This window comes from Alistipes sp. AF48-12 (genome assembly GCF_003477565.1).
Lineage (GTDB): Bacteria > Bacteroidota > Bacteroidia > Bacteroidales > Rikenellaceae > Alistipes_A > Alistipes_A hominis.
Genome location: NZ_QUDJ01000021.1, coordinates 1 through 45,652, shown reverse-complemented (window position 1 = coordinate 45,652; position 45,652 = coordinate 1). Strand labels below are relative to the sequence as shown.

At 49.4% G+C, this 45,652-nt stretch carries 39 protein-coding genes and 2 pseudogenes; 8 read left to right on the top strand and 33 right to left on the bottom strand.

Annotated elements, in window-relative coordinates; genetic code table 11:
- The 19 genes from DW082_RS12130 to DW082_RS12040 form a co-directional block, all read right to left on the bottom strand.
- Positions 1 to 1,316: ATP-dependent endonuclease (locus tag DW082_RS12130; RefSeq protein ID WP_118458832.1), on the bottom strand; the 1,316-nt coding region annotated here is incomplete at its 3' end.
- Positions 1,317 to 1,477: 161 nt separating this feature from the next.
- Positions 1,478 to 2,005: a glycoside hydrolase family protein gene (locus DW082_RS12125; RefSeq protein ID WP_002560969.1), complete on the bottom strand. Its 528-nt coding sequence runs from the start codon at positions 2,003 to 2,005 to the stop codon at positions 1,478 to 1,480.
- On the bottom strand, positions 2,002 to 2,505 hold the full coding sequence (locus DW082_RS12120) for a DUF3872 domain-containing protein (protein ID WP_002560970.1): 504 nt from the start codon (positions 2,503 to 2,505) through the stop codon (positions 2,002 to 2,004). Before DW082_RS12120 ends, DW082_RS12125 begins: the two co-directional genes overlap by 4 nt.
- A complete protein-coding gene (locus tag DW082_RS12115; RefSeq protein WP_002560971.1) occupies positions 2,502 to 3,404 on the bottom strand; it encodes a toprim domain-containing protein in 903 nt (300 codons plus the stop codon). The genes DW082_RS12120 and DW082_RS12115 overlap by 4 nt, the downstream gene beginning before the upstream one ends.
- A 7-nt stretch (positions 3,405 to 3,411) precedes the next feature.
- Positions 3,412 to 3,987 (bottom strand): conjugal transfer protein TraO, encoded by a 576-nt coding sequence (locus DW082_RS12110; RefSeq protein ID WP_008764729.1) that lies wholly within the window; start codon positions 3,985 to 3,987, stop codon positions 3,412 to 3,414.
- Positions 3,988 to 3,989: 2 nt separating this feature from the next.
- Positions 3,990 to 4,976 (bottom strand): conjugative transposon protein TraN, encoded by a 987-nt coding sequence (gene traN, locus DW082_RS12105; RefSeq protein WP_002560973.1) that lies wholly within the window; start codon positions 4,974 to 4,976, stop codon positions 3,990 to 3,992.
- A gap of 47 nt (positions 4,977 to 5,023) precedes the next feature.
- On the bottom strand, positions 5,024 to 6,370 hold the full coding sequence (traM, locus tag DW082_RS12100) for a conjugative transposon protein TraM (RefSeq protein ID WP_002560974.1): 1,347 nt from the start codon (positions 6,368 to 6,370) through the stop codon (positions 5,024 to 5,026).
- The gene (locus DW082_RS12095; RefSeq protein ID WP_002560975.1) at positions 6,351 to 6,638 is read right to left on the bottom strand and encodes a TraL conjugative transposon family protein; all 288 of its coding nucleotides are present in this window, start codon (positions 6,636 to 6,638) and stop codon (positions 6,351 to 6,353) included. The genes traM and DW082_RS12095 overlap by 20 nt, the downstream gene beginning before the upstream one ends.
- Positions 6,639 to 6,677: 39 nt before the next feature.
- Positions 6,678 to 7,301 (bottom strand): conjugative transposon protein TraK, encoded by a 624-nt coding sequence (gene traK, locus DW082_RS12090; protein WP_002560976.1) that lies wholly within the window; start codon positions 7,299 to 7,301, stop codon positions 6,678 to 6,680.
- Between the two features lie 31 nt (positions 7,302 to 7,332).
- A complete protein-coding gene (traJ, locus tag DW082_RS12085; RefSeq protein WP_002560977.1) occupies positions 7,333 to 8,337 on the bottom strand; it encodes a conjugative transposon protein TraJ in 1,005 nt (334 codons plus the stop codon).
- A 4-nt stretch (positions 8,338 to 8,341) separates the two neighbouring features.
- Complete coding sequence (locus tag DW082_RS12080; RefSeq protein WP_002560978.1) at positions 8,342 to 8,971, bottom strand: DUF4141 domain-containing protein; 630 nt, start codon at positions 8,969 to 8,971, stop codon at positions 8,342 to 8,344.
- 23 nt (positions 8,972 to 8,994) lie between these two features.
- A complete protein-coding gene (locus DW082_RS12075) occupies positions 8,995 to 9,375 on the bottom strand; it encodes a DUF3876 domain-containing protein (protein ID WP_002560979.1) in 381 nt (126 codons plus the stop codon).
- 34 nt (positions 9,376 to 9,409) lie between these two features.
- A complete protein-coding gene (locus tag DW082_RS12070; RefSeq protein WP_004356142.1) occupies positions 9,410 to 11,914 on the bottom strand; it encodes a TraG family conjugative transposon ATPase in 2,505 nt (834 codons plus the stop codon).
- Positions 11,911 to 12,243, bottom strand: a complete 333-nt coding sequence (locus DW082_RS12065; protein WP_008764731.1) for a DUF4133 domain-containing protein — start codon at positions 12,241 to 12,243, stop codon at positions 11,911 to 11,913. Before DW082_RS12065 ends, DW082_RS12070 begins: the two co-directional genes overlap by 4 nt.
- 10 nt (positions 12,244 to 12,253) lie before the next feature.
- Positions 12,254 to 12,571, bottom strand: a complete 318-nt coding sequence (locus DW082_RS12060; RefSeq protein ID WP_002560983.1) for a DUF4134 domain-containing protein — start codon at positions 12,569 to 12,571, stop codon at positions 12,254 to 12,256.
- A 201-nt stretch (positions 12,572 to 12,772) separates the two neighbouring features.
- The gene (locus DW082_RS12055) at positions 12,773 to 13,501 is read right to left on the bottom strand and encodes a hypothetical protein (RefSeq protein WP_008764732.1); all 729 of its coding nucleotides are present in this window, start codon (positions 13,499 to 13,501) and stop codon (positions 12,773 to 12,775) included.
- A gap of 16 nt (positions 13,502 to 13,517) precedes the next feature.
- Positions 13,518 to 13,871 carry a DUF3408 domain-containing protein gene (locus tag DW082_RS12050; protein ID WP_025880727.1) on the bottom strand — a complete coding sequence of 118 codons (354 nt, stop codon included), beginning with the start codon at positions 13,869 to 13,871 and terminating at the stop codon, positions 13,518 to 13,520.
- Between the two features lie 2 nt (positions 13,872 to 13,873).
- Positions 13,874 to 14,314: a DUF3408 domain-containing protein gene (locus DW082_RS12045; protein ID WP_002560986.1), complete on the bottom strand. Its 441-nt coding sequence runs from the start codon at positions 14,312 to 14,314 to the stop codon at positions 13,874 to 13,876.
- A 2-nt stretch (positions 14,315 to 14,316) separates the two neighbouring features.
- A complete protein-coding gene (locus tag DW082_RS12040) occupies positions 14,317 to 15,078 on the bottom strand; it encodes a ParA family protein (protein ID WP_002560987.1) in 762 nt (253 codons plus the stop codon).
- Between the two features lie 709 nt (positions 15,079 to 15,787).
- Here DW082_RS12040 and mobA point away from each other — a divergent pair.
- From mobA to mobC, 3 genes are read left to right on the top strand one after another with little or no spacing between them, the layout of a single operon-like run.
- Positions 15,788 to 16,216, top strand: a complete 429-nt coding sequence (mobA, locus tag DW082_RS12025) for a conjugal transfer protein MobA (protein ID WP_002560988.1) — start codon at positions 15,788 to 15,790, stop codon at positions 16,214 to 16,216.
- Positions 16,195 to 17,442 carry a conjugal transfer protein MobB gene (mobB, locus tag DW082_RS12020; protein WP_002560989.1) on the top strand — a complete coding sequence of 416 codons (1,248 nt, stop codon included), beginning with the start codon at positions 16,195 to 16,197 and terminating at the stop codon, positions 17,440 to 17,442. The genes mobA and mobB overlap by 22 nt, the downstream gene beginning before the upstream one ends.
- Before the next feature lie 30 nt (positions 17,443 to 17,472).
- On the top strand, positions 17,473 to 19,482 hold the full coding sequence (mobC, locus tag DW082_RS12015) for a conjugal transfer protein MobC (RefSeq protein WP_002560990.1): 2,010 nt from the start codon (positions 17,473 to 17,475) through the stop codon (positions 19,480 to 19,482).
- A gap of 41 nt (positions 19,483 to 19,523) precedes the next feature.
- Here mobC and DW082_RS12010 read toward each other — a convergent pair whose 3' ends face one another.
- The 14 genes and pseudogenes from DW082_RS12010 to DW082_RS11945 form a co-directional block, all read right to left on the bottom strand.
- Positions 19,524 to 20,090 (bottom strand): hypothetical protein, encoded by a 567-nt coding sequence (locus tag DW082_RS12010; RefSeq protein WP_002560991.1) that lies wholly within the window; start codon positions 20,088 to 20,090, stop codon positions 19,524 to 19,526.
- Positions 20,091 to 20,106: 16 nt separating this feature from the next.
- Positions 20,107 to 21,270 carry a GNAT family N-acetyltransferase gene (locus tag DW082_RS12005; RefSeq protein ID WP_002560992.1) on the bottom strand — a complete coding sequence of 388 codons (1,164 nt, stop codon included), beginning with the start codon at positions 21,268 to 21,270 and terminating at the stop codon, positions 20,107 to 20,109.
- 9 nt (positions 21,271 to 21,279) lie between these two features.
- On the bottom strand, positions 21,280 to 22,731 hold the full coding sequence (locus DW082_RS12000; protein WP_002560993.1) for an ATP-binding protein: 1,452 nt from the start codon (positions 22,729 to 22,731) through the stop codon (positions 21,280 to 21,282).
- Between the two features lie 140 nt (positions 22,732 to 22,871).
- Positions 22,872 to 23,473: pseudogene (locus DW082_RS11995) on the bottom strand (RteC domain-containing protein).
- A gap of 237 nt (positions 23,474 to 23,710) precedes the next feature.
- A pseudogene (locus tag DW082_RS11990) lies at positions 23,711 to 24,134 on the bottom strand (dihydrofolate reductase family protein).
- Between the two features lie 279 nt (positions 24,135 to 24,413).
- Positions 24,414 to 25,736, bottom strand: coding sequence for a sigma-54 dependent transcriptional regulator (locus tag DW082_RS11985; RefSeq protein ID WP_002560996.1), 1,323 nt, complete (start codon positions 25,734 to 25,736; stop codon positions 24,414 to 24,416).
- Positions 25,729 to 28,047, bottom strand: a complete 2,319-nt coding sequence (locus tag DW082_RS11980; protein ID WP_002560997.1) for an ATP-binding protein — start codon at positions 28,045 to 28,047, stop codon at positions 25,729 to 25,731. Before DW082_RS11980 ends, DW082_RS11985 begins: the two co-directional genes overlap by 8 nt.
- Positions 28,047 to 29,972 carry a tetracycline resistance ribosomal protection protein Tet(Q) gene (tet(Q), locus tag DW082_RS11975; protein WP_002560998.1) on the bottom strand — a complete coding sequence of 642 codons (1,926 nt, stop codon included), beginning with the start codon at positions 29,970 to 29,972 and terminating at the stop codon, positions 28,047 to 28,049. Before tet(Q) ends, DW082_RS11980 begins: the two co-directional genes overlap by 1 nt.
- Positions 29,973 to 30,631: 659 nt before the next feature.
- The gene (locus tag DW082_RS11970; RefSeq protein WP_002560999.1) at positions 30,632 to 36,472 is read right to left on the bottom strand and encodes an N-6 DNA methylase; all 5,841 of its coding nucleotides are present in this window, start codon (positions 36,470 to 36,472) and stop codon (positions 30,632 to 30,634) included.
- The gene (locus DW082_RS11965) at positions 36,462 to 36,914 is read right to left on the bottom strand and encodes a DUF1896 domain-containing protein (RefSeq protein ID WP_002561000.1); all 453 of its coding nucleotides are present in this window, start codon (positions 36,912 to 36,914) and stop codon (positions 36,462 to 36,464) included. The genes DW082_RS11970 and DW082_RS11965 overlap by 11 nt, the downstream gene beginning before the upstream one ends.
- Positions 36,915 to 37,154: 240 nt before the next feature.
- Positions 37,155 to 39,242: a type IA DNA topoisomerase gene (topB, locus tag DW082_RS11960; protein WP_002561001.1), complete on the bottom strand. Its 2,088-nt coding sequence runs from the start codon at positions 39,240 to 39,242 to the stop codon at positions 37,155 to 37,157.
- 61 nt (positions 39,243 to 39,303) lie between these two features.
- Positions 39,304 to 40,872 (bottom strand): DUF3945 domain-containing protein, encoded by a 1,569-nt coding sequence (locus tag DW082_RS11955; RefSeq protein ID WP_002561002.1) that lies wholly within the window; start codon positions 40,870 to 40,872, stop codon positions 39,304 to 39,306.
- A gap of 20 nt (positions 40,873 to 40,892) precedes the next feature.
- Positions 40,893 to 41,243: a helix-turn-helix domain-containing protein gene (locus DW082_RS11950; RefSeq protein WP_004291454.1), complete on the bottom strand. Its 351-nt coding sequence runs from the start codon at positions 41,241 to 41,243 to the stop codon at positions 40,893 to 40,895.
- 3 nt (positions 41,244 to 41,246) lie between these two features.
- Positions 41,247 to 41,603, bottom strand: a complete 357-nt coding sequence (locus DW082_RS11945) for a helix-turn-helix domain-containing protein (RefSeq protein WP_002561004.1) — start codon at positions 41,601 to 41,603, stop codon at positions 41,247 to 41,249.
- Between the two features lie 280 nt (positions 41,604 to 41,883).
- Between DW082_RS11945 and DW082_RS11935 the strand changes: the two genes are divergently transcribed.
- From DW082_RS11935 to DW082_RS11915, 5 genes are all read left to right on the top strand, one after another.
- Entirely contained in the window at positions 41,884 to 42,183 is a 300-nt protein-coding gene (locus tag DW082_RS11935; protein ID WP_019131010.1) for a helix-turn-helix domain-containing protein, read from the top strand.
- A 31-nt stretch (positions 42,184 to 42,214) separates the two neighbouring features.
- Entirely contained in the window at positions 42,215 to 42,520 is a 306-nt protein-coding gene (locus tag DW082_RS11930; RefSeq protein ID WP_002561005.1) for a helix-turn-helix domain-containing protein, read from the top strand.
- Between the two features lie 190 nt (positions 42,521 to 42,710).
- The gene (locus DW082_RS11925; protein ID WP_002561006.1) at positions 42,711 to 42,914 is read left to right on the top strand and encodes a helix-turn-helix transcriptional regulator; all 204 of its coding nucleotides are present in this window, start codon (positions 42,711 to 42,713) and stop codon (positions 42,912 to 42,914) included.
- A 52-nt stretch (positions 42,915 to 42,966) separates the two neighbouring features.
- Entirely contained in the window at positions 42,967 to 43,908 is a 942-nt protein-coding gene (locus DW082_RS11920) for a DUF1837 domain-containing protein (RefSeq protein ID WP_002561007.1), read from the top strand.
- Positions 43,892 to 45,652, top strand: a 1,761-nt coding sequence (locus tag DW082_RS11915; RefSeq protein ID WP_118458830.1) for a DEAD/DEAH box helicase, incomplete at its 3' end; no start/stop codon positions are given. The genes DW082_RS11920 and DW082_RS11915, both read left to right, overlap by 17 nt.

The following is a 45,652-nucleotide window of genomic DNA, read 5'->3' as shown; positions in this document are numbered from 1 at the left end:
GCCTTGTCGTCATTCTTTTTGATTAAACTATCCACCACTTCTTTTAGTGATTTAACTTTGAAAAAACGGTCACCTATTTCCTTGAAAAAATCAGCATCTTTATTTACAATAATTTTTTCATGTAGGTATTTTTCCAAACTATGTATTGGCAGAAAATTTATTGTTAAATTAGTATATAATCCCTTTTGCTTATATAGTTGTTCAAAATCCGGTTTTACATCACCATCAAGAACACTTAATACTTTTGTTCCAACCCCTGCTAAATTTGACTTACAAATATCATCTTGCATTTTTAACACATTCTCCCAACCACCACTTGGTAGAATATTAATCAATTTACTTTTATACAAGGCATTTTCATCAATTATATTCTCCAATATATATTTAGCCAACACATCCTCTACTAAAATAAGAAAATCGTATCCCGAATGTTGATAAATATCTCGTGTTGCATATGATGGATAACATGGATTTACAATAGCGATATTATCCAACTCCTTTTGTAAATGAAAAATATTTGAAGGCTTTATTTTCCTAAGTAATTCTATTGAATGACTTGAAAAATATATAGCAAGATTATACTCTGTAGCCAATTTTTGCAAAAAATCAACTAACCTCATGATTGCAGATGGATGCAATGCTAATTCAATTTCATCTATCAATATAAGCCGTACATCTTCAGACTTTGCAGGGCGAACAATGACAACATTCAACATATGCAATAAGCTAATCAACATATTTTCTCCTGCACTCATACAAAACTGATTAACTATTCCATTAGTTCCTTCAATGAAATATGGAATTCCTTTGAACGCTTTAAGTTGTGCTAATGTTCTATTTTTAATGCGTTTAAGATTTGTATAGAAATCATAATTTCCATGCAAAATATAACTTAAATTGCGCGAAACAAACGAATCTGCATCAGTTAAAATTGTATTATTAACTCTTTCAGCTTTTAGTAATGTATCATAATTTGCATCTATAAAACGCATTCCATGTATTATGCTACCTTCATAAAAACCTTTTAGAGATATTATATCAGTTGAACTACAACTCCATCCTCTACTGGCTTTTGTCCAAGAATTTTCTTTTCCATCATAGGATATTGTGATTTTACTATTAGATGAATAATCATGAGGTTGAAAAACATTGAATGCAGAGTTACGTACAACCTTAGAAATGACTGTCATGATAGTACTTTTGCCTGTTCCATTAGCTCCAGTTATAGCATAAAGTCCTGTTTCTATTGGTAGATTTAACTCAATATTATTGATGTTCTTTAATTGTTCTATTTTTATATTTAATTTATTATTCATAATTGTTCTGTCTTTGGACGCAAAATTAGGCATTTTATACTGAATGACAAAATGTTATCATAAAATAATACAACTAAAGTAATATTGAGGTGATACATAATTACCCCTGCTCTTGAATTATAAAACAGAGGTAATTATTTTTTTTACGAATTTTGCATCAATCACGGGATATACAGCAGCGCAAACTCCACCTTTCTCCGTGTGAGCAGCATGGCATGGCGTTTTCCCTTGTAACTGCAAAAAGCAATATATTCATGGTAGATGTTCCTGTCGCCAGCCTCCAACTTCTTTATCAAGGTGCTTTTGGGGATTGTCTTGCTACCCAAAAGCCGGTATGGACCCACGTTGTAGGCAAGCGTGGCGAGTAAAAGGCTGTCTTTCCCGAACTGCCGGAACATCGCGCAGAACTTCCGCAAGTCTTTCCGCAGAAGCACGTCCGCCTGCCGCTTCGTCATGGTTCGTGCCGAATATCTTTCGTCCGGCAGAATTTTGTGACCCCAACCCACGTATGGGTGGTGTTTTTCCGAGTGCCAGCCCTCAAAATATTTCGTGCAGCACACCGCCCTCTCGAAAAGTGGCAAACGGTAGATTGCCGCCTGCCCGTCCATTCCCTCTCGGCGGCTGATCCGTGCGGACACGGAACAGACCGCCATAAGCGAACAGAGCATTACCATGAATACACGCATCATTTCAGCAAGGGGCTGAAGTTGCCGATGGGAACGATGGTCAAACCGTCATCCTTTACATTCCGGTTGTTGAAGTCAAATTCCAGCTCGAAGGAGTTGCCGAAGTTGTCCTCCACCACCACAATAAAGTTGTGCGCCTCTTCGCCCTCCGCCGTGTAGTACAGGCGGAACTTTTCGTTCTCCAGCAGGTAGCGGTCGTTGGGCAGGAAGGTGATGCCGTTATCCATTTTCAACTTTCCTTCTCCCTCAAACTGAAAATAGCGGATGGTATAAAGCGTGTTAGCGAAGTCGCCCTCCTTTTTCAGTTCACAGCGGATTTCCACCGTCTGCCCCTTTGTCACCTTGTTCGGCACGGGCATGACCTCCACCGTGAAGGGATAGGACTGTTGGATGTCCATGTCGTCATCGCACGACACGAGGGTGAATGACACAGCGGCTATCAGGCATAACGCCACCACCTTAAAGATGTTTGTACTCTTGTTTCTGTTGTTCAGTATGTTCATTGTTCTTCGATTTTTAGATGATTGTTTTTCTGTTTTTTCGTTGTCCGTTGCAGGTACTCATTCAAGTCCTTGCAACCGTCATAGAGGGAGGAACGGTCGGCGACACGCGCCCCATACCGTTTGGCAAGAGCGTCAAGCGTCCGCCGTCCGGCTTCGTCACGGTCAAGGAAGCATCCGATGCGCCCGTAGCCGTCCAGCAATTCCGCCGCCTTCTCCACGTTGGCGACAGAGTTCAGAACAAGGCAGTCAGCGTTACCGGTTACGCCAAGCGTCACAGCGGAGAGAAAGTCCATGAAGCCCTCAAACACGAGGCACTCGTCAGCCGGGATTTCCTTCGTCCTTGCCAAAGACACATCTTTTGGCGGGATGCACCCCTTGAAAAATCGGCTTCGGACTTCATATCCACCTGCCATATTCAGGAAACCGACAGCAAAATACCGTTTTCCACGCACACTGTAGTTCAGACGGCAACAGTGACGGGATGTGATGGCGATGGGTATGCCACGTTCCGCCAGATAGTCCGTCAACGGTGAGCGAAGTAACGGAGCGACCTCCACATCCTCAAAGACGGGTTCGGTCGGCTTCGGGAGATAGGCGGGCTTTTCCCATCCGGCAACCGTCATATTGGCGGCTTCCGCTATGAACTTCGCTTGCTTCATGAAGTCATCGCTTTGCAGAAACTCCCCGGCAAGCGTGAAGATGTCGCCGCCCTTGCCCAAACCGAAGTCGTACCAGAGCTGTTTCGCCACGTTCACACGGAAAGAGGGTGTGCGCTCGCCCCTGTACGGGGCAAGATACCACAGCTCGTTACTGCTCCTTCTAACAGGCTCATGCCCCAGCCGTGCGAGAAAATCCGTAAGCGGCATCCTTCTGACAGCATCTATTTCCGTCCTTTCCATGCCCGTGTCAGTTGATGATGAACTTGATACCGACCCCGAACTGCGTGTGAAACTTCCGCGTGTCGCCACCCCAAAGGCAACGCTCCCGCAGATTGGCAAGCAGGGCTATACGGTCTGCCACGTAGCATTCCACATCGAGCGTCAGCGCGCCGCCGTAGATGAAGGCGTCCCGGTCGTGCAGCGTAGAACCGTCATGCAGCACCTTCGTTCCCCAGTTCACCGACTCATATCCGGCAAGAGCCGAAGCCCCGGCATAGACGAACACGATTTTTCGAGCGTCCGACAGTATCTTGAAGTAATAGCCGCCCTCCGCCGTGAACTGCGCCACGGGTATCTTGGTGTTCTTGTAAGGATTGTTTTTCAGGAGGTATTCGCCACCGAACACCCACTTGTTTCCCCTCTTCGTGTAGGTGGAAAGAGACGCCCCGAAACTGTAGCCGCCGTCCTTGCCACCGGGATTGAAACCGTCCGCCATGTCCGCCCTTACCTCGATGCCATGCATCTTCGGCAGACACCGCTGGGCGTGCGCCTGCCCCGTGAAAAGGGCAAGCGACGCGATGATTATTGCGATGTATTTTCTCATGGTCAGCGCACTTGAAGTTCGTTAATGGTGCTGGCTCGTACCAAATCCTCGTTCTCAATCACGAAGGACTGGTGACGGCCGCCGTTCTTCTCGTTCAGCTCCACCACGAGGCACTTGTCGTCGGGGATGGTGAACTTCGCCATCGTGAAGACCGTGCGCTCACTTTTTTTGCCCGGCACGAGAGTGGCGTAGTTCTGCGCACGGAGCGGCAGAATGATCTGCTCCTGCACGGCGGTACGTTTCGCCACCTTCTTGTCCACGATTTTCCAAGTGATGTAGTCCACATCGAAAGGCACGTTGCTCTGGTTCTTTATCTCCGTGTGGAAGTAGAGTAAGCCGTTGTGCGTGTAGATGCCTTTCAACAGGTATTGGATGCCGAAACGCTTGCAGCCGATATGCTTCACCTCGCGCTTGTTCTGTTTGTGGATGGACTTCATGATAAGGCGCACCAGCATCGGGCTTTCGCTGCCCAGCTCTTTCAGATAGATTTCCTGCGCATTGTTCGGGCGGTTCACCGTACTGCCGTCATGGATGAAATCGCACATCTCCACGTTGAGTAACAGCGGTTCGGCGGCGTACTTCACGTTGAAGGTGTAGAAACTGCCGTCCTCCGTGATGACGGACATATTCGTTTCGTTGGGAAAATTTCTCACGGTAGCCTTCACGCGGATGACGTTCTCCGCTCCGTCGGCTTTCCCGGCAATCAGGTCGGGCGAGCCTAAATCGACATAGCGCACCTCCGCCGGAAAAATGACGTGGACGGTCTTGTCATAGGTCACTTCCAGTCCGTGCGGCGGTATCATGCGGTCGAAGGTCAGCTTGCGCGACAGACCGTGATACAGGTCGCCGTCCGCCTCCTTCTGCGGATAGACCTCCTTCGTCAAGGTCGGCTGTTCACTTCCTTTGGTCGTTTCAACGGTTACATTCTCCTGCGCGTTGGCAGTTGCGATGCCCATAGCGAGGGCAAACATGATGATTACTTTTCTCATTACTTTTGGATTTTAGTGGTAAATGTTTTTTTGATTGATTGTTGTTTTCAGTCCTTTTCCTGATAGAGCATGACCCTGTACCCGGCTTTCAGATGCACCTTTACGGTTCGCATCTTCTTGGCGATGTACTGGCTCGTGCCTTGTATCAGCCCCTTGCCCAAATCGGAGGCGAGCTGCGCCCCGGCATTGGTGGAGATGTTGATGCTGCTCCCTAACGAGCCGCCCATGTTGGCGGCGACCTCCCTGACGGCGTTCATCTCCATCGAGTTCGGGATGAAGATACCGGGCTGTCCGTCCGTGTCATAGACCGCAAGCTCCACCGGGATAATCGTGCCATCGTATTCCAGCGAGGTGACCTCGATGTCGAGCCGCTCACCCTGTATCTTGCCCGTGCCGACCACCACTGCATTGCGTGGGATTGTTCTGCCCGCCACCGCCATAGGCTCCAGCAGGCGCAACCTTACCGTCTGTCCGTCCGTCACGCTCTGCGCACCATGCACACATGCCGGGATGGTATTCCGGTCCGATACCTCTGTAGTGCCGACAGCCGTGTTGAACCCCCGGTTGCGCTCCTGCGAGAAGGTGGCGACAAACTCCGCGTTGCTCATGGGCTGTGCAAGGGAGGAAACGACTTGGCGGGTCACTTGCCTTACGGGTGTCGCCGTGTTCTTCTTTCCCTTCTGCACGGTGGAAGGCTCTGCCGCCTGTTCCGGCTTTCCTCCGTTCTGACCGCCCATGTACTTTGCCGCCAGCTCATAGGACTTCTCCATAAGTGCCACCTGTTCGTCCATAGATGAAGTCCTGCCCTTCTCGCTTTCCAGTTCCGACTCCAGCGAGGCGATGCGCTCCAACAGCTCATCCATCTCGGCATTGTCGTTCTTCGGCTGTTCGTAGAAGTTGCCGAGGGTGGCGTTCAGGTCACGGTAGGCGGCTGCGGAGGATTGGATGGTCTGCGGCGTGGCGGGCTGTGCCTTTTCCTCTTTGCCGCCCGGATTGGCGAGGTCGAAGTCCGTCCCGTCCTCCGTTCCAGCTATCTCGCGGTCGAACATGTCGCCCAGCTGCCCGATGGCACGGTTGCGGCTCTCCAGACGCTCTTCCATCTCCCCATGCTCGTAGGCTTTCAACTTGTCGCCGATAATCTGCCGGTTCGCCTTGTCCGCGTCGGGCATCTCGGTGTTGTATCCGTCTGTTCCCGGCTGTTGCTCCTTGCCGGAGGACGGGGCGAATATCAGCCACATCGCCCCGATGAACACCAGCACCATAGCGGGCAGGACTATCATCTTCTGCCGTTTCAGCCGCTGCGCCTCGGTCAGCGGTTCGCGCCCCTTTTTCGGCTTTCCCGTGTCGGGAGCGGCTTTGTTCTCTTTCGTCGGTTCATTCTTCGTCTGTTCCATATAAATAAGGTGTTAAGTGATTGTCAGTTTCCACCGGGGTCGGCAGTTCCACCCGTCCGGCGTGTCCCGTTTCCATGCGTAAGCCGTCGTTCCTGCCGATGTCATAGACGGCTCTGCCGAAGGTGTAGAGGGCAAGCACCGCGAAGGCGGCGAGCATCCCCAGTACGATGCGGCGGCGTGTTTCCGGCGGCAAACCGTCCAGATACCCTTTGAGCCTTGCCACCAGCCGTTTCCGTTTGTCGTGGAGCTTCCAGTACACGCCCCACATTGTTTTTCTGATACTTTTTACTTTCCGTTTCATAATCCGTTACCGTTTGATAGTCTGTAAATCCTTATTCTCGATGATGGTGAAACCCTCGATGGTGAAGCCGTTGGGATTGTCGTCCGACCGTGATGCGTTCAGCAGGCGGCAGGTGGTCACGAGGCTGCGCTCGGTGACGTTGCTTTGCCGGATGATTTTCTGCGTGGCGTAGGTCACGGCTCGGTAGGGATAGGCGTTGAAGTCACACACCACGCTGTCCACCTTCAACACTTGGTTGATGTTTCCGGCGATGATGCGGTTGTAGTACCCCTTCTCGGCGAAGTCCGAATAATAGTGGTACACGCTCTTGTCTGCCAGCAGCAAGGCACGTTTTACGTTGTGTTCAATCGCGCTTTTTTCAGGTGACAGCGTGAAGAAAAGCTCGTGGAAGCGGCGCACATGCTCCCGTGCCTCCGCTGGACGGTTCTGCGACAGATCCTGCGACAGCGCAAGCATCAGCGACTTGCCGTTGTCCAACACATAGATTTTCTCCCGTTGCTTCTCCGCGAAACGGTAGGAGTTCCACACGCTCCACACCGTCACCACGGTGCACAGCGAGAGGAAGACGATACCGAACAGGCGTATCTGCCTGAACGATGATTCGATGTTTTTAAGTGACTTAAATTCCATTGTTGTTTATTCGTTTTTAATTGTCAGTTGATTATTTCAGCAGTTTCCCGGCACGTCCGACCACGTTTCCTGCGGCTGCACCCGCCACGCTGCCCGCCATGCTTCCGGCTCGTCCCGCCATCTGGTTCACGTTGCGACCGTAACCGCCCATGCCTCCGGCTTGGATAATCCAGCCGGCAACGGTGGGAATGGTGAAGTATCCGATGATGCCGATGCAGAGGAACACGATATACACCCCGTCGCTCGAATCCAGCGAGAAGTTCGGGTCTGCCTGCATCCGCTCGATGTCGCTTTGCAGCATCAGCACCTGTATCTTCGCCAGTATGGTGCTGAACATGTCCGACACCGGAAGCCACAGATAGACCTGTATGTAGCGGCATATCCACTGCGTGAGCGTGCTTTGGAAACCGTCCCATACCGACAGGGCGAAGGCTATCGGACCGAGTATCGCCAGCACCACGAGAAAGAAGGTGCGGACGGTGTCTATCACGAGGGCGGCGGCTTGGAACAGCAGTTCCAGTATCTCGCGGAAGAAGTCGCGGATACTCTTCTTCATGTTGTACATTCCCCGGTCGATATACATTCCCGCCATCGTCACCATGTCGGAGGGCGACCAGCCGAGTTCCTCCAGTTGCTTGTCAAATTCCTCGTTGGACACGAGGTAGGCGGTTTCGGGGTTGCGTACCATCGCCTCGTATTCCAGCTTGTCCTTCTGCTCCCGGTATCGGTTCATGTCCAGCGTTTCCGCCTCCAGCATCTTTGCCGTGCCCTGTACGACGGGTGAGAGGATGCTGTTTATCGTGCCCAGCACCACAGTCGGGAAGAACATGATGCACAGACCGATGGCAAAAGGACGGAGCATCGGGAATACGTCTATCGGTTCGGCTCTCGCCAGCGACTGCCATACCCGGTAGGCGACGTAGAACAGCGCACCCAGCCCGGCGATGCCTTTCGCCACACCCGCCATGTCCCCACATAGCGGCATCATCTGCTCATAAAGTGAGCGTAAAATCTGATGAAGGTTATCGAACTCCATAGGCTTACCAGTATCTTTCGTTCATGTTCCCGTACAGCCCCATGATGCGGTCGAGGTCGTTCTTTTTCTTCGCACGCAGATAACTCACGGAGATGTTCTTGTTGGTGTAATAGCTCACAAGGTTGCGGTAACGCTTCATTTTGGAGTAGCAGCGTTCCACCACGTCCATGCGCTCCTTGTCGGTCATGGAGAGCGTGGTGATGTTCACCACATTCTTCAGTTCCGTCAATACTTCGTTGCTCTCTTCCAGCAGTTTCGTGTAACCGAAAGCGATTGCCGACAGCTCTTCTGGTCTGAAATTTCCATCACGGAGCATCCTTTGGAAACTGTTTACATAAATGTCGGTGATGTCGCCTACCATCAGGATGGTCTGCTGCACCTTGCGGGCGTCCTTGACGAGATTGTTCACCGATTTGAGGGCATCGTAATACTTTTTGCCCTGCTGATAGATTTTCACCGTTTCCTGAAAGTTGCTCACCATGTTCGTGGCAGTCTTGGAGGTATGGATGATGTTTTTGGAGGCATTGATGATACCCTGCGCCAGATTGCCCGGATCGCTTACGACCCACTGTGCGCTTGCCCTGCCTGCGAAAAGCAGGCACAGGCAGATAATCATTGTTATTCTTGTTCTCATGTTACTTTGGATTTTAGTGGTTGTTATTCTTCTGTCGGGTGTCCCGGCTGCGGTTTCACCCGCACATAGTCGCCGCCCGGCGAGAAGGTCAGCACGTCCGTTGCCTCGTTGTAGGACACGTCGATGCGGAAGCCGGTGTTCATGAACAGGTTGTCGTTTTCCTCCTGCAAGAGATAGGTTTCCGGTTTCAGCTTGCGGCGCAGACCGCTCCGGCGGAACACCGTCACCTTGTAGGCTTCGCCCTCCTTGTAGATAAGCACATCGGGCTTCCCCTCCACGCTCTCCCAGTTCCCGCACAGCATATCACGGCGGTTATCGACCACATCGCAGGATTGCAGCATCATGACCGCCAATCCGATCAGGCACTTGCTGACTTGCAGCATTTTAACTTTTGATAAATTCATACGCATTTCTTGTTTTTAGCTGATGATTAAATGATTAACTTTTGGTTCTCCGCTTCTCGGCAAGTTGCCGGATGGCGGCTTCGATGTCGCCGCCCAACTTCTCCGCCAGACGGTAAACCTCCACTTTCTCCGTTTCCTCGGTGGTGTACGCCAGATATTCTTCTGCACTGACCTCGGTGGCATAGACCGCCGATTGTGTGCCACCCAAGCCTATCCACACCTCCTTGTAGAGCCGTGAAGGGTTGTTCGCCATGTTGATGGAGAGTATCTGCCCTTTCTCCTTTTCCGTCAGTCCGAGCAACGCCTGTATCTGGTCGAACTTGTTCATGTACTTGCGCTGGTCGAGAAGTATCTTGCAGTCGGAGTTGTTGATGATGCTCTCCTTGACCACGGGAGAGGAAATGATGTCGTCCACCTCCTGCGTCACCACGATTGCCTCGCCGTAATATTTTCTGACCGTCTTGTACATATAGCGCAGATATTCAGCCATGTTCGCTGAAGAGAGAGCCTTCCAAGCCTCTTCCACAATAAGCTGTTTCCGTACCCCTTTTAGTCGCCGCATCTTGTTGATGAAGGCTTCCATGATGATGATGGTCACGACGGGGAACAGTTCGCGGTTTTCCTTAATCGAATCTATCTCGAAGACAATGAACCGCTTGCCGAGCAGGTCGATGTTCTCCGTGGAGTTGAGCAGGAAGTCGTAGCGTCCGCCCCGGTAATACTGCCGCATGGTGGTGAGCATGTTGTCGATGTTGAAGTCGGACTTCTCCACCTTGATGTCACGCTGTGCCAGTTCCTTGCGGTAGTCGTCACGCATATACTCGTAGAAGGTGTTGAACGACGGCACGATGCTACGGTCGGATTGGATGCGCTCAATATAGGCACTCACGGCACTGCCCAGCTCGCCGCTCTCCGTCTTTGTCACCTTGTCGTCCTCCGACTTCCAGAGCGTCAGCAGCAGGGTCTTGATGCTGTCCTTCTTCTCCACGTCGAAGATGTAATCGTCGGTGTAGAACGGGTTGAACGATATGGGCTTCTCTTCCGTGTAGGTGAAATACACGCCGTCCGCTCCGCCTGTCTTGCGTCGGATCATGCCGCACAAGCCCTGATAGGAGTTTCCCGTGTCCACCAATACCACATGTGCGCCTTGCTCATAATATTGGCGCACGAGGTGGTTCATGAAGAAAGACTTGCCGCTGCCCGAAGGACCCAGCACGAACTTGTTGCGGTTGGTCGTGATACCCCGCTTCATGGGCAGGTCGGAGATGTCAAGGTGCAGCGGTTTTCCCGTGAGCCTGTCCACCATCTTGATGCCGAAGGGCGAGAGCGAGTTGCGGTAGTTGGTTTCCTCTGTGAACAGGCACACCGCCTGTTCGATGAAGGTGTGGAAACTCTCTTCCGCCGGGAAGTCCGCCGCATTGCCGGGTATCGCCGCCCAGTAGAGTGTCGGGCAGTCGATGGTGTTGTGGCGCGGCACGCATTCCATGCTTGCCAACTGGCTGCCCACGTCGTTCTTGATATGCTTCAGTTCCTCCGCATCGTCGCTCCACGCCATGACGTTGAAGTGTGCCCGTACCGAGGTCAGTCCGTAGGAATGGGCTTCGTTCAGGTATTGGTCTATCCACTCGCGGTTGATGCTGTTGCTCCTTGAATAGCGAGATAGCGACTGCATGTTACGGGCGGACTTCTCGAACTTATGCAAGGTTTCCTCACTGTTGTCTATCAGCACATACTGGTTGTAGATATGGTTGCAGGAGAGCAGAAGCCCCACCGGGGAGGCGAATGACAGTCGGCAGTCACTCCGGTCGGTGGAGAGCTTCTCGTAACGGGTGTCGGTAGCCACCTTGCCCGGCAGGTCTTCCGCGTCGGAGAGGGTGTGCAGACACAGGCGGTTGTCGCCGATGCGCATCTCCCTTGCCGAAAGCTCGATGTCCTGCAAGGTGGTGTCACCTTCCGACATGAGCGAGAAGTAGCGTTCAATAAGTCCCGTATTTCCCTCAGTACCCACAATCTCATCGGTGGAGAGGCGGCGCAGCCTGACAAGCCCGCTGTCGTTCATGATGCGCTCGAACTGTTCGCAGGCTTCCAAGAACTTGGTCGTGGTTTCCCTGTCCAGCTCCTTCGGGATGATATGTCCCCGGCACAGCGTGCTGAAATTGCTCTGCATCCGGTTACGCTCCTTTGTTGTCTTGGTCAGGTAGAGGTAGCAGGTGTGTTTCAGGTACGGACGCTCGTTGAAGTGACGCTCGAAAGAGCGGCTTAAAAAGCTCATGTCGTCCTTCTGAAGCTCCGGTTTGTAGCGTTCCTTGATGAACCAGTCCTGTTTGTGGACGACGGAGTAGTCCGGCAGCACCTTGATAGCCTTGCACCAGCAACTGTGTATCGCCTCGTACTCCGCACCCGTCACGGTGTAAAGTTCCGGCAGTTCCACCTCGAAAGCCACCGTGATGTCGGCGTCCTTTGAGATGATGCAGCCATGCTCCACCGCTAAAAGTGGGAACCTGTTTTCCAGTGTTGTCATTTTCGATGTATTCCTCATTGTCTTTCTTCCTTTCGTTGTCGTTTGAACAGACGGGGTATCCGCCGCCGGTTGATAAGGTATCGGGGATGGCTCCGTGCCGCTCCTAATTTCATCAGCCCGTGTTCGCCGTACCGGGCGTTCAGCGCGAAGGTCTGCCATACAAGGAGGGAGGACGATGCCGCGCCGAAGCCGATACATATCCACTGGTCGATACCGACCATGTAGAGGATGACGAACAGGACGAAGAGAGCCAGCAGACCTCCGCAGAAGATGAAGAGGTACTGTGCCTTCAAGCCCTTGAACTCTACCGGACGGCCGATACCCTTGTTGATTGGGTATTCAGCCATACATTATTTATTAAAGGAAGAATGAGCGCAGGATGGTGGCGGCAACAATCAGGAAGATGCACGCGCCGAACCACGAGGCGGCTGTCTTGCTGGTGTCGGGGTCGCCCGATGAAAACTTGCCGTACACTTTTACGCCCCCGATAAGCCCGACGACTGCACCGATGGCGTATATCAGTTTAGTTCCGGGGTCGAAATAAGAACTCACCATAGAGGTGGCTTCGTTGATGCCCGCGATGCCGTTTCCCTGCGCGAAAGCGGAGGCGGTTGCGGCGATGACAAGTGCCGCGGAGAGGATTGCTTTTCTGTTTTTCAAGATGTTCTTGTTCATAAACTGTTCTTGTTTTTTGCCGTCAAAAGGGTGGATGGTCCTTTGTCGGGCGGTTGATACTTTGTTTCTTTACTTTGGTTTTAGTGGATGCCCGTTTGTTTCCACGGACGTGGGCGTGTCCGTTGCGGATAGGGATGCGCCTTGCGTTTCCTCGCCGCGTGGGTTGATGTCATTCTTTCATGTTCATTTCTTTTATTGTTGTCATACATAGTTGCGAATGTCGAACTCCTCGATGTTGTCCGGCACGACGAACTCCTTTTCAGGTTTCTTCAGCCGAATCTCGATAAGCCCCTTGATGCGGATGCCTATCTCCGAAGAGCCTTCCATCATTTTCTCGTACAACTCCGTGCCCTCCATGTCGGTGAACACCTTCGCCGCCTTTTCACGTTCCGCCTGTGTCGCGTCCGGGTTCTTGGCGGTCTTGCAGGCGTCGTCAATCTCGTCAAAGCTGCTGCCCGAAGCCCGTGGCGTGTCCGAGGCGTCCTCTTCCGGTTCGTCGTCCCCGTATCCCAGTTCCTCCGGCGGTATGCTCGTGAAGGTCTCATCGAGTTTTTCCTCCGGAACTTGTGCCGGGCGGGATGCGTTTCCCGTTTTTCCGTCGTCAAAAGTAGCCTCTTCCTCCGACAGCTCAATGCCTTTTTCCATAGTGGCGGCTTCTTGCGTCGGTATGGCAGCGGTTGTCCGGGTGGATGCCATCCTGAAACGGCTCTTGCCGATGATGTCCGCCTTTTCCGCAGGGACTTCCTCGTGTGCCGCTATGCGTTTAGCCTCATTCCCGTCCAGTGACCGCCATAATCCGACAATGCCCTTGAAGAAGCGGACAATCCGCGTGTCCATGATGCGCTCGTAAAGGAGCAGGAACAGGAACCAGAGGTTGCAGCCGACCGATACCGCCAGCAGAATGTCTGTCATGCTGATTGTGTAATTCATATCCTTCCGTTTTTGGTTAGAATACTGAATTATAATTTCGGGCATAAAGGCTCTTTATCGCATCCTCGCACTGGTTGAAGTGATGCGTCAGCACATGGTCGATGTAAGCGGACAGCATAAGCCGGTCATGCCCGATTACACGGGTGATACACATGATACGCTCGTGGTACTCCGGGCGCACATACGCCATCTTCCCCTCACGTGCCTTTACTTCCGAGTCACGGATGAACAGACGTTCATAGTCCTTCTCGCAGCATTTGCCGCTTACCGGGACAGGCGACAGGATTTCCACACTCGCCTGCACTTGGGCAAACATACCTCCGCAGTCTTGCTGTGGTCTTTTTTCATTCGGTGTCATTTCTTTTTCCATTTTCAAATCAGATCTTCACGTTGTTTCTTGTACAGTTCGTTGATTCTCTCCTTGTGCTGTTCCAGATGTTGGCGCAGCACGGTATCCACATAGCCGCCCACCGAGATTTCACCTCCGGCGATGTCGTTCACGATTCTGAGGATTTTGCCGTGGACATCGCGGCTGATATAGACACACTGGCGGGTCTTTATCTCGTTGCGGCGCAGGAACAGCTCGTTATAGTCCTCATCCTGCCTTTTCCGGCGGCCACTTTCCCTCTGCGCTTTTTCCCGTGTTACTGGTTGCACAGGAGGTGGTTCCGGTGCGGCGGTGTCCTCTTCGGTCGGTGCAGCTGCGGGTACTTCCTGTGCGGGGCGCAGTGTCCCGTCCTGTGTGCGCCGCCCGATGGAAGCTAACAGCAGTTCCTCGTCGATGCCTTCCGTGTTCACTTTCCTGCTGCCCATGCTCACTGCGGTCTGATGATGTCGCTTATCTCTTCGGAAAACTCCCGGATGCCACTCCCTTTCAGCAGTGCCGTGTCCATCGGGAAGATGGTGGAGCGGAAAACGCTCTTGCGCTCTTCCGAAAGGTCACGGCGGAACTTCTTGCTGTCGGGCAAGCGGGTGGAAAGTACCGGAAAGCCCATTTCGGCTATCACTTCCTCGTAGATGCCGTACAGGTCGTTCCTCTCCCTGCCGTCCACCATCGTCCAAAACAGATAAAGCCCCTTTGTTTTCGCCTGTCCGGTAGTCATCAGCCTGTCGCGGAACATTGTGACGAATTTCAGGGTACTCTCCACAACAAAGCGGTCGGCACTCAGCGGAGTGAAGATGTAGTCCATCTGCGAGAGCGTCTTTATCACGCCGTTACTACGGAGTGTGCCGGGCATGTCGAAGAACACCACGTCGGGTTTCACGTCCTCAGTGGCAATCATCCTCTCGGCATCGTCGAGGGCGTTCACCGCATTGCTCTTGACGATGGTGTAGGCGTTCTTTTTCATCCGGCGGAAATGGTCGCAAGCGAGAGCCTTGAAGTAGGTGCTGCTGTCGATAAGCCCCATTTCGTGTTCGCGCAGCCCGTGGATGCTGTGCTGCGGGTCGTCGCAGTCCACGACGGCGACATTGTAGCCTTTCACGTTGTGCAGGTAGCTGGCGGCAAGTGCCGTGACAGTGGATTTGCCGATGCCACCTTTCTGTGTTGCGAATGCAACGAAGATTTCCTTACTCATAGTTCCATTTATTTTAATTGTTGAAGATTTCTTTTTCTATTTATATGCGGATTTGGTTGCTACATTATCCGCTTCAGTGAACAGACACATGGGCGGGTCATCGCGTATCCGGTTCTGTGGTGAAGCGGTGCGGCGAACAAGTGATGAATGACGACACTGCGTCATGAAGTCATTGAATCTGTACTTCACCAGATTGTCGGATAACCGGGGTTCCGACGGTTCGGGTATCCGCTTCGGCAAGTATCCGCCGAAGCGATTGTCCGGGTATTTGAATGTTCCTTTTCTCATATTTTCAAATCGTTCGTTTCTTGAATCATGCTGCAAATAAACAAGTATATTTTGGAACCTGTATCACTTCTCCGGCAAGTGGCAGCACGTTGCGCCGGTTGGCAGTCATTGACCGGGTCAAGCATCTGTCCAATACAGCTTTAAGGGCGTAACTTTGCCCCCCGGACAGCAGGGTTCGCCGATGGTGCGCGGCCCGGAGTCCTGAAAGGTATCTTCCCATCCGTCCCCTGACGGATTTTTATGTTCACCTGAACATAGCAAGGTATGTTTTCAGCCGCTCAAAATATTTTGAGCATCCCGGAAAACGCCTTGCCCTTGCAGGGGGCGGGCTTTCCCTCCGAAGTCGGAAAGCCTTTCAGAACTGCGGTGCTGTGATCCGAAGCGGCGGCTTATGCCGTCAATCCGCTAAATCCAAAGTAATATGAAAGAGAAAAGGAAAAGCAAAGCAGGGAGAAATCCCAAACTTGATCCGGCGGTGTACCGTTACACCGTCCGTTTCAACGAGGAGGAACACAATCGTTTCCTCGCCATGTTCGGAAAATCGGGTGTCTATGCACGGTCGGTTTTCCTCAAAGCGCACTTCTTCGGACAGCCGTTCAAGGTGCTGAAGGTGGACAAGACGCTGGTGGACTATTACACCAAGCTATCGGATTTTCATGCGCAGTTCCGCGCCGTGGGTACGAATTACAACCAAGTCGTGAAGGAACTGAGGCTGCATTTTTCAGAGAAAAAGGCGATGGCGTTGCTCTACAAATTAGAGCAACACACCGTCGAACTCGTGAAACTGAGCCGCCGGATTGTGGAACTTTCAAGGGAAATGGAGGCGAAATGGTCGCAAAAATCAGTGTAGGAAACTCGTTGTACGGCGCGATTGCCTATAACGGGGAGAAGATTAACGAGGCGCAGGGGCGGTTGCTTACGACCAACCGCATCTACAATGACGGTTCGGGAAAGGTGGACATCAACAAGGCGATGGAGGGTTTTCTCACCTTCATGCCGCCACAGATGAAGGTGGAGAAGCCGGTGGTGCATATTTCGCTCAACCCACATCCGGAGGATGTGTTGACCGATGCGGAATTGCAGGATATAGCCCGCGAGTATCTGGAAAAACTCGGTTTCGGCAACCAGCCTTATCTTGTTTTCAAGCACGAGGACATCGACCGCCACCACCTGCACATCGTGACGGTGCGGGTGGACGATAACGGGAAATGTATCAGCGACAAGAACAACTACTATCGTAGCAAACAAATCACCCGTGAGCTGGAGAAGAAATACGGGCTGCACGGCGCGGAGCGCAGGAACCGCCGGCTTGACACGCCGCTAAGCAAGGTGGACGCATCGGCAGGTGATGTGAAGAAGCAGGTGGCTGGCACTGTGAAGGCTCTGAACGGGCAGTACCGTTTTCAGACGATGGGCGAATACCGTGCGCTCCTTTCCTTATATAATATGACGGTGGAGGAAGCGAGAGGCAACGTGCGCGGACGGGAGTATCACGGGCTGGTTTATTCCGTCACGGACGACAAGGGTAACAAGGTGGGCAACCCGTTCAAGTCCTCGCTTTTCGGGAAGTCCGCAGGTTATGAAGCCGTACAGAGAAAATTTATCCGTTCCAAATCAGAGATTAAGGACAGGAAGCTCGCCGACATGACGAAACGCACCGTTCTTTCCGTGCTGCAAGGCACTTATGACAAGGACAAATTTGTATCCCAACTCAAAGAGAAGGGCATCGACACCGTACTGCGCTACACGGATGAAGGGCGTATCTATGGAGCGACGTTTATCGACCACCGCACAGGATGTGTACTGAACGGCTCTCGCATGGGCAAGGAGCTTTCGGCGAATGCCTTGCAGGAACACTTCACCCTGCCATACGCCGGACAACCGCCGATACCGTTATCCATCCCTATGGATGCTGCGGACAAGGCATACGGACAGACCGCATACGACCGTGAAGACGTATCGGGCGGAATGGGCTTGCTCACTCCCGAAGGTCCGGCGGTAGATGCTGAGGAAAAGGCTTTCATCCGGGCGATGAAGCGCAAAAAGAAGAAAAAGCGCAAGGGCTTGGGTTTGTAATCGGAGTATCAACAATTAAAAAATCAATGTATGTCACAACAAGAAGACGATTTGAGGGCATTGGCGAAAATCATGGATTTTCTGCGTGCCGTGAGTATTATTTTAGTGGTTATGAACGTGTACTGGTTCTGTTACGAAGTCATCCGGCTGTGGGGCGTGAACATCGGTGTGGTGGACAGAATCCTTCTGAACTTCGACCGCACGGCGGGGCTGTTCCATTCCATACTGTACACAAAGCTGTTTGCCGTCCTGCTGCTTGCCCTGTCCTGTCTGGGTACAAAGGGGGTCAAGGGAGAGAAAATCACTTGGGGAAGAATATGGACGGCACTCGCCGCCGGGTCCGTGCTGTTTTTCCTAAACTGGTGGATACTGGCTCTGCCGCTTCCGATTGAGGCGGTGATGGGGCTGTATGTCCTTACCATCGGTACGGGCTATGTCTGCCTGTTGATGGGAGGTCTGTGGATGAGCCGTCTGTTGAAACACAATTTGATGGAGGATGTTTTCAACAACGAGAACGAGAGTTTCATGCAGGAAACAAGACTCATCGAAAGCGAGTATTCGGTCAATTTGCCGACACGCTTCTATTACAAAAAGCGTTGGAACAACGGTTGGATCAATGTGGTGAATCCCTTCCGTGCGTCCATCGTGTTGGGTACGCCGGGCAGCGGCAAGTCATACGCCGTGGTAAACAATTTTATCAAGCAACAGATTGAAAAGGGCTTCTTGATGTACGTGTATGACTTCAAATTCAGCGACTTGTCCACCATTGCCTACAATCATCTGCTGAACCACCCTGACGGCTACAAGGTGAAGCCGAAGTTCTATGTGATCAACTTCGACGACCCGCGACGCTCTCATCGGTGCAATCCCATTCACCCGGATTTTATGGAAGATATTACGGACGCCTACGAGAGTGCCTATACAATAATGCTCAACCTCAATAAAACGTGGGTGCAAAAGCAGGGTGACTTCTTTGTGGAATCACCTATCATTTTGTTCGCCAGTATTATATGGTATCTTAAAATCTATCAGAACGGGAAATATTGCACGTTTCCCCATGCCATCGAATTTTTGAACCGCCGCTACGAGGATATTTTTCCGATACTGACTTCCTATCCCGAACTGGAGAACTACCTTTCCCCGTTCATGGATGCGTGGCTCGGAGGGGCTGCGGAGCAGCTCATGGGGCAGATAGCGTCGGCAAAAATTCCGCTTTCGAGGATGATTTCACCGCAGCTCTATTGGGTGATGTCGGACAGCGAGTTTACGCTGGACATCAACAATCCCGAAGAGCCGAAAATCCTATGCGTGGGCAACAATCCCGACCGTCAGAATATCTACGGGGCGGCTCTCGGATTGTATAACTCCCGCATCGTGAAGCTCATCAATAAGAAGGGGATGCTGAAGTCGTCGGTCATCATAGACGAGCTGCCGACGATATATTTCAAAGGGTTGGACAATCTTATAGCTACCGCCCGAAGCAACAAGGTTGCCGTGTGTCTGGGATTTCAGGATTTCAGCCAGCTGGTGCGCGACTACGGTGATAAGGAGGCGAAAGTGGTGATGAATACGGTCGGTAACATTTTCTCCGGGCAGGTGGTAGGTGAAACGGCAAAGACACTATCGGAACGATTCGGTAAGGTGTTGCAGAAACGGCAGTCTATCTCCATCAACCGGCAGGATGTTTCCACCTCCATTAACACGCAGATGGACGCGCTTATCCCGCCCAGCAAGATTTCCGGTTTGACGCAGGGAATGTTTGTCGGTTCGGTGTCCGACAACTTCAACGAGCGTATCGAACAGAAGATTTTCCACTGCGAGATTGTGGTGGATGCCGATAAGGTAAAACGGGAGGAAAGTGCCTACAAGAAAATCCCCGTTATTACCGATTTCACTGACGCAGACGGCAACGACCGCATGAAGGAAACGGTGCAGGCAAATTACCGGCGCATCAAGGAGGAGGTGAAGCAGATTGTTCAGGAGGAATTGGAGCGCATCGCGGGCGATGACAACCTGAAGCATCTGTTGCAGCAGAAGTAACCTATTAAAATAAGGGAGGATAGCTAAAATCCTCCCTTATTTTAATATTCCTCCAAAAGTTTATTTTGACGTAAATCTTCAATGTAACATGCTAAGTTACTTGAAACTTTATTAAATACTTTATCAAGATATGGGATGATATTTTCCAAATTCAATTCCAACTCTAACGGGAAACTATGATATTGATGTAAAAACCTTGTGATGTCATTTCTTTCTGAAACAGATAAAAGCAAAAATGGATTACTGTTTTTATAATATACCATTGCTGAAAGATGAATAAAAGCGCATCCTAATTTATAAACAAAAAAAGGCCAGCCATAAAATTTATCAGCTAAATCCACCATTTGTTTATCGGTCACGACTTTCTTTGTATTGGGATAAGACCATTTTATTCCCTCCAAAGTTTGGTTTATAAAATGCTCTCTAAGGTTTAAGTCGCTAATTGACAACAAAAACATAACTCTTACCATAGAATCTAATTCTTGACGCAGAATAGATATTACCTGCCCATATAATTGTTGTTGCAACAAAATATTTATAGCGCAAGAATGTTCTCCTGACCTTTGAGTAACTATATCGCAAAATAAATTAATATTATTTGTTTTCATTGTTGAGTGATTTCGCTTATAAGATATAGGATTTACTATTGGTTGCCACATATATCTGATGCGGCATTTCTTTTTCGTTGTATATTATTGTATGGTTGTCGCACAAGGTCATTCCCAGCCTTTCAACCACACGGATGGATGCCACGTTTTCCGGTCGGATACTGCAACAGACAGTTTTCAGTTCCAGCTCTCCAAAGGCGTATTCCAAACACGCGCGGGCGGCTTCCGTACCGTAACCGTTATGCCAGTATGTGTTATCGAGTATATAGCCAAGCTCGACAGTCTCGTTCCCGTTTAGGGTACTATTCATCAGACCGGCTTGTCCTATCAATGCGCCGCTTTCTTTCAGTATGACGGCAAAATATCCGAACCCGTCCTTGCGGTATCGGATGAGTTGCCTGTTTATCCATTTGCGCACGTCCTTTTTGGTAAAGCCGTGTTCCCAAGCGTACATGACTTCCGGCTTTCCCATTATGGCAAGGAGTGCGTCCATATCCTTACGGGTTATCCTGCGGATAAGCAGCCGTTCCGTTTCCATGACGACCAGCGATGCGGAATAGGTCTTTATCTCAAATCCGTCCTCTTTCCATTCCTTCACAAGCCTGTTGATCGTTTCTTCCACCAGACTGTCATAAGCGGCATCGGGAATAACCTTTATAAAAAAGGTGTCACGGGTTTCTTTCATGACCCATTCGTTGATGTCTTTCAGTTCCTTGCCTTCGGGAATGTAATTCTTGTGTATCATGAACTCGTTGATGTTGTCCGCCAACAATTCTTCCAACTGATAACGGATGTCATCCTCCAGTTCGGCAAATGGTATGGTTTCCTCTTCATAGATGCCTTCTATTAAAACATCATCCTCTTCCATATCCTCGTCCGGTGTCTGATTGCCCCGTTTCATGTCCAACATATCCTGCGCGAACTGCCCGGATTCCTTGTCCTTGTACTTCTTGGCATATTTTTCCAGCAGTTCCCAGTCCTGACGGCTCATCGGGCATTTGAAAACGGCTCGTTCCACCTCGTTACAGCGCACCATGTCCGCCTTCACATCATCGGGAAGCGACCGGCATTCCTTGCAGATATGCCGCGAGTGTCCTTTGCCGCTGAATTGCTCGTTGGCTTTGTACTCGCTACAAATCCGACAGTAATGCCCCTGTTGTTTCTTCTTTTTCGCCACCATACCCCGTTATTATATCAACAGTTCTTTTCCTTTATCGGTAAGACGATATTTCTGCCGGGGATGTTTCGGATTTTCCGGGTAAATAGGCTCTACCAAATTCTGCCTTATGGCTGGATACAGATATAGTTCTAAAAAATTACTTTTGTCCTTTAATCCTATCACACACATAATCTCTTTGGTTGAAAGTGTCTGTGTGCCGATTGCAGACAACACCTTTTCCACCTGTGGGGTAACTGTGGGGTGACTGTGGGGTAACTGTCGGGTAATTGTCGGGTCGTGCCCCACAGTTTTTCGGGTATAGCGGAAAATAACCCATACACTATTTCCATCTGTATGAAACTCCGGATCGGGAATGCCGACACGCCGGCATTCGCTTATCATAAGCCCGATGCCTCGTCCCCAGCTTTCCAGAACCTCGCTTTTATACAGAACATTCGCAATAATCAGGTTTTGAGGTTCTGAATTATGCCCGCTCAATAACTTTTCCATTGTTATATCCGGCGGAAAAGTTCCACTGTTCTCAATCTCCACACGGTCATCATAGATGGCAATTCCTACCGAACTGCCGGGACGGTGGTATGAGCGGTGGCAAAGGGCATTTGTGCAGCATTCCCTCAATGCCTTGTAAGGAATCTCAAGCTCTTCCTCCCGATACAAGCCTTCAACTTTGCCCGAAAGGGAAAGATGCTTGAAAAAGAACGACATTGCAGTGTCCAGCAGTGTGTAGATATTGCCAGTGGTACGCTGATTGTCTATAAACTCGTCTTTTGTAGTTCCTTTGAAACGCGCCAACCGAAGCAGGCACTGGGGATAGAAGTAAAAATCACGACCGAACAAGACTGCGGAAGCATTATTCAGTTTTCCGTCATGTAACAGGTTGAATTTTTCGAGTATGGTCGGCAAATCCTCCCTTATGGTGGCTTCGGGTAGGCGACCGCACCGGATGCCTCCACGTACCGCTCCCATAATGGCATGTTCATCAAGGTCAGTAACTTTGATGTCGGGATTCGTCATCGCCTCCCAAGCGTATTTCCCACCTCGCTGCATAAGCAGTTGGTTATATACGTCTTGCGGCATGGAGGATGTCACGCTCTCCAATCGAAGATAAGCCCGTCCCTTATAGGAGAACGGACGCATATAACGTTGGCTGTCCGCAGACAAGGCTATCACACTCTTGTCTGTATTTTGGATACTGATATACGAAACTTCGAGTGTGGCAAATGGTTCAAAACGCCGGATGGCTTCCGCAATATCACGCTTCGTCTTGTCGCTCACTTCCTGCCCGATGATCTTTCCTTTGTCGGTCACACCGAACAACACCGTGCCACCTTCGCTGTTAAGGAAAGCGCAGAGCGTTTCCATGCCGCGCTCCAACTGCCCGGTGGTTTCCTTGAACTCCACCTGCCCGTTTTCCTTTTCGGCTATCAGTTGTTTTACTATATCGAGGTTGTCTATGTTCATATTCAATTCGTAACAATTGTACAAAGATAGCGTTTTTCGCTGAAATTCGGGGCAATAGCGCGCCGAAAACGCCCTTTTTCGTATAGATTTTACTCAAACGGGAGAACAGCATGATACCATTCTCCCGCTTATACCTGATTTTATCTTCTCATACGTTCCAGCTCTTCATCGCGCAGCATTCTCTCGTTCAGTTTCTCCTGCATCTTGTCGAGGAAATAGGTACGGCTTTCGTTTTTCCGACGTTTGATGTCGGTATAGAAGCGGTAGCAATCCTTCGACTCAATACCGAATATCTTGTAGAGAATCGGGGCGAGCTGTTTTAGCGGCATATTGCCGTTGTTGATACAGCCCATCTCGTCTATGCCGTAGATAAGTTCCACGAGGTCGATGGCGTTGCCCGTCCAAAGAAGGCTGGCGGTGGTTTCTGTTGCGTTGTTGGCGGATATTAGTGGTGGCACTTGGGGCGTGGCAAGGAATTTCTGCATCTTTCTTACGAAAGACAGAGCCTTGCTGACGTAGGCGGCAATCTCTCTTCTTTCTTCTGACAGATTACGCACCGGATGGTGCTGCAACTCGATTTCGATGTAGGCAAGCGCGATGACGGTAAGGTTCATGTCCATGCCGCCGTTGCACAGTTCTATTACTTGGGTGGCGAAAGCGTGTATGCTTTTTCCATATTGCAGTCTCCGGCTTCGTTTATCCGGCGGAAGAACTCGGTTTCCGCCAATAAAAAATAATTCATGTCCTGTCAATTTTGAAATTTTACACTCTGTTTTCGGTATGCGCACATGAATATAATTGGCAAAAAACGCGGCAGAAAACAAAAAATCCAACGCTCAATTTTACAAAGTGTTGTATTTCAGTGGTATAAAATTCAATATTTTTTCACAGGGACAAATTATCTCCGACTTAAATTGTTTGTAATCAGACATTTATTCTATTCTTGAAAATAAAAATGTATGCTTGCCGCACATTTTGGCTATCTTGCTTTTTTATCAAGGATGTAGATAATGCGGCATACACCGTTGGGAAAACTTTTCAAAGAGGAAAGCGTCCAGTGTTGCTCTGGCAGAGCCGACTTAAAAAAAATGTCGTCCGCTTCCGGATATGAAAGGAACGGTGTATAGTATGATTTCATCCACAGCGTGCATACGCAGTAGTCCGTTTATATAGTCTGCCGTGTCCGGTGTGGCTTCCGCGAGGTAACGGATGTTTGTGCCGTCTTTTCTCCATTCGTGCAGCATTGAAATGGAATAGTCTGGTGTCACGCGGTAAAGGGCGTTCTTCCTGATTTCATCAAGACCGCAACGGTCAAGGCACAAATCCTGATGTGCTTTATAATATAACTCTGAAGAAAGACATCCGTCCATCGTCAGTACGGCGAGAATCTGAACTTTACCCATAATCGTTACCTTTCATTAGGCAAGGGCAAAAAAGTAGCGTGCAATTCACACTACCTTCAAGCGATGGCTCTGGTAAAGCCTTTACGGAGAGTACGTGAATGCACGCTATGCGTAAGCATAGCATAAGCATCACGCAATCGTCTCCGTAGTTCCAATTTACCAGATTTTCGCTTGAAACGCCTTGCGGTCTTATCCTATATGTTGGCGGCGAAAAGCTCCTGCCAATCGCCGTTTTTCTCAAATGTTATGCAAAGATAGCCAAATTCAGTGAATTACAGGCTATGATTGCTTGAATTTATATTTAAGTCCATACTCTTCAAGTTTGCTGTATAGTGTTGTCCTGCCTATTCCGAGCAGTTCGGCGGCGACACTCCGGTTGCCGTTTGCCTGTTTCAACGCACGCAATATCCGCTCCTTATCCTCCGCGTCATTGCGCAGGGCGAAGTTGACAGTAGAGGTCGGTTTCGTCACGGCAAGTTCCAGATGCTCTTTCATGACAACACCTTCCTGCGCCTGCAATACAGCACCCATAACTTTCTGCCGAAGTTCCCGCACGTTGCCCGGCCATGCGTGTGTCAGCAACGCTTTACGTGCTTCGGAACTGAACCCGCTCACGCTACACTCCAGCTCTCTGTTTGCCATATCACGGAAGAACTCTGCCAGCGGCATGATGTCTTCCTGACAGTCACGCAACGGAGGAACGGTTATCCCGAAGTCGTGCAGGCGGTACAGAAGATCCTGCCGAAAACGCTTTTCACTCACTGCCGCTTCCAGATCCTCGTTGGTGGCGGCGATGATGCGGACATTGAAACTCCTGTCTGCCTTGTCTCCGACCGGGCGATACCGCCTCTCCTGTATGGCGCGGAGCAACATCTGTTGGGTTTCCAACGCGAGGTTTCCTACCTCGTCCAGAAACAGCGTGCCGCCTTCCGCCTCATGGAAATATCCTTTCTTGGCACAATCTGCTCCTGTAAACGCTCCCTTGACGTGTCCGAAGAAGGCCGAGGGCGCAAGCTCTTTGGTGAGTGAACCGCAGTCCACCGCCACGAATGGCTTGACTGCCCGCTTGCTCTTGTCGTGCAGGTGGTGGGCAATATGTTCCTTACCCGTGCCGTTCTCTCCGAATATCATCACGCTCATATCGGTAGCGGCTACCAGCCTTATACGGTGCATGATTTTCTGAAATGCGGAACCGTCACGGGCGAACACAGGCATACGGCGTTGTCCTGCCTGACGTTCTTTCAGTATGGAACGGATCAGGGGGACAAGTTTATCCTCCACAAGCTGTTTGGGAATATAGTCTATCGAGCCGAGTTTCATGCTTTCCACGGCGGTATTAACTTCGGCGTAGTCGGTCATAATGATGAAGGGCTGCATCTTTCCCTCCTTTCGCATCCAGCGCAAAAGGTCAATGCCGTTACCGTCAGGCAGGCGCAGGTCGGCAACCACGATGTCATTATCTGTCGCCTGTTGTAGATGTTTCTTCGCGGTTGAGAGGTGGTAAGCCTTCACGGTGCGGTAGCCCTCCCGCGCCAGCATGTTGCAGACAAACTCGCAGTACACGATATTGTCTTCTACCACAATTATTGTTGTCTTATCCATCTTCGTATTTTCTCCTTTCCTCTTCTGCCAACCGGATTATTTCCGCTCCCTTATCCAGCACGGCAGTCACGGCATGGCTTAACGCTTCACCATCCGGGAGTACATCGCCATGAAGCAATCTGTAAAGTACATTTAGCGGTTGGTCGGCACGTAGCACCTCCCACGAGCTGCGCAGGTGGTGTGTCAGGGAATCCAGCTTTTGCAGGTCTTTTTCTGTTGCCGCTTCCCGTATTGTCTGCATCTCTTTTTCAGTTTCCGTCATCAACTTTTCCAGCATAACGGCTTCATTGCCGTAAGACAGCAAAGCTGAAAAATCCGGTTTCCCGTCCGGTGTTTCTTTTATGGCACACCTGTCGGAAACCTCCATCAACTCCGATATGGAGAACGGCTTGAACAGGCATCCGGCAAAGCCTTTTGCCAATAGTTCCCCTTTGTTACAACTGCCCGAAGCGGTTGCCACAACCACCGGGATTGTTGGTGAATTGCCCACGTTGGACGAACGCAACAGTTCCAGTAATTCGAAACCGTTTATACCGGGCATATTCAAGTCTGTCAGCAACAGGCTGTATTCTTTCTGGCGTATCATTTCCATCAGTTCCGCAGCATCGGTGCAAGTGTCGCAGTGTATTCCTTCTTGGGAGTACATCTCTTTCAGCATCAGAAGTAATACCTCATCATTGTCAATGGCGACAACATCATGGAATTTATTGTTATGATAAACAGGTGTATTGCTTGTATATCCAAGCTGTTCTTCAGCTTCCTGCATAGAAATTTCAACTGTGAAACGACTGCCTTTCCCTTTCTTGCTGTCCAAACGGATTGTTCCGCCAAGCATCGACACAATATTACGCATTATGGCAAGCCCAAGCCCGAAACCCTCCTTTGCGGCGGCATTTGATAGACGTTCAAACGCACCGAACGCTTGTTTCTGTTCCTCTTCTGTCATGCCTGTACCTGTATCTTCAACGACCAGTGTCAGAACTCCATTATCATATTCAGTAATCAAAGAAACACCGCCTTCTTCTGTGAACTTGACTGCGTTTGACAGCAGGTTATTCCCGATTTGTATTATTCGCTCTTTGTCGGTCAATACAATGGCATCGTGTCCAGTCTTCACGGACAAGGACAACCCTTTGTTCACTGCAACAGGAATGAACTCCGTTTCAAGTGTGTGCGTGATTGCAGAAATCCGGCAGGGTGACAGACGGGGCTGTTCCTTGCCGTTGTCCAGGCGGAAGAAGTCAAGCAAAGTGTTGAGCATATCCCGCATACGGTCGGAGGATTGCAGTATATTTCGGATATATTGCCCATTATTACCGCTATTGCATTCTTTCCGCAAAAGTTCGGTATAGCCAGTTATTGCCGTCAGTGGTGTACGCAACTCATGGGTAATAGTATGTACCGCTTTCTTTCGGGAGGTTATGAGTACCTCATTTTGTTGCACGGACTGTTCCAATTGCTCGATCAAATCCGTTGTCTTGCGTTTGTATCGTTTAATGTTCTTTGCATCACGGTGTATGATGATATAGGAAATGACCAACAGCAAAAGAACAAATCCCATCAAGCCGCCTATCTGCATAAATGATTTTTTACGCATCGCTGTTATCTCGCTTTCTCTATTTTGTAAATCAGATTGTACCTTCTTTTCGATTTGGCAAATCAATCCTTGCAGTTGTCTGTTAAGTTCTGCATTACGGGCAGCAAGACTATCGGCTTGTTCTGACAATCGACGGCTCTGCGCTTTCTGTTCGTTGACCATGTTTCTATTGGATGAACGGAGCGTAGTCGTTGTTGTCGTTGGCTTCGTTCCCTCTTTTTTGCCAAAGATGCCCAAGAAACCTTTTCGTTTTGGCTTTTTGGACTGTTCCTGCACACTTTTCTGCACAATAACCGGAATTTGATTGGCTATCTTCTTGTTAATAGATTGTTGTTCATCCATTAACCGGACTATCTGGAACATCTGTCGTTCCTTATCCTCTAAAAGACTGCGCACACTATCGATGCGCTCTGCTGGATAGGTGGCCTTGAAACGGCAGAGCATACTGTCCATTGCCATACGCCGTGCATGGTAATGCTCGATATCTTTATCGTTCCATTCCAGTATTGTTTCACCCAATAGAGAAAATTTTATCATTTGAATATTGATATTGTTTATTTCTTTTCGGAGCTCGTCTATTTTTTTATTGCCAAGTTCTAATGCTTCTATCTCCTGCCATTCATAGAGGCTATTATATGCCATACATCCGATAAGAATGGAGATAAGTATATATCCCAACTGTATTGCCTTATAGAAATTTCCTGACCGCTCCATTATTTTGATGACATTGATTTTTGGAACATGAATAAAAGTTTATCTTTTTCGTTCATGCGGATATTATCAGAATAATCGCCTTTTGTTATTTGATACCCGCATGGCTTGACCATAAAAACGCCTAAGCCCTTAGTGTATGAACTTACTTCTGAGGCGTAGTCTTTACTTGTATTTAATGGAACTTTCCCTTTAATATGACACCACTCATTATTGCAACTGATGTCTTCAATCTCAGACATCATTTTTTGCAAATCTGTAATAGCTTTGGAACTTGCCGCTTGGGGTATCTGCAACTCAAAATAGAGCATCGGTTCGAGAATGTCCACACCTGACTGTTGCAAGGCCAGCCTGAAGACATAAGGGGTCAGCTGTCTGAAATCAGCAGGTGTACTTACCGGGCTATAATACTCGGCTTGAGTAAAAGTTACTTTCAGATCAGTCACTTCCCATCCATGTAAACCAGATTGGCAAGACATACGAATCCCTTCAAAAACGGCATTTTGAAAAGAATGGTTCAGATAACCATAGGAGATGTCACTTTCGATTTGCAACCCTGTCCCTAACGGCAAGGGTTCAAGCGTCAGCCCTATTGTGGCCCAGTAAGGGTTGGGTGGCACTTCGATCTGAATAATCTTATTGACCTTTTTTACAGGTCGTTCTTTGTAGATAGTCTTGATCTCATCAAAATGGACCTTTACGGAAAATCGTTCTTCCAGCAATGTCTGTATGATTTCCTTTTGTGTCAAACCATATAACGAGATTTCCAATTCATCACTATATGAGTTTATGGAAAAGGACAAAGACGGGTCTTCAATCCACAATGTATTCAGAGCGGATATCACCTTGCTTCTCTCTTCGGACCTGTCTGGCCGGACGGAGGATTTGAGAGCGGGATGCTGATGAGATAACCCTTGAATCAAACAAGGTTTAGTACCTAAATAATCTCCGATTCGAAAATCTTCCATATCTTCTACAATCGCGATATCATTGGCCCCCACTTCATCAACATTTATCTCTCTGCCCTGATAAATAGTCTTTAGATTTTTAATCTTGATGAATTTTTCCGAATCGTTGATTCTTACAATGTCTCGAAGTCTCAGACTTCCGTCAATTATTTTTAGAAAACTTCTTTTATGTCCTTTGGGGTCATGCTCTATCTTATAGAGATAAGCTGAAAGTCTGTTTGAGACTGATTCTGGAGGAAGTATAAAAGAAGAGATGGCGTCCAACAACTCATTGATACCGATATTGAACATTGCTGATCCATGTAGTACCGGATAGACTTTGGCTTTTGCCACAAGATCGATTATCGTATTCCAATAATCAGCCGGTGAAATTTCGCTATCCGCCAAATATCGTTCTAATATATTGTCGTCATGGTTGCATACAAATTCTTTGTATTCTTCCTTTATATATGTTTGGGAGCAAATCGGATAAACCAATCCATCGACAACAGTTTGCATAAACAGGACATCTTGAGACAGATTTGTTTTTATATCCAGATACAAACGCTCTAAATTCACACCGTCACGGTCAATTTTATTGATAAATATAATTGTCGGGATTTGCAGTTTTTGTAAAGTATTGAACAGCAACTTTGTTTGCGCTTGTATGCCTTCCTTTGCGGATAAGATGAGGACTGCTCCATCAAGCATTTTGAATGTCCGCTCCACTTCCGCAATAAAATCCATGTGTCCCGGAGTGTCAATGATATTGCATTTCACTCCATTCCAGATAATAGATGTCGTAGAAGCCCGAACAGTAATTCCTCTACGTTTCTCTATATCCATAGAGTCTGTTATGGTGTCACCATTATCCACACGGCCGCACTTTTCCGTTGCTCCACTGGCAAACAGCAGATTCTCGGTTACGGAAGTTTTTCCTGCATCAATGTGAGCAAGAATTCCTAAATTTATAATATTCATTTGGATTAAGCAATAATATACTACAATAGATGCATTGTCGAAACGCACCTTTTAATACCTCCTCGTAGCATGTGAGAACTACAGGATTACTAACTCGTATTAATATGTATATTATTACTGCCGCATAACGATTACAAAATTACACAAAAAAATATATCTAACAAAAGTGGGAGGATTTTTTAACTTTTTACCATAGACATTTTATTAGGGAAGCGTAGGTTCAACTGGTAAGTACAAATAAGTAGAAATGTTTGAACAACAACGTTTTAGGAAGTTGAAAAAAATCAAGTTTCTCTCTCGGTATAACGTTTATTTTGGCCAATATCTTCTTTAGTTTGGCATTTGAGTATTTCCCATTCGTGTTCTATTTAGCTCCTTATTATGAGTATGTAGCAAGTTGCTTATCAAATTCAGCCTCTTTGAGGGTCAAATATGGTTTTGCAAATGGTGACTGACAAGACATAAACAAGGTCAGCAGGATTTTTTACATAAATGGACATGAATGTATATAACCTAAAATAAGAATAAATTTTAATAAGGGCTGCCCAAAAAGAAAAAAAATGCAGTTGCCATCCTACAGATACTTGCAGAAAGGATAAAATTTACTTTTAGACCTTTTGGGATAGCCCTTATTAATACTTCAGATAAAATTCCTAAGGTTATATTTTCAATCCTTTGGACCGGGTTTCCTCCTTGGCATACAGCCCCGGATGCCCAGTTATGGTGTGATTGGCGATAATACTTTCCGATGGATTGCGTATTTGCGGTGATGTATCTTCGGGATATTGCCTGATACCGTTTCGCACACCTTTCGCTTCCGGTTTGACCTGTTGCCCTTCATGCTCCTTTTCGGTGATTTCGGGTGTAGGCGGCGCAAGTTCCAGCTGTATCTTGCGGTCAAGGGCGGCAAGTTCGGACTTCAACTGTTTCAGTTCTTCCTCCTTCTTCCACACCTTGCCTGCTATCTCCTGCAACTGCGGTATCTCACGTTCCAAGACCTCATTCTTCGCTTTATACTGGTCGATGATGGAGGGGATTCTCTCAATCGCGTTGAGGAAGTTGCGGGCGGCGGCCAACGGGTCAGCCAGCGCCAGATGCCCGTTGTTGTAGGTGTACTTGTAGTTCCCCTCGACCACGAAGCGGTTGTCGGTAAACTCCAATCCCTCTTTGAGTATCCTTTCGCTGACCACCTTTATCGGGAAACCGTAAAACTCTCCAACCTGCGTGTACAACCCTCCGGTCGTGGCATTCTTGGCTATCTCCTGCAAACGCTTTCCGATGACTTTCTCATCGGCGGAATCCACTCCGTCCACCTTTATTATATTAAGGTGATTGCCCTCCTTGTCGGTCTGCACCACAGAGAGGAAGCGGTTCCAGTCCTCCGTCATGGCATCTATGAAAGCTGTGTTGTTGCCCAGCTCGCGGGTCTTCGATTCCAGCTTGAACTCCGAATCACGCTTGCCCTTGTTGAACGACTTGCGTTCCCCTTCGAGCGAGGCGATACGTTTTTCCAGTTTCGCCTTGTCCAGCAGGTCGGTGTTGCCGGATAGCAACGCCATATATTCCGAGAAGTTCATGCCCGATTTCTCGTCCATTGCCCCCTCGTCGATGGTACGCGCTTCCATAGCACCGCTTTTAAGCTGGCTGATGAAAGTCTGCTTGCAGTGCAGGAGGTTGAACTTGTAACTGTCCAGTGATTTTTCCACCGCGTAGATTATTACGTCCACGTTGTTCCCGGCGAAATGCTTGGCTATCTCGTTGCCTGCTCTAACTCCCCGTCCGTCACGCTGTTGCAGGTCGGACGGTCGCCACGGCGTATCAAGATGATGAATTGCCACACACCGTTTCTGTGCGTTCACACCCGTTCCGAGCATGGAGGTGGAGCCGAACAGCACACGCACCGTCCCGGCGTTCATGGCATCTATCACCGCCTTCCGAGCCTTGTCGGTCTTGCACTCCTGAATGAAGCGCACCTCGCTTGGCGGTATGCCGTAGTCCTCCGTCAGTTTGCGCTTGATTTCCGAATAGACGTTCCACCCATCGCCCGGCTGGTAAGTCCCCAAGTCAGAGAAAACGAACTGCGTGCCTTTCTGCGCGTCGTATTTTTGATAATACTCCGCGATTATTTTGGCACAGTGGCTCGCCTTGTTGTCGGGGTGGTCTTCGTAATGCGGGTCTATCATGCGCATGTCGAGTGCCATCTTCCGGGCATAGTCCGTGGCGATAAGCATCTTCGCCTTTTCCTCCGTTTCCGAAAGCGGCAGTCTGCCCAACAGGGTGGCGTCGCCCGTCTTGGCGAATTGCATCAGCTTCTGTATGAAGTCCTCCTGCTCCGGCGTGGGCGGTATGTGGTGCAGTATCTCGTTTTTGTTGGGACGGTCCACGCCCACATCCTCCGCCGTGCGGTAGTCCGTGATTTCATTATAGAAGGCGGCAAGCTCCGGCACTTTGATGAAGTAGCGGAAACGCTCCTTCTGCACCACGTTGTTCGTCACGTTGAACTCAAAATCCGTTGTCTTCTTGGCAAATATCGCCGACCACGCATCAAAACATCGAATGTCCTGCCGTTCCAGCTCCTTCGGGCGCAGGTACTTGAACAGCAGGTACAGCTCAGTCAGCGAGTTGCTGATAGTCGTGCCGGAGAGGAAGGTCGCCCCCAAGTCCTTGCCCGTGCGCTCCTGTATGGTGCGGATAGCAAAGAGCATGTTCAGTGCCTTCTGGCTTCCCTCGCTGTTCCCCAATCCCGCCACACGGTCGTGGCGCGTGTTGAAAGTCAGATTCTTGAACTGGTGCGATTCATCAATGAAAATGTGGTCGATGCCCATCTGCTTGAAGTCCACCACGTCGTCCGTGCGTGACTTTATGGCGTGTTCCACCTTCTCCAATTTCGCTTCAAGGTTATGCTTGCGCTTCTCCAGACCTTTCAGCATCGCCCGCGATACGTTCTTTCCCTGCTGGCGCAGCACTTCGAGGTTTTCCTCCACCGTGTCAAGCTCCGCTTGCAGGATGCGCTGCTGCAACTCCGGCGACTGCGGTATCTTGCCGAACTGGTCGTGCGACATAATGACACAATCGTAGTCGTTGTTCTTGATGTTGTTGAAGAAACGCACGCGGTTGGCGGTCGAAAAGTCTTTCTCCGAAGCGTACAGAATCCTCGCGTTGGGATATGCCGCTTGATAGGTGGCGGCAATCTCCGCAACATTGGCTTTCAGCCCGATAATCATCGGCTTGTGCGCCAAGTTCAGACGCTTCATTTCATGCGCGGCGATGCACATTATCAGCGTCTTGCCGGTTCCAACCTCGTGGTCACAAATTCCGCCGCCGTTCTGTTTCAGCATCCAGACGCAATCCATCTGCGAGGGATAGACGCTCCTGATGCCCCGGCTTGCCAGCCCTTTCAGATTGAGGTCGGGAAAAGTCTGATGCGAGCCGTCATACTTCGGGCGCACGAAACAGTTGAACTTGCGGTTATACATCGTCGTCAGCCGCTCCTTGAACTGTGGCGACTGCTCTTCGAGCCATTCGGAGAAGCCGTTTCGTATCTCGTCAATCTTGGCGTTGGCGAGCTGTATTCCCTCGCTGTCGCGCACCTTGATGTCGTTGCCATGCTCGTCCCTGCCGATGGACTTCATCATGTCGGGACAGGTGTTGTGCAGGGCGTGTTTCAGAAGGTGCATGCCGTCATAGTTACGGTAATACCCCTTCACCAGAAACTCGTCCGTGATTTTCATGGTGCGGTAGCCGCACGCCACCGAAAACTCGTCCATGCTTGCAGAGTAGGCGATTTTCACCTCCGTGTCGAACAGCCGGCTCATGTAGGCGGCATAGACACCCGTCGGAATCCAGCGTTCCCCGAAATTGAAATCAAGGTCTTCAAAAGCGATGCGCGGCGGTTCGGCATCTTTCAGAGCCTCCAACGCCTGCTTCACCTCCGGCATACGTTCACTTTCGGGGTTTTCGCCCATCCAAGCCTCTATGCGTTCCGCTTTCTCTATCACGTTTCCGGCAATAAAGCGGTCCTTAATCTCGTAACCGGTTACGAGCGGATTGTAATAGATGCGCCCTTGCAGGGCTGTGAGCAAATCCTCCGCCGTACTGTCGGTTATCTCCCGCATATAGTCGAGATCGACAGTGCCGAACTTGTTGAGCGACGCGGACAGTGCTTCTTCGGGTGAGCCGACGTTGGCATGGCTCTCCACGGAGAAGGAAACGGGACGCTCGAAGATGTCCGCCTTGACAAACTTCCCGTTCTCCGCCCGTTCCAGCGAAAGGATGTCACGCCCGCCCGCGTCCATCATCACTAACTTCACGTTCTGCTTGGCGTTGAGGTTGCCGTAGCGCATGACAAACTCATCGTAACAGGTGTTTAGATGCTCTCGCCACGGGACATTTGCTTCATGCAGGTTCGATTCATAGCGGTACAGCCGCTCGTAGGCGTCACGGAGTAAAACATACTGTAACGCCTTCTCCTTCTGGTAGCCTTTCAGGTCGAGCGGCTGGAATGTCGCCCCGTATGGCGTGATGTCCTTCAGGTAGCCGATGTTATGACGCCCCCTGTCAGCCACCAGCGACCCTTCGCGCAGGTGCATCTCCGGCGTGCGGTGGTAGGCACGCGGCGAAAGGTCCACGACTTCTTCCTTCGGCTTCTCCGCTTCGATGTCGGGGAAAAGGGAGGTCGCCACCGCTTCCGGTGGGGTATCTGTAACGGCAGGTGCGGTGACTGCTTCCGGCTGTGTTTCCTCCTGCCGTGGTTGCTCACGGGGAGTGTCCGGCACGGCTTTCACTTCCATCTTTTCCGCCGCCGCTTGTTTCTCGTTATGCTGCCTTGCCAGTTCCCGAAGTTCCTTCCTGCGTTCCGGCGTCAAATCCATCATCATCTCGTAGAAGCCGTTGATGGGAGGATTGGTATCCCAGTCCAACGTGGCATAGATGTCGTCCGGGTCGGCAGGCTTGGCGGTGTTCTCCGTTTTAGCCTCCTTGTTCTCTGTTACAGTCTTAGGGGTGGTAGCCGTCGGCACAGCCGTAACATTTTGTGTGACATGCACCTGTGGCTTGGGTAGAACGCGCCTTGCCGAGCTTTCCTTTTTCGCCTCCTTTTTCTTTTTGGCGGTTTTCGGTTGTTGGCTGACTTCTTCCGTCATCCCCCAGAGATCGAGCAAGGATAGCTGCACACCGTCAGAATATTTCGGACGTGGCTCTATCTCCGGCTTTTCCTCTGTGGGTTGCGGTTTCTCCGTCGGAGTTTCCACCGCCTGCATCGAAGATGTTGTTTCCATCTTTATGGCAGTACGCTCCACCTCCTTTTGAACGGTAACTTTTTCTTCCGTTCCCGACTGCCGGATTGAACCCGAATACAGACGCATGGCGAGCCTGTAATGGAAATCCTCGTCGAGCATACGGTGCAAATCCCCGGCGATGCCTGCTGCCTTGCCCTCGTGCAGATAGACCATAGCGGGCTTCCCGTATGGGTCGGTGTCAAGTTTCGCCGTCGTATGCACGATGCGTTCCGGGTGGTGGATGAAATAGGCGTTGTCGGTCAGGTCGGTTTTCGTGTCCGTCTGTATTACGGTCATCAGCCGCTCGTCCTGCGACATTTCCTTCTTGCTGAGGTTCTTTTGCAGGACAATCAGGTCACTGCCCACTTCTGTCCCCGCGTTGTCCGTGAACAGGTTGTTGGGCAGGCGTATCGCGGATACCAGATCAGCCTTACTGAACAGCTCGTTACGCACGGAGGTCTTGGTGCTGTTCAATACCCCTTGCGAGGTGATGAACGCCACGATACCGCCGTCACGCACGGCATCCAGTCCTTTGAGAAAGAAATAGTTGTGGATGGCTTTCTGGGCGGAGCGTCTGCCGAATGAGTCGCTCCGCTGAAACTCAGGGTCGAACACGGCTATGTCTCCGAACGGAATGTTGGACACCGCCAAGTCGAAATAATTGTTGAACGGTCTTTCGATTTTCTCAAAACCGCAGGTGCGCGTTTTCTTGCCGGGATAGAGATGCCTCAGGATTGTACCCGTGAGCAGATCCTTCTCGAAAGCCATCACATCCGCATTGGGGTTGTGCCGCAGCATGGAATCCACGAACACGCCAACCCCCGCCGACGGTTCGAGCATACGGGCGGGGCGGACGCTGTAATCTGCCAGCACGTCCGCGATGGTGTCGGTTATCTCTTTGGGGGTGTAGAAAGCGGTCAGCACGGACGCTTTCAGCGAATCCACAAACCGCTTGTACTCTGTTTCGTCCTTGCTGTTCTCACGGATAAGCCTGTGCAACTCCACTGTCGGGGCGAACAGTTCGAGGTCGGATTTCGCCCACCGGACGGCATCCGTCAGTTCCTTTGCAGGGTTGAGGATACATTTCAGACCGCCGAAACCGCAGTACCTTTGAAGTATGGCACGCTCTTCGGTTGTCGCTGTCCTGTTTTCCCTGTCAAGGATGAATGCCGTCCGTATCGCCTCGATGTTGTCCCGCAGTTTCTGTTTGCGGTTAAACGCCATATTCCCCGATGTAAAGGACGGTTGCCCCCGTCAGCTCCGTGTAGAGCAGGTCGTAATCGGAAGACAGGGCGAAGTTGTCGTCCGAAAGGTCATAGACGGAGAACACGTTGCCGACAAGCGGCATGAGTTTCAGAATAAAGGCTTCTTGTTTCTCTTCCGGCACTTCGTCGAAAAACTCGCTCTCCACGACTTCACGGAGAATGGCGTACCGGGAATAGCGCAGCCCGCGCAGCAGCGTGTCCATCGCCTGCTCTTGCGCGCCATCGGCGGGATAGCCTTCGAGCCGCGCCTTTTCATACGTTTCGGCGGCACGGTCGGCCCGTTCCCGTATGAAAGCGGTGTCAGTCGCCTGTTCAAACTTGTTCGTGCGGAGGTAGTCCAGCAGGTACAGACCGTAATAGGAAAAGTCGGTCTGACCCTCGTTTTTCTTCTTGTTGTTCATTACTTTGGAGTTTATTGGATTGATATTTAACGGGATAATTGATTGGAAAAAGGAAGAAAAAGGCACTCGGTATCCCTCCGAGTGCCACCACTAAATCCAAAGTATGAGTGTAATCCGGTATCGAAGAACAATTCATTACTCTGAACAAGTGGCAAAGTTAGTGCAAATCGAAGACAATACGAAAAAAAACTTGTTTGTTTCTATTGTTGAGATGCAGCCTAACTTATCAAAAGTTAGTGATTATTTCCTTTTTTTCGGATAGGAAGACTTGCATTTCTTTTCCGGGAACACGAACGTCGTGTTATATTCCCCGTCAAAGGCGACTATGGCATCGAAGTTCTTGCCCTGCTTGCTCTTGAAGCCTTTGAGCGGCTTGGTGTGCCCGTCGGTGAGCAGGTCTTTGATTTCGTCGTCGGACAGGGTGCGTCCCGCTTTCTGCCGGAACACGGGCAGTCCGCACTCCGTGTTGTCGCAACGTACCACCTTGCCGTAGAACCGCATCCTGCCCGTGCCGCACTTGGGACACGCGCAGCCGGAATCACGGCTGCCGAAGAGCTTGTCGCACGAGAGCAGTTCGGAGGTGATTTCCCGTGTGTACGCCTCTATCTCCTTGCGGAAAGTGTCGGCGGGCAGTTCCCCGCGCTCGATACGTGCCAGTTCCTTTTCCCATTCGCCCGTCATGGCTACATCGGCGATGCGCATCGTCTTCACCACGGAATTGAGGGCGAGTCCCTTTTCGGTGGGAACAAGCGACTTCTTGCAGCGTTCCATGTAACCGCGCTTGAAAAGCGTTTCGATGATGGACGCTCGTGTGGCGGGAGTGCCGATGCCGCAGTCCTTCATCGCCTGCCGCAGCGCGTCGTCCTCAATTTCCTTGCCCGCTGTTTCCATTGCCGAGAGCAGGGTGGCTTCGGTATGCAGCGGCTTGGGTTTGGTCTTTCCTTCGGTGATGGAGGTGGCTTTCAGCGTGAGCGTGTCGCCATCCTGCCAGCCGGGGATGGTAGTTTCCTCCTTTTCCTCGCCATAGACGGCACGCCATCCGGCTTGCTTCACGACACTGCCTTTCACGGTGAACTCCACTCCGGCACATTCTGCCGTGACAGCAGTCACGTCCTTGACGCATTTTTCGGAGAATGCCTCTATCATTCGTCCGGCAATCATCTGATAAATGGTGCTGTCCTCTTTGGAGAGGAAGAGCGGTTTCTCTCCCGTGACGAGCAGGGCATGGTGGTCTGTTACCTTGCCGTCATCCACGCTACGGCGTGTCGGGATGGCTTTTGCCCGCACCTTGTCTTTCCATTCGGGCTGCGTGCCGATAAAGGCGAGTAGCTTGGGGATTTCAGCGAACACGTCTTCGGGGATGTAGCGGCTTCCCGTTCTCGGATAGGTTATCAACTTCTTCTCGTAGAGCTTCTGCGCGATTTCAAGCGTCTGTTCCGCCGTGAAGCCGTGCTTGGCGTTGGCTTCTTTTTGGAGCGTGGTCAGGTCGTACAGCAAGGGAGTTTCCTCCGTCTTCTCCTTACGCTCTGCTTTCGTTACCGTTGCGCTGCCTGCCGCCTTTACCTTATTATATAGCTCCGTTGCCGGTTCTTTCGACTTCCATTTCTCGGAGGATGAGAGTTTCACGACCTCGCCGTCGCAACCGTCTGTTGCGATATGGAGCTGCCAGAATGCTTCGGACGTAAAACGGCGGTTCTCCCAATAGCGTTCACACACCATCGCCAGCGTGGGTGTCTGCACACGCCCCACCGAATACGTGCCATGTCCGGCGGCTATGGATAACGCCTGAGTGCCGTTGATGCCCACGAGCCAGTCGGATTCGCTCCGCGCTTTGGCGGCGAGGTATAGGTTGTCGTACCTGCTGCCGTCTTCGAGGTTGCGCAGTCCCTCACGGATAGCCTTGTCGGTGAGCGAGCTGATCCACAGACGCACGAAAGGAGTGGTGCAACCCGTATAGTGGTAGAGGTAGCGGAAGATAAGCTCTCCCTCGCGTCCGGCATCGGTCGCCACGATGATTTGTTCGCTTGTGTCGAACAGTCTTTTGATGACTTTTATCTGCGACACCACGCCGCTGTCGGGCTTGTAACCTTTCTCCGTCCTGACCTGACGGGGGACGAGCGTGAATGTGTCGGGAATAATCGGGAGGTTGTCACGGACAAATCCGCGCACGCCGTAGCCGTCGGGCATGGCAAGCTGAACGAGGTGTCCGAATGCCCATGTCACGGCATAGCCGCCTCCTTCGAAATATCCTTCCTCTCTCTTTGTCGCGCCCACGATGCGGGCGATTTCACGTGCCACGGAGGGCTTTTCTGCAATGATTGTCTTCATGTTTTCTTGCTTTTTTGTTGATACTTTGGATTTTATTTTGGATTCAGTGGCGGACACGGGATTACATTTTCATGCCTTTGTTGTTCTTCTTTTTCGGCTTCTCCTGCTGCTGTTGCTGGCGGTCGTCCTTTGGGGCGGTCTGACCTTTCTGCAAAGGCTCTTTCAGGTTCTTTGTCGCCTCGTTGGTTTTGCCCTCGTTGTTCACCGCCACCTGTGTGCGGCTCTCGTTGGACGGGGCGACCTGCTGGGCGTTGTCGGGGTTCGTTTCGTAGCGGTACGGGCGGCCCTTCTCCGGGTTGAACTTGATATACATCGTGGCATGGAAGCCCTGCTTGTCGGTCACGTTCTCCAGTTTCACGGCTTTACCCGCCACGTAGTCGGCTTTCTGCTTGTCGGTGAAGTTCACGCCGCTCCATTTGCTGATGGGGCGGATGCTGCCGTCCTCGTTCATCCACGTGTTGCGGCGTTGCTCCTTCTTGGTCTGTGCGGCATTTTCCCCGCCTTGCGCCTGACTTTTCGAGGTGTCACCTTTGGCTTCCTGCGTCTGTGCGGTACGGGGCGACCTTCCGGTTCCCGGCACGAACTCCACGCCGCGCTGCTCCACGTTCACTTGAAGGGTGGTGACGAACTTCCTGCCGTCGTTGCGCTCGATGAGCTTGTCGCGCACGGGCAGTCCGGCGCGGAGCATGTCCTGCTCCTGTTTGGTGATTTCCGTCTTGCCGATGCGCTCCGGGATGCGCACCTTGTTTGCCGGAATGTCCGTGATTTCATTCGTCTTGCGGTCGATGCTGATGTAGGAGGGGATGATTTCGCCCGTTTCCCTGTCCACAATGTCCACGACCCTGCCGAGGTTGCCCGTTTCGCGCAGGTTCTTCCGGTCATCGTCGGAGAATTTGTGTTCCTTGTACTCATCTAACTTCTGCTCCTTGCGGATGAAGTGCGGCACGAGGCTGACATTTCCCTCGCCGTCCTTCTTGAAGGAGAGGCGGGCGTCCAGCTCGAATGATTCGCCGCCGAAGGTGGGCTTGACCTTTACCAAGTCGGACTTGCCGTAGTGGAGCATCTTCGTAAGGTCTCCGGACTTTTCAAGGTCGTCACGCTTCACGCCCCATCTGTCCTCCAGCTCCTGCCAGTTGATTTTGCTCTCGTTGATGGGTTGGTAGCCCTGTCTGCCCTGCGTCTGTTGCGGGCTTTCCTGCTGTTCTTTCTGTTGTTCCATGTTTTCCTGTTTTTGAGGTTCTTGTTTCTCTGTCTTTTGTGCCGCCATCTCTTCCTGCACCTGCTGTTGATAAGGGAAGGTGTCGATTTTGTGCGGTGCAAGGATTTGTTTGTTCTGGTACGGATGCTGAAGCAGGTCTTTCATCACGCCAAGCATGGAATCCACTTGGTCTGCCGCGATGCGGTAGAAACCGAAGCGGCTGGGTTCCTTGCACTGCCGGAAGAAGTTCTTGAAGAAGTTGTCCAGCACGTCGCCGTGTCGGTCGAATTGCAGGAAACTCTGCGCGTTCTCAGCTTTCGCAGGGGTACGCTTGGGTGTGTCGTCTGCATTCAGCCCGGCTACCACGCTGATCTCGCCCGTCTTCTCGTCACGGACTACCAGCACGTCCTTTTCGTCTTTTTTCTTTGCCATTTGAAAAATGTTTTAATGGGTTATTTATGAAAGAAATTATGGATACGAGCCTTGTAGAAGGCTATATCTTCTTTTTTGAAGTCCTTGATATGGTTGGAAAGGAATGTCAGCACATCCTCCTCGCTGTAATAGGTTTTCTTGCCCAGTGTCTTGTAGGGCAATGCGCCGACACTGCGGTAGCGTTGCAGTGTGCGCTTGCTTATCTGGAGCAGCATGCACAAATCCTGATTGTCGAAAAGGCGGATGCTTTCCGTGATAGTAGGCTGTTTCCCCTCAGCCTTCATCGCCAGCAGCAGTTCGTCCTGACGGTCGAGCCGTTCCATCAGCTTCTGCATCCAGCCCTCGAAGTTGTTTCGTGTGAGCAGTTCCATGACCTATGTCCTCCTTCCTTTTGGTTTGCCGCCAGTGCGCAGCGTGTGGTTGCGTTTCAATTCCTGCGGTGTCGCCGCGTCCTCGTTGACGGCACACGCTTCAAGCAGGCGGTCTATTTCCGACTGCCGGTAGCGGCATTTACCGCGAAGCACGACATAACCGATGCGTTGCTCGCTGCGCATACGCTGGAGGGTGCGGGTACTCACGTTAAGCAGGTGCGCCGCCTCGCGTGTGGTGAGCAACCTGTCGGGCGATGCCGCTTTCTTGTCGCCGGAGGCGGCACGGACGTGTGCCGCAATCTCCGCTATCTGTTCCGTCAATGACCGGAAGGCAGAACTTTCCATCGTTATCACTTTCATATTCAGTCCTTTATTTTTGTTTATTTTCATGAACATAGGCTGCGCCTCGGCATACCGTTCAAGCAAGTTTGACGCTCTACACTCGGCTTGCTCTATGTTTCTGCGACAAAATTCGGCAATAAACAAAAGGGGCTTTAACAACTCACTACGTGACTCACGTAAGATTTTTACGGAAGATGGCTCCGTAACCCGGTCAAACGGTGCAACAGGCAGCCTTTCAGCGGAAAACGGTACGTGTTAAGGGCTGCATCGTTACCTTTGCGGGCAAACCGATAATTGCATGAATATGGAAATAGTATCTATCGAGAAAAAGACTTTCGAGATGATGGTGGCGGCATTCGGCGCACTCTCGGAGAAGGTCGCCGCCCTAAGGCGCAAAAGCGACACGGGGCGCATGGAAAGATGGCTCACGGGCGAGGAGGTCTGCGGGCAGTTGAGAATAAGCCCGCGCACGTTGCAGACGCTGCGCGACAGGCGGCTTATCGGCTACTCGCAGATAAACCGCAGGTTCTATTACAAGCCGGAGGAGGTTAAGAGGTTGATACCGCTTATCGGCACGCTCTATTCGCACGGCAGATGATTTGATTTATTCACCCACTGAATCCGAAGTTATGATGAACGAGACCAACGATGTTTTTACGATGGAAGACGAGCCGATAGCCTCTGTGATGCAGGATATGCGCAAAGGCTCGAAATGGCTGTCTGTATTTCTGGAAAGTTACCGCCCTCCGCTGGACGGGGAACGTTACCTGACTGACGGTGAGGTGGCGGAACTGCTCCGTGTCAGCCGACGCACCTTGCAGGAATACCGCAACAACCGCGTGTTGTCCTTCATACTTTTGGGAGGGAAGGTGCTTTACCCGGAAACGGGGCTGCGCGAGGTGCTGGAAGCGAACTACCGCAAGCCGCTGGAGTGAGGCGGCCAACATGAAAAAGGAAACGGGCGACATTTTGTGGTGCTGCCCGTTTACTTTTTATATACTTGGGTGTTTTAATGACCTTAAAACCAGTTTTTTGATTGATCCAACCAATTTCTATCGTTAGAAATTCATATAGTTAATAAAAAGTTGTAACTTTGCATTTAACGCAATCTAAAAATTAATTGTAATGGCAATTTTAAACAACATTAAAAATGTACTATCAGAAAAAGGAGTTATGAGCAAATGGTTGGCAAAACAATTACAGAAAGATCCTGCAACAGTATCTAAATGGTGTAATAATCATTCTCAACCTGATTTGTACACATTTGTTCGTATTGCAAATTTGCTTGATGTTGATGTTCATGAACTTATTTGTCATACAAAAAAATAGTATCTAAAGGAATATAGATGTTTCACCATTTTTAAGCATGTAAATAAAGTGTATGAGCAATAAAATTTGGAATTTTGATATATTAGTTGATGATTGTTTTGTTAATTTTAATACAAAAAAGCAAGAAATAAATCCAGATCATAATGACAGGTTATTATCAGTTGCTAATGGCTTTGAAGATGGCAGTTGGAGATATCGTCAATTCAAAGAATTTGTTTTCAGTAATATTGCAGAAACAGCTTTGTCTGCACAAGAACGAGAGAAATTAATAGATAATGATTACGGTAGGCTTATTGAGGCTGCCAAACATTTACGACTTGTTGACAAAGAGCAGAATGGAAAGGGAAGTGAAATAGCGGAAATTATTCTATATGGCATAATGAAGAACCATTATAAAGCCTTATCTGCAATACCTAAAATTTTTTATAAACAGAATGATAATGATAATGCAAAGGGCTCTGATTCTGTACACATTGTAATTGACCCAAATGGAGGCTTTCAACTTTGGTTAGGAGAAGCTAAATTTTATAATTCTCTTGAGGATGCGCGATTATACGAACCAATAAATTCTGTTGAACAAATGTTGCGCAAACCTATTATGAAAAAGGAATGCGGAATAATGACCAATCTCAATGAACTTGATAAACAAATTGAAAACCAAACATTACTTAAAAAGATAAAAGAATGTTTCGATGAGAATACTTCCATTGACGAAATAAAACCCAAACTACATATACCTATTCTTTTATTACATGAATGCCAGATAACAGCAAGTACTACTGAAATGAGTGATGAGTATAAAAATAGTATTATTTCTTTTCATAGAGATCGTGCTCATTCGTTTTTTAAGAAGCAGATCAACAAGCTTAGTTCTGTTCATAAGTATTCGGAAATAAACTTTCATTTGATTCTTTTTCCTGTTCCTGATAAAACAAAAATAGTAAACTGGTTTATTTCACAAGCAAAAAATCTCAAAAATGATGCAGACGAATGATATATATAATACATGTTTAGATATAAGTAATGTTCTAAATGCTGGTGATATAAGTAATGCAAGATCCAAAGTAATTACATTACTTCATGAGATTAATGGTACTAACAATAATTCATATATGGAATTAGTCAACCATCTTATTCGTGAAGTGGGGCTTTTACCGTATATTGATACATATACTGCATCTTGGGAAGATCGGTTTGTATGTGAAGTTTTTAAAGTTAATATTGGAGAAAGAAAACCTTGTGTCTTACATACTGCTCAATCACAGGTATTAAAGAAGTTATTAGAAGGGAAAAGCGTTGCGGTGAGTGCTCCTACAAGTTTTGGTAAAAGTTTTGTTATTGATGCATTTATTGCGATTAAACAACCAATTAATGTTGTAATATTAGTACCTACGGTTGCTCTTGCAGATGAAACAAGAAGACGAATTTGCCGAAAATTCTCTCATCAATATAAAATAATTACAACAACAGATGTAGAACTTGCGGAGAAAAACATATTGGTATTTCCGCAAGAAAGAGCTTTTGCCTATATAGATAAACTTCCTTCAATTGATATTCTAATCGTTGATGAGTTTTATAAGGCAAGTACAAATTTTGATCTTGAAAGAAGCTCCACTTTACTCAGTTCAATGGTAGAACTCGGAAAGAAAGCTAAACAAAGATATTATCTTGCCCCAAATATCCATGAAATAGAAGAAAATGTATTCACTGAAGGGATGACATTTCTGCGTATGGATTTTAAGACCGTTGTAACGCATGCATGGCGGTTATATAAAAGCAGACCAAAGAATGAAGATAAACAGAGTTTTAAGACACGTAAACTTATTGAATTAATAAATACAGGTATAGGTAAAGCTTTGATATATACCGGCACATATAAGGGAATTGAAGAAGTAACAACAATTCTTAACAGAAATTTATATAATAAAGACTCTGAACTGCTTGCTAATTTTTCTGATTGGCTGGAATGCAATTATGGAGAAAAGTATATTCTTAAAGATTTAGTCAAACATGGTATTGGTATTCATAATGGTCAGCTACATCGTTCTCTTAGTCAAATTCAAATAAAACTATTTGAAGAACAGAATGGGTTAGATTATTTGGTATCGACCTCGTCTATAATTGAAGGAGTAAATACTCAAGCAGAGAGTGTCGTTTTATGGTCAAATAAGAACGGGGCTCATAAGATTGATTATTTTACCTTTCGCAACATCATTGGACGCGCAGGCAGAATGTTTCGTTATTTTGTAGGTCGTGTCTATATGCTTGAAGAGCCACCAAGTCAAGAAAATACTAAATTGAGATTAGAGTTTCCTGATGATGTAGTAAAAAAACTTGATGGAAATGACCCCGGTATAAAATTGAATAATGAACAATATGTAAAAATTCAACGATATCAAGATGAAATGATAGAACTTCTTGGAACGGATATTTGGCATAGAATTGAAAGAATACCACAAATCAGAAGTTGTAAACCATCAATGTTAAAGATAATTGCGGAAAAATTGAAAACTGATTCCAATTGGCCAACAAATTGCGATGCTTTACAAAACAATAATACATGGGAATGGAGGGATGCTTTAGGAGATATCATAGAAATTTTGGAATATCATCGAAAAGGACATTTACGGTATTATGCATGTGCATGTAGTAATGGATGGAAAATGACTATAAAAGAGCTATATAACACAGTAAAAGATTATGGTATTACATATGAGGATATATTTACATTTGAAGAT

Bases quoted from the DNA above. Each gene is read 5' to 3' on its own strand.
- DW082_RS11950 (WP_004291454.1), bottom strand. From the start codon at position 41,243: ATGGAACTGCTCACACGAAACAACTTCGAGGGCTGGATGCAGAAGCTG.
- DW082_RS12110 (WP_008764729.1), bottom strand. From the start codon at position 3,987: ATGAGAAAATACATCGCAATAATCATCGCGTCGCTTGCCCTTTTCACG.
- DW082_RS12070 (WP_004356142.1), bottom strand. From the start codon at position 11,914: ATGAGGAATACATCGAAAATGACAACACTGGAAAACAGGTTCCCACTT.
- DW082_RS11955 (WP_002561002.1), bottom strand. From the start codon at position 40,872: ATGGCAAAGAAAAAAGACGAAAAGGACGTGCTGGTAGTCCGTGACGAG.
- topB (WP_002561001.1), bottom strand. From the start codon at position 39,242: ATGAAGACAATCATTGCAGAAAAGCCCTCCGTGGCACGTGAAATCGCC.
- DW082_RS12055 (WP_008764732.1), bottom strand. From the start codon at position 13,501: ATGAATTACACAATCAGCATGACAGACATTCTGCTGGCGGTATCGGTC.
- DW082_RS11965 (WP_002561000.1), bottom strand. From the start codon at position 36,914: ATGAACAACAAGAAGAAAAACGAGGGTCAGACCGACTTTTCCTATTAC.
- DW082_RS11970 (WP_002560999.1), bottom strand. From the start codon at position 36,472: ATGGCGTTTAACCGCAAACAGAAACTGCGGGACAACATCGAGGCGATA.
- traM (WP_002560974.1), bottom strand. From the start codon at position 6,370: ATGGAACAGACGAAGAATGAACCGACGAAAGAGAACAAAGCCGCTCCC.
- mobC (WP_002560990.1), top strand. From the start codon at position 17,473: ATGTCACAACAAGAAGACGATTTGAGGGCATTGGCGAAAATCATGGAT.
- DW082_RS12115 (WP_002560971.1), bottom strand. From the start codon at position 3,404: ATGGAAAGGACGGAAATAGATGCTGTCAGAAGGATGCCGCTTACGGAT.
- DW082_RS11980 (WP_002560997.1), bottom strand. From the start codon at position 28,047: ATGGAGCGGTCAGGAAATTTCTATAAGGCAATACAGTTGGGATATATA.
- DW082_RS12010 (WP_002560991.1), bottom strand. From the start codon at position 20,090: ATGAAAACAAATAATATTAATTTATTTTGCGATATAGTTACTCAAAGG.
- traK (WP_002560976.1), bottom strand. From the start codon at position 7,301: ATGGAATTTAAGTCACTTAAAAACATCGAATCATCGTTCAGGCAGATA.
- DW082_RS11945 (WP_002561004.1), bottom strand. From the start codon at position 41,603: ATGAAAGTGATAACGATGGAAAGTTCTGCCTTCCGGTCATTGACGGAA.
- DW082_RS11930 (WP_002561005.1), top strand. From the start codon at position 42,215: ATGATGAACGAGACCAACGATGTTTTTACGATGGAAGACGAGCCGATA.
- DW082_RS12125 (WP_002560969.1), bottom strand. From the start codon at position 2,005: ATGATGCGTGTATTCATGGTAATGCTCTGTTCGCTTATGGCGGTCTGT.
- DW082_RS12080 (WP_002560978.1), bottom strand. From the start codon at position 8,971: ATGAGAACAAGAATAACAATGATTATCTGCCTGTGCCTGCTTTTCGCA.
- mobA (WP_002560988.1), top strand. From the start codon at position 15,788: ATGAAAGAGAAAAGGAAAAGCAAAGCAGGGAGAAATCCCAAACTTGAT.
- DW082_RS11920 (WP_002561007.1), top strand. From the start codon at position 42,967: ATGAGCAATAAAATTTGGAATTTTGATATATTAGTTGATGATTGTTTT.
- DW082_RS12060 (WP_002560983.1), bottom strand. From the start codon at position 12,571: ATGAACAAGAACATCTTGAAAAACAGAAAAGCAATCCTCTCCGCGGCA.
- DW082_RS12065 (WP_008764731.1), bottom strand. From the start codon at position 12,243: ATGGCTGAATACCCAATCAACAAGGGTATCGGCCGTCCGGTAGAGTTC.
- DW082_RS12040 (WP_002560987.1), bottom strand. From the start codon at position 15,078: ATGAGTAAGGAAATCTTCGTTGCATTCGCAACACAGAAAGGTGGCATC.
- DW082_RS12075 (WP_002560979.1), bottom strand. From the start codon at position 9,375: ATGAATTTATCAAAAGTTAAAATGCTGCAAGTCAGCAAGTGCCTGATC.
- mobB (WP_002560989.1), top strand. From the start codon at position 16,195: ATGGTCGCAAAAATCAGTGTAGGAAACTCGTTGTACGGCGCGATTGCC.
- DW082_RS11935 (WP_019131010.1), top strand. From the start codon at position 41,884: ATGAATATGGAAATAGTATCTATCGAGAAAAAGACTTTCGAGATGATG.
- DW082_RS12120 (WP_002560970.1), bottom strand. From the start codon at position 2,505: ATGAACATACTGAACAACAGAAACAAGAGTACAAACATCTTTAAGGTG.
- DW082_RS12005 (WP_002560992.1), bottom strand. From the start codon at position 21,270: ATGGTGGCGAAAAAGAAGAAACAACAGGGGCATTACTGTCGGATTTGT.
- DW082_RS12045 (WP_002560986.1), bottom strand. From the start codon at position 14,314: ATGGGCAGCAGGAAAGTGAACACGGAAGGCATCGACGAGGAACTGCTG.
- DW082_RS12095 (WP_002560975.1), bottom strand. From the start codon at position 6,638: ATGTGGGGCGTGTACTGGAAGCTCCACGACAAACGGAAACGGCTGGTG.
- traJ (WP_002560977.1), bottom strand. From the start codon at position 8,337: ATGGAGTTCGATAACCTTCATCAGATTTTACGCTCACTTTATGAGCAG.
- DW082_RS11985 (WP_002560996.1), bottom strand. From the start codon at position 25,736: ATGGATAAGACAACAATAATTGTGGTAGAAGACAATATCGTGTACTGC.
- DW082_RS11925 (WP_002561006.1), top strand. From the start codon at position 42,711: ATGGCAATTTTAAACAACATTAAAAATGTACTATCAGAAAAAGGAGTT.
- traN (WP_002560973.1), bottom strand. From the start codon at position 4,976: ATGAGAAAAGTAATCATCATGTTTGCCCTCGCTATGGGCATCGCAACT.
- DW082_RS12000 (WP_002560993.1), bottom strand. From the start codon at position 22,731: ATGAACATAGACAACCTCGATATAGTAAAACAACTGATAGCCGAAAAG.
- DW082_RS12050 (WP_025880727.1), bottom strand. From the start codon at position 13,871: ATGGAAAAAGAAATGACACCGAATGAAAAAAGACCACAGCAAGACTGC.